Raw genomic sequence first — 57,671 nt, 5'->3', positions numbered from 1 at the left:
ACTACCGGTGTCGACGGCAGTCGAATTGCTGTGGCGTTCGGAGTTACCCATTCTTACTCAGCTCCACCTTCACGAAGAGACTTCAACACGGCGACGGTATGCAGCGCTGCGGCCATGGCCTCGCGACCTTTATTCTCCACAGCTCCCTCACCGCCGGCACGATCAATTGCCTGCTGTTCAGTGTTGCAGGTCAATACACCATTGCCAACAGGTGTCCCACAGTCCAGTGCAATCCGCGTCAGCCCCTCAGTCACCGAGTCACAGACATAGTCGAAGTGCGGCGTACCACCGCGGATAACGCATCCCAGCGCCACCACGGCGTCGTGAGTTTGCGCGAGCTGCTGTACCACAACTGGAATCTCCAGAGCACCGACGACAGTCACATCCGTGACTACAGCGCCGGCCTCCTCGGCCTGTGCCAGCGCTTCACGACGAAGCTGCCCAGTAATCTCCTCGTTCCAGTGAGAGGTGACCAGACCGACGGTCACACCAGTGGAATCGGGAACGGTAATTTCAGGAAGACCTGCGCCACTCATCTACTGTGCTCCTTCTGTCGACATGCCGTGGGTCTCCATGTACTCATCCAACCAAGGAAGTTCATGGCCCATGCGTTCGCGCTTTGTCAACAAGTATTTCAAGTTATCCTCGTTGACCTCAACTGGCACCGGTACCCGGCGGCTCATCTCCAGTCCATAACCACCTAGGCCGGCACGCTTGGTCGGATTGTTCGTCAGCAGCGCCATAGAGGTGACCCCAAGATCCTGCAGAATCTGTGCACCAGTGCCGTACTCGCGGGCGTCCGACGGCAAACCGAGTGCGAGATTGGCATCAACGGTGTCAGCGCCTTCATCTTGCAGGTGGTAGGCCTGCAGCTTCGGCATCAGACCAATGCCTCGGCCTTCGTGACCGCGCATGTAGAGAATGACGCCGCGCCCTGCCTCGTGGACCATGCGCATGGAGTTGTGCAGCTGCTGACCGCAGTCGCAGCGGCGAGATCCCAATGCGTCGCCGGTGAGGCATTCGGAGTGCACACGCACGAGGACATCCTGGCCATCGTTGGAAGACACATCCCCCACAACGAGAGCGACATGCTCGACACCGTCGATAAGGCTGCGGTAACCAATGGCACGGAACTCGCCGTAGTCGGTCGGCAGCTTGGTTTCGACAACGCGCTCAATCAGGTGCTCGTTGTGGCGACGGTATTCGATGAGCTGCTCGATGGAAATCAGCGCTAAATCGTGCTCGTCGCAGAAGCGACGTAGTTCCTCCGCGCGAGCCATGCCGGTCGGGTCTTCCTCGGAGACAACCTCACACAGCACACCGGCAGGACGAAGCCCTGCCAGGCGGGCGAGATCGACCGCAGCCTCGGTGTGGCCGGCACGGACGAGGACGCCACCATCGCGAGCTCGCAACGGAACCACGTGTCCCGGTCGGGTGAAATCGTGCGGGCTGGACGTGGGGTCAGCCAGAGTACGAATGGTGTTCGCACGATCTGTGGCGGAAATGCCGGTCGTACCGGTGTTGGCATCCACGGTCACTGTATATGCGGTACCGCGGGCATCCTCATTCTCCGACACCATCGGTGGCAGATTGAGACGCTCGCAGTCCTCGGCGGTCAGCGGTGCACAGATGTAACCAGAGGAATAGCGAACCATAAAGGCAACAAGTTCAGGCGTTGCCTTCTCTGCGGCGAAGATAATGTCGCCCTCGTTCTCACGATCTTCATCGTCGACGACGACCACGGCCTTACCGGCTGCGATGTCCGCAATGGCCCGTTCAACAGAATCGAACTTAATCACAGTCTTGTAGCTTATCTTTCCAACATTTTCTCGACGTACTTGGCTAGCACATCGACTTCCAAATTGACCTTGGTGCCTACTGCGGTCGAACCAATAACGGAGTCCGTCAGCGTCGTCGGTATCAGACTGACCTCAAAGAACCCCTCGCCTACTGCAGAGACAGTCAACGAGGTGCCATCCACGGCAATTGAGCCCTTTTCCACGACATACTTGGAGAGCTGCTCCGGCAGAGAAATCCGCACTACTTCCCAGCGTTCCCCTGGCGTGCGCGAAATAACCTCGCCGGTGCCATCGATATGTCCCTGCACGATATGGCCGCCGAGGCGTTGCCCTACTGCGGTTGCACGTTCGAGGTTGACCTTGGAACCGACCTCAACCTGGCCGAGACTCGACCTATCCAGAGTCTCTTGCATGAGATCAGCGGTAAAGAAGTCATCGCCAAACTCCACGACGGTCAAACAAACGCCATTGACAGCAATGGAGTCACCGTGGTGCACGTCGTCAAGCACGGTGGTCGCGCGAATGGTCAGAGTAATGGAATCGGCTTCGCGGTGGATTTCGCGAATTTCGCCGAGCTCCTCAACAATTCCCGTAAACATAGTGGTCAGGAAAATCCTTTACCGTTTGTTATAAATTGAAAGATTTTTACAAAACTAACTCTAGCCGGTCTACCCGCGATCTTTGCCACTGCGGAGTGCCGTGATCAAGATGTCGTCCCCCAGAGTCTCGACCGCGACGGTACGGAAACGGGAGATGTCAGTGATGGAGGTCTCGTGGTTGGCCGATGTCACTGGCAGGCCAGCGCCGAGAAACGCCGGGGCAATGTAGGACTCAATCGCGTCGACAGCATCGGCTTCTAAGAAAGCGCCGGCGAGCCGTGGGCCGCCTTCTACCAGCACGTCAATAAGCCCCATATCCGCCATTGTCTCCAGCGCCACTTCCACATCGTGAGTGCGAATGTGGCGGAAGTTATCGCCACGGATATTCGCATCGGCGGCGACCTCCGATGTACCAATCGCGATGCGCAGAGGCTGCGTTGACAGCTCCTCGCCGTCTGGTGTGCGCGCGGTCAATCGCGGATTGTCGGCGAGCACTGTTCCCGTTCCGACGACAATCGCTTGCCGACGTGCACGATCTACATGTACCCGTGCCCGCGCCTGCTCCCCCGTAATCCACTGCGAGGTGCGGTCGGTAGCGGCGGCGAAACCATCCAGCGTGCCCGCTGTCTTCAACGTGATGTGTGGGCGCCGAGTGCGCTGCCAGTGTAACCATGGACGTAAGTAGCCGGCGGCTACTCGGTCACGCTGGAATTCTTCAACGACCTCGATATCTTTATAACGCAACCACTCGCTGCCGCCAGCGGCGACGGGATTAGGATCGGCGACCGCAAATATGACGCGGGAAACACCGGCTGCCGCAAGTGCCTCGGTGCACGGTGGTGTACGGCCGATATGATTGCACGGCTCTAGTGTGACCACTGCAGTGCCGCCCTGAGCTCGTGCCCCAGCCATCTCCAATGCCTGTGGCTCTGCGTGTCGCCCGCCTACAGGCTCAGTTCCGGCCACACCGACCGCGATCCCTGCGGTATCGAGAATGACGCAACCAATCGGTGGATTGGGATAGGTGGTGCCTTGAACCCGCTGGCCGGCTTCTATGGCCAATGCCATAGCTTGGGCGTCAGTCAGCGGCTGTGCGGAGACGAGATCCGGAAACTGTGCCACCGTTTCTCACCGCCGTCTACTTTGTTGCAGCAGCGGTTGCCAATGCGCGCAGCTCATCGACAGCCGCGGCACGATCCTCAGCGCCGAATACGGCCGAGCCTGCGACAAAGGCATCGCAACCAGCGGCGGCAGCGGATTCGATGGTCTTGGCGGAGATACCACCGTCAATCTCGATCAGAGTATCCAGACCATCGGCATCAATACGCTGACGCAGCTTCTCGACCTTGGCCAGCTGATCCGGCATAAAGGACTGGCCCCCGAAACCGGGTTCGACACTCATGACCAGCACCTCGTCGAATTCGGCGAGGTGATCCAGCCACGGCTCAATTGGGGTACCCGGGCGCAGCGAGAACCCGGCCTTCACGCCCTGGGAACGAATGTGGCGGGCCAGTGCGATGGCGTCGTCGGCGGCTTCAACATGGAAAATAACGGAGCTCGCCCCCGCTTTGATGTAGGTGTCGGCCCACTTCTCCGGGTTTTCAATCATGAGATGGACATCCAAGTACTTGTCCGTCACCGCAGCTACGGCCTCCAGCACCGGAGCGCCGAAGGACAGGTTGGGAACGAAGTGGCCATCCATGACGTCGATATGCAGCCAATCTGCATTGGCTACAGCCGCAACCTCGCGGTCGAGGCGAGCGAAGTCAGCAGCGAGAATGGACGGGGCAATAATTGGTGCGCTCATAACCTCTGAGCCTAGTCGTTCTTGCGCAAAACTGAGAAGAACATCGCATCGGTCCCGTGGCGGTGTGGCCACATCTGCACAGATGGATACGGCCCGACATCAGTCATCGGCGCTACCAACTCGTGTGCATTCAGCTCAGTCACCGGCAATTCCGCCACTGCTCTATCGACTATGCCCCTGGTTTCCCGCAGATGCGGCGAACACGTGGAGTAGACGATGATGCCACCCGGCCGTGCCAGACGCACAGCTTCGCTGAGCAGTTCAAACTGCAGCGTAGTCAAGGAGTTGAGATCGGACGGCGACTTCCGCCAGCGCGATTCCGGGCGACGGCGGAGCGAGCCCAAGCCAGAGCAGGGCGCGTCTACCAAAATGCGGTCAAAGCCTGCCTCGAGCCCGGTATCACGACCATCCGCAACCGTTACAGTCACTGGCAGCCCGGCCGTGGCTTTTTTCACCAGTTCTGCGCGAGTCGCCGATACCTCAACAGCATCGAGCTCCGCGCCCTCAATAGCTGCAATGCCGCCGATGAAAGCTGACTTACCACCGGGGCCGGAACACAGATCTAACCAGCGGCCGCTGTCTTCACCGGCAACGGGTGCCATGGTGACGGCACGCGCAATGAGCTGAGAACCCTCGTCCTGCACCGCAGCCAAGCCCTGTCGTACCGGCTCCAACTCTCCTGGGGCACCGGAGTCCAAGCGCACGCAGTACGGCGACCACGGTCCCTCTTCACCGCCGGTGATCAGTGCCAATTCCTCAGCGGTGATCTCGCCCGGACGAGCGACCAAGTGCACCAGCGGGCGGGCATCGTCAGCAGCGAGTGCCTGCTGCAATTCACCGGCTTGTGCACCGAGTGCGCGGGCAAACTCCATCGCGATCCAGCGCGGGTGGGCATGCTTCATTGCCACGTAGCCAATCGGATCGGTCGCAGGATCCGGCGCAATCTCAGCCACCCATTCGCTTTCGGTCTTCGAGGAGACCTTCCTCAAAATGGCATTGACAAAGCCGCGCGCGCCAGGTCCCGCCACCTTCGCCACTGCCCGCACCGAGGTATCGACCGCTGCGTAGGCGTCGACGCGCGTACGCAGCAGCTGGTACGTGCCCAGGCGTAGCACGTCCATCACCGGTCCAGCAATATCGCTTAACGGGCGTGACGACGATGCCTCAATCACGGCGTCCAACAGGCCTTCCGCCCGCAGTGTGCCGTACGTCAGCTCCGTTGCAAAAGCAGCATCCCGCCCCTTGAGCTTGTGTGCCTTCAGCAACTTGGGCAGCAGCAGGTTTGCGTAAGCATCCTTCTCGCGAACGTCAGCTAGTACCTTCAGCGCGACCTTGCGTGGCTGGTCAATGCCACCGCGATTATCCCCACCTCGGATGTCACGGTTACGGTTGCGGTCATTGCGGTTCTGTCCGCCGCGGTTGCTGCGCTGCCGTCCGCCACCGGTGTGGCGGGGTTTGTCGTTGCTCATTTACTCGCAGACCTTTCCGCCGGGTTGGCTACCTCGCGCCCAGTCGGACGCATCCATCATCTTCTTCCCCTGTGGCTGCACCTTCACGAGCTGCACATAGCCATCGGCACAACGCACGGATACCCGGTGTTTCTCCACTACCAACTCACCCGGTGTGGCGGCTGCAGCCTCCGGAGCAGCTGCCTTTCGCACCTCGTCGACCGCGGCGCTGTCCTCGTCGGAAAGCGGGGTGAGCTCTCCGACCTTCAAACGTGCGCCGTCGAGGGTCGTCCACGCACCTGGGGCAGGCGTGAACGCGCGAGCGCGGCGGTCGAGAAGATGTCGCGGCTGAGTCCAAACGATTCGGGCATCCTCCGGCCCGAACTTAGCGGCGTAGCTGACGTCCTGTTCCGGCTGAGCGGTCGGACGCAACGCACCTGCTTCGATGCCGTCCATGGTGGCGGTTAGAAGATCCGCGCCGGAGAATGCGAGGCGGGTCAAAAGGCCGTCGGCATTATCGGTCGAGCGAATCGCTTCGGTGACGGTACCGAAAACTGGTCCGGTATCCAGGCCCTTTTCAATCCGGAAGGTACTGGCACCCGTGACTTCGTCGCCAGCGGCGATAGCTGCCTGCACCGGCGCGGCACCTCGCCAAGCAGGAAGCAGTGAGAAATGCAGATTTACCCAGCCGTGCGTCGGTACATCGAGCAACTCCTCCGGCACGAGATTGCCGTAGGCGACCACCGGGATGCAGTCGGCGTTTAGTTCGCGGATCTGCTGTTGGATTTCCGCATCGCGCAGGGTCGTCGGGGTGAGAACGGGAATGTCGTGTTCCAAGGCCAGAGCCTTCACCGGCGAGGGCGAAAGCGACTTACCGCGGCCACGGCGGGCATCGGGGCGAGTGAGAACAGCAACGATCTCATGGTGGGAGTCTTCGAGTAACTTCTTCAGTGCAACGACAGCGGGTTCCGGGGTTCCGGCAAAAATCAGGCGCACAGTAAGTGGATTCCTTCCTGGTGGACCTAGTTGTTCTAGTTAATCTAGTGATGAAACTCGGGGCGCCACGCCCGGGGGGGGCTAGGCGCAGGTGAGTTAACCGCGGTTGAGGAACCAGTCCTGCTCACGCAGAGAGCGCATCGCGGTCTTGCGCTCGTCGCCCTCGAGACGCTTCAAAAACAGCACACCGTCCAGGTGGTCGCTTTCATGCTGCACGCAGCGGGCCAGCAGATCGTCAGCTTCGAAGCTCACCGGTGTGCCGTGGCGATCCTGGCCAGTAACGCGCACACGTGCGTGCCGAGTCACGGGTCCATTAATCCCCGGGATAGACAGGCATCCTTCGATTTCGTGGACAGTCTCATCGCCGATGGCTTCCCATTCCGGATTGACGATGTGCCCGCGGGCGCCATTGCAGTCGTAGACGAAGACGCGCTGCAGCACGCCAACCTGGTTTGCTGCGAGCCCGACACCCTGTTGCTCGTCCATCGTGTCGAACATGTCATCAATCAGGTGCGACAGCGTCGCGTCGAAATCAGTGACGGTTTCCGCCTTGGACAGCAACACCGGATCGCCGAAAAGACGTACCTCACGAACTGCCATGAACTTAGAGCCTCCAAGAAAACTGGTGTGAATCAAGCAATAACGCGCTCATTTTAGCAGCTAGCCGAAATTAATCGGATCGACGACAACACGCACCGGCGTCGGGTCCTTCCTAGTCGCGCGAACGACCTGTGCTGCCTTCAACGCCGCTCCCACTACCCGTGCTTGCCGACGGTCACAGCGAATCAACATCCGCTGAATAGGTGTACCCGGCTCCACGCCTGCTGGTGGCCTGGCGTTGCGGGGAAGGTCTACCGGCCCCAGAATTTCCGCACCCGATGGAACTTCCAGGGACTCCATGAAGTTACGCAGGCCCTCTTCAGTCCCTTCCACCGCTGCCACGTGAAAGGCCGGAGGCAGAGCGGCAGCTGTGCGGTCGGCCAATTCCCTGTTCGCAGCGCCTACCGCGTCCCATGCCAGAAGATCGGCCACAGTCGGGACTGCAGCATCCGCATCGATAACCACCGCCCCGCCTTGCTCCCGCGGACGGGCAAGCGTGACAGCCCGAGACCAATGCGCATAGGCCTCTTCATGAGCGCGCAAGTCCTGCCGGCCAAGCATCGCCCAAGTGTCCAGCAGCATCACTGCACCGTAGCCCTCCGGCGCATAAGGCTCGGCTCCCGGCGTGGCCACCACGACTCTCGGGCCTTCGGGAATGTCGTCAACAATGCGCTCTCCAGAGGAAGCGATGACTGGGAATGGACTGAAAATACGGCCAAACTCCTCTGCCGTACGTTCACTGCCGACCACGACCGGCCGAATCTTGGTGGAACCGCAGCTATGGCAACGGTGGTGAATGTCAATACGACCGCACCACCGACACGTCGGTGGTGCCGGGTCGTCCGGGTTATCGGACGGTGGAATTCCCAGTGGACCATTACACCAGCGACAGCGCGCAGGCGCGCCACAGGAGCGACACGACAGTGTCGGCACATATCCCTTGCGAGGTACCTGGACCAGGATCGGAAGCTCTTCGCGCAGCGCGGCCTTTGCCCGTCGAAAAGCGATGGCAGGAAGGCGTCCCCTACTGACGTGATCCGGGTCTTCGGAAGTGTCCGTCGAAGCAATCATCTCCGGCATTGACTCAGCCAGGGTGTCAGTTCCCGCGACCAGATTGTGCGCCCAACCTGAGGAGACGAGCAGCTGTACTTCGGCTGTACGGCTATACGACGCAAAGATGAGAGCGCATCCTTCCTGCGCACTACGCGTCACCAACACCTCGCGAGAGTGCACGTAGGGTGCGCGGGGATCCACGAGGTTGTCATCGCCATCATCGACAATCACTGCTAAACGCAGATTCTTCACTGGCGCGTACGCTGCCGAACGCGTGCCGACGACTATGCGCCCCTGGCCGTGCAGGATATCCAGGTAGCGGCGATAGCGGGACTCGGGACCGAGGCCAGCCCCGAGAAGAGTGAGCTGACGGGCAGAAATAAGCTCGCGAAAAGCGCTCTCAAAGCGCGCCTGTGTGCGTGCGTCCGGCACAATGATGAGAACACCGCCACCATCGCGCGCGACCGAAACGCTGAGCGCGGCGAGCATGGTTGCCACCTGTTCGCCTGGAACTGGCTGCCACGCTGCGCGTGCCGGGGCGCCCTTGCGGACGGAATCGACAAAGGATTCGCCGAAGACGTAGTTGCCCCAAGCGGAAAGGTCCGGATCTTCGGTGGCAAGCTTTCCCAACTCCTCCCACGTCGGGGGCATGTTCTCCTTGCGAGCACGTTCGGCCCGTGCATGACGGGTTGGGATGGCGGAGCGAATGATGTTTGAGCGCGTTGCGCCGTAATACTCCGCCAGAGAATCCACCAACCGTCGAAGCTGTGGCGGATAGACAACCTCAGAGCTGATGACATCCTTGAGATAGGACAGTTTGCCGTCGTGAGTGGGCGTGGCACAGCGCTCCAGCACCAGCGCATTGACCAACTGGCCGTGGAAGCGAATCCGCACGCGGCAACCGACGACCGCTTCCTCCGCTAGCGCGCGCGGAACCAGGTAGTCGAAGGGGCGATCTAACTGCGGCAGCCCCAAAAGCGGAAGCACCCGCGCGACTGGCAGCTTCTCAGCTGCGGCGGCGGGTGCGAAGGGGGCGTCGGTCATAGAGTCTTACTCTACTGCCCTACCCCAGGGTAATGCTGGCGGGTGGTGTTTATCCCAGGCCAGCGGCTGCGCGGAGCTCTTCAACGCGGTTGAGCTGCTCCCACGGCAGGTCCAAGTCAGTTCGGCCGAAGTGACCGTAGGTGGAGGTCTGTGCATAAATCGGGCGCAGCAGGTCCAGGTCACGAATAATAGCGGCCGGACGAAGGTCGAAGACCTTGTTGATAGCCTCGCGGATGGCGTCGTCCGAAACGTGACCGGTGCCGAAGGAGTCGACGTAGAGGCCCACTGGGCGAGCGCGACCGATAGCGTAGGCGACCTGAATCTCGAGGCGGTCAGCCAGACCCGCGGCCACGGCATTCTTCGCAACCCAACGGGTGGCATAAGCGCCGGAACGGTCCACCTTTGACGGGTCCTTGCCCGAGAACGCGCCGCCACCGTGACGAGCCATACCGCCGTAAGTGTCGACGATAATCTTGCGACCGGTCAGGCCGGCATCGCCCATCGGGCCACCGATAATAAACTGGCCAGAAGGGTTAACCAGCAGCTTCAATTCATCGGTAACAAAACGCTCGCGCAGGTTAGCGTCGTCGAGCACCCAATCGACGACGTGAGTCTTAATCTGCTCGGTAATCCACTCCTGGGTGACGTCCGGGTCGTGCTGCGTGGACACCACAACGGTGTCCAAGTACACCGGGTTATTGTCTTCGTCGTAAGCGAAGGTGACCTGAGTCTTACCATCCGGTCGAAGCGATGGGACGATCCCTTCCTTGCGTACCTGCGTCAAGCGGCGAGCCAGGCGGTGCGCCAGTGCAATCGGTAGCGGCATATACTCCGGCGTTTCGTTGGTAGCGTAGCCGAACATCAGCCCCTGGTCGCCGGCGCCCTTGAGATCTTCTGCTTCGACTTCTCCACCAGAGCTGCGTGCTTCCAGAGAAGTGTGCACACCGTCGTGGATGTCTGAGGACTGCTCACCGATCGAAATGGAGACACCACAGGTTTTGCCGTCAAAGCCCTTTTCAGAAGAATCGAAACCGATCTCCTTCAGTCGACTCCGGACAATACCGGGGATGTCGACGTAGCTTTTCGTGCGAACCTCGCCAACAACATGGACTAAACCGGTAGTCACCACAGTCTCGACGGCGACCATCGATGAAGAATCCTGCGCGAGCATAGCGTCAAGGATGGAGTCCGAAATCGAGTCGCAAATCTTATCTGGGTGCCCCTCGGTAACAGATTCACTGGAAAACAGCCGAAGATTAGAGGCCACGAGCAGTACAACTTTCTTCTAGATTAATTCCCCACCCCTGCGGTGTCGCTGCGGCGTGGGTTTTCGTTTGATTCGATAATTATAGACCAAGCGGTTCAGTCGCCGTAGTAGGCACCGGCTACTCCGCTGGTTGAGGTTCCTGTCGCAGCTCGGAAACTGCATCCAAAATCGAACCGGCCACCGAGAATTTTGAGCCCCGCGGCACGTCCCACTGCTCGCCATCGAGAGACAGCAACCATCCGACATTGTCCGTCGCACCGAAAGTTTGCCCACCCGAGACGTCGTTACACATGAGCAAATCGCAGCCCTTGCGGACAATCTTCTGCTTCGCAAGCTCGAGCGGCGTCGTCGTCTCGTCACCGGTCTCAGCCGCAAAGCCCACCATCGTCGTGGTCGCCGGAATCTCACCCGCTTTACGACGCTCCACAGCGGTAGCCAAAATATCTGGGTTTTCTACGAGCTGAATGTTGCTCAACGCGTCGTCTGCGACGCCCTTCTTCATCTTGGCCCCAGCGGTCGATGCCGGACGGAAGTCGGCGACGGCGGCGGCAAAAATGCAGACATCGGCCAGCTTGGAGTGTTCGTGCGCGGCCTCGGCCATCTCCAAAGTGGAATCAACCTTCACAACATTCGCGCCCAGCGGTGTCGGCAACTGATCCGTATGTCCTGCCACCACAGTGACCTGAGCGCCACGCTGTGCTGCCATCTCGGCTAGCGCGAAGCCCTGACGACCTGAGGAGTGGTTGCCGATAAAACGTACCGGGTCGATAGCCTCACGGGTGCCACCGGCAGTAATCATGAAGCGTACGCCCTCGAAGTCGCGGCGGAAGTGGCGTGGATTCTCGACTGCTGCCAATGCCAGTGAAACAATCTGCTCTGGCTCCGGCAGGCGACCTGGACCGGTGTCCTTACCAGTCAAACGGCCATGGGCCGGATCGAGGACAATAGTGCCATGGCGACGAAGAGTCGCGACATTATCCCGCGTAGCTGGATGGTTCCACATTTCCGTGTGCATCGCAGGGGCCAACACCACTGGGCAGGTCGCCACAAGCAAGGTTGCGGTGAGCAGGTCGTCGGCACGCCCGTGCGCGGCGCGCGCCATAAAGTCGGCAGTCGCGGGAACCACGACGACGAGGTCGGCCTCCTGCCCCACGCGGACATGCTGAACCTCATCGACTGCGTCAAAAACTGTAGTCGACACCGGGTTCCCCGACAGCGCCTCGAAAGTAGCTGCACCTACAAAGTTCAATGCGGACTCAGTGGGAACGACACGAACATCGTGACCAAGTTCCTTGAAGCCTCGAACAACGTGTGCGGCCTTATATGCAGCGATGCCGCCGGCAACCCCGACGACAACCTTTAAACATTCGGATACGTCAGCATTACCGGCGGCATGCATACAGATATCTCCCCTTAAGGAAATGCTCTAGCCCTCAGTGTGGTCCAGCAGACCAGCGTTGATTTCACGAAGAGCGATGGACAGAGGCTTCTCAGCGACCCCCGGAGTAACCAGCGGGCCAACGTACTCCAGCATGCCTTCGTCAATCTGCTGGTAGTAGTCATTAATCTGGCGTGCACGCTTGGCAGCGAAGATAGCCAGGGCGTACTTCGAAGAAGCCTTACCAAGCAGCTCATCGATCGGCGGGTTGGTAATACCAATTGGCGGGTCGAACACTGCCTCGGTGGCGGTATTTTCCTGGGTCACGAGAAATCTTTCCTCAATAGAACGTGAGTTACTGGGGTGACAATAAAAATCGTCATAGCAATAGAAACACCATTGCTCGAAAGCGATTTCTACTATCTATGATGTGGAGTCGCCCTGTTACTTGCCAGTAGTCAGCGCCCGAGCGATGGCCGCCACAGCATCATCGACGTTGTCGTTGACAACAACCTCATCGAATTCGTGCTGAGCATCCATTTCCACTCGTGCGGTTTCCAGGCGACGCTTGACTTGCGCCTCGGTTTCCGTGCCACGACCAGTGAGCCTGCTGACGAGAATCTCCCAGCTTGGCGGAGCCAAGAACAGCAGGTGAGCATTGGGCGCTACCTTACGGATGGAGCGGGCTCCCGCCAGATCCACCTCAACGAGTACTGGACGCCCCTCGGCGAGAGCTTTATCCACCGGGCCGCGCGGCGTACCAGAACGCTGCAGACCACCGTGGATTTCAGCCCACTCGAGCATCTCTCCTGCATCAATATGCTGTTGGAACTTCTCCGGGGTCACGAAGAAATAGTCGCGGCCATCGACCTCCCCCGGCCGTGCGGCGCGGGTGGTCATGGAAACGCTGAAGTACAGTCCGGGAACCTCGGCACGAAGCCGACTGACAACAGTGGATTTTCCTACACCGGCAGGGCCGGCGAGGACTACCAACTGACCGTTTTCATTCCCGGCCACTGCGACTAGTCCTCCACTGCGTAGCCGAAGCGCTCCAGCAGAGCGCGACGCTGACGGTCACCCAGGCCACGCAGACGGCGGGTCTGAGCAATCTCCAGGTCATTCATGATGTCCTGCGCCTTGACCTTGCCGACCTTCGGCAGAGCCTCGAGCAGAGCGGAGACCTTCATCTTGCCGATGATTTCGTTCTCGTCAGCCTGCTTGAGAACCTCTGGCAGGTCGATAGCGCCACGCTTCAGCTTGTCCTTGAGCTCTGCGCGTACCTTGCGGGCCTGAGCTGCCTTCTCGAGTGCTGCTGCACGCTGCTCCGGGGTCAACTGCGGAAGGGCCACGTGTTCCTCCGTAAAAATAGATTGGTTAGCTTCTTATTTACTAGCACGAGCCTCGCGTCCACCAAAGGCAGGCAACGACACCGTGCTTAACGATTGGAGACCGTACCGCACTCACCGGTTGTTGAGGCAAATGCTGACGGGGTGTCGATAAAAATGACACCAGGGCTTTATCCGCCCCACCTTTCGGTCGTGGTCAACCAACTCCGGCGATTGTAGCACCGTTTGCCCAGGAGAATGGAAATTGACCACGGTTTTTGTACGAAATCTCCTAGGAATTGTCACAGTAACTGGCCTATACCTACGCCACCGCCATCCGAGAGTCATTAGGAAAATCCCGGCAGCTAGGTACGGAAGAGCCCGCAGGGGCACCTGTTCTATGAGGTGTCCCCGCGGGCTTCTGACAATTCGGCGATCTGCTGCTAACTCTCGGAAAGGAACGGAGCTGCAGCTTCAATAGTTGCGCGCCGCAGCGCAGCAGGATCAGGTCCAGCGGAGAGAATCGCACGCGAAATATTCGGCAGTGCAAGCCCCTTGGATTCCCCTGCCAGACGATCTACATCTGCCGGGGTTCCACCCTGAGCTCCCACACCGGGCATGAGAATGGGACCGCGCAGGTCACTGAGCACCGGGGCGTCGTCAAGCGTTGCGCCAACAACAACGCCGATGCTGCCCGCCTTTGCACCACCGTCAATTTGGCGAGCATTAATAGCGGCTGCCTGGTTGACCATGGTTTGAGCCAGAGTCTCACCCGAAACCATCGCCTTCTGCACTGACGCACCTTCCGGATTGGACGTCGCGGCCAGCACAAACAAGCCCCGTCCGTTCTCCAACGCCAACGAAACCGCCGGATCAAGAGCACCGAACCCAAGGTACGGAGATACCGTCAGTGCGTCGGCGGCTAGCGGCGAGGTATCCGACAGCCAGGCTTCGGCGTATGCAGCCATAGTCGAACCGATATCGCCACGCTTGGCATCTGCAATCGACAGCGCACCTGCGTCCTTCAGGTCCGCCAACGTCCGCTCCAGGACGGCAAAGCCCTTGGAACCGTAGGCTTCGAAGAACGCCACCTGGGGCTTGACGACGGCAACGATGTCACCAAACGCTTCGACGCATGTGGTGGCAAAGCGCTCTAGACCTTCTGCCGATCGCGGTAACTGCCAGGCATCCAGCAACCTAGGGTGCGGGTCGATTCCCACACAGAGCCGGCCGCGTTCGGCGACAACCTCGCTGAGGCGATCGCCGAAACCCTTAATTGTCCGCACTGCGGATCCTTCAGCCTTCGCGGTCATGTTAGACCTGCTCCTGAGCAGCCAACTCTGCCGGGTGGAGCTCCTGCAGAGCCTTAACGCTCATCTCACCGTTGCGCAGTGCCAGGATGCCCTGCAGTGCTGCGACAGCGCCCTGAGCGGTAGTCACACAAGTTACGCCCTGGCTCACCGCAGCGGCGCGAATCTCGTATCCGTCAGAACGTGCGCCAGCGGAACCGGATGGGGTGTTGATAATGATGTCAACCTCACCGTCGCGGATCATGTCGACAATGTCGCGCTCGTCAGACGGCGCTTCGGAATCAGTCGTACGCTTTGCGACGACCTCACACTCGACACCGTTGCGGCGCAGCATGCCGGCAGTACCCTCCGTTGCCAGGATGCGGAAGCCCATATCCGCCAGCGTGAGAATCGGGAATACCAGAGTGCGCTTATCGCGGTTGGCCAGCGAGACGAAGATAGTGCCCTCGGTCGGCAACTCACCGAAACCGGCCAGCTCTCCCTTGGCGAAAGCGGCACCAAAGTTGTCGGCCAGACCCATGACTTCACCGGTGGACTTCATCTCCGGGCTCAGCAGGCTGTCGAGAGCGCGGCCCTCAAAGTCGCGGAAGCGGTTGAACGGCAGGACGGCTTCCTTAACCGCAATCGGGGCGTCAGCAGGCAGAGAACCGCCGTCGAAGTTGGACGGAATCATGCCCTCTTCGCGCAGTTCCGCGATTGTACTACCCATCATGACGCGGGATGCGGCCTTAGCCAGCGGAACCGAGGTTGCCTTGGAGACAAACGGTACGGTACGAGATGCACGCGGGTTGGCCTCGATGACGTAGAGGGTCTCGTCCTTGAGTGCGTACTGAACGTTCATCAGGCCCTTCACACCGATACCGTGTGCCAGTGCCTTGGTGGATTCACGCACCTTGTCGATGATGCTTCCGGACAGAGTCATCGGAGGCAGCGCACACGCGGAGTCACCGGAGTGAATACCGGCTTCCTCGATGTGCTCCATGACGCCGCCGAGGTAGACCTCTTCCCCATCACACAGTGCATCAACATCGATTTCGATGGCGCTGTCCAGGAAGCGGTCAACCAGTACCGGGTGCTCATTGGACAGCTCGGTAGCGCGGTTGATGTAGTCCTCCAGCGTGGCCTCATCATAGACGATTTCCATGCCACGGCCGCCGAGGACGTAGGACGGACGGACCAGCACCGGGTAACCGATGCCAGCGGCGACCTGACGAGCTTCTTCGAAGGAGGTGGCGGTACCGAACTCCGGCGCCGGCAGGTTGGCGTCAGCCAGGACCTTGCCGAACTCACCACGGTCCTCAGCCAGGTCGATTGCCTCGGGGCTAGTGCCGACAATCGGAACACCTGCGGCCTGCAGACGCTCAGCCAGGCCCAGCGGAGTCTGGCCACCGAGCTGAACAATGACGCCTGCGACCTTTCCAGACTGGCTCTCAGCGTGGTAGACCTCAAGGACATCCTCGAAGGTCAACGGCTCAAAGTAGAGACGGTCTGCGGTGTCGTAGTCGGTGGAGACGGTTTCCGGGTTGCAGTTGACCATGACGGTCTCGTAGCCAACGCGGGAGAGCTCGAGGGCCGCGTGAACACAGGAGTAGTCGAACTCAATGCCCTGGCCGATGCGGTTCGGACCGGAACCGAGGATGATCACCTTTTCCTTCTCGGTCTGCGGAGCGACCTCGGACTCAGCAGCCGAGTCCAGCTCGTATGCCGAGTAGTGGTACGGAGTCTGTGCTTCGAACTCAGCGGAGCAGGTATCGACTGTCTTGAATACCGGGTGGATGTTCAGGCGCCAGCGCAGCTCGCGCACGCCGTCTTCCCCGGCCAACTCCGGACGCAGAGCAGCAATCTGGGCGTCGGAGAGACCCCAGTACTTAGCTTCGCGAAGCAGATCGGAGGTCACCACCGGAGCGTCGATAAGCTCCTTGCGGATATCCTGCAGGTTTTCCATCTCGGCGATAAACCACGGATCGAGGCCAGAAGCTTCGTGGATCTGCTCAATGGAAGCACCCAAACGCTGAGCCAGCTCAACGTCGTAGATGCGGCCTTCAGTCGGACGCTTCAGGTCCTCAAGGACAGCGTTGACATCGTTTGCGCGTTCACCTGCGAAGTCCTCATCCGGAACGGTCCAGAAACCAGCTGGCTTGTTCTCCAGCGAGCGCATGACCTTACCGAGCGCGCCAATGTAGTTGCGGCCGATAGCCATGGCCTCACCGACGGACTTCATGGTGGTGGTCAGCGTGTCGTCAGCACCAGGGAACTTCTCGAAAGCAAAGCGTGGAGCCTTGACAATCACATAGTCCTGCACCGGCTCAAACGCAGCCGGGGTTTCACCGGTGATGTCGTTGGTGATCTCATCGAGGGTGTAGCCGATAGCCAGCTTGGCAGCAATCTTTGCAATCGGGAAACCAGTTGCCTTGGAAGCAAGCGCCGAGGAGCGGGAGACGCGCGGGTTCATCTCAATGGTGATGATGCGGCCGTCATTTGGATTGATGGCGAACTGGATGTTACAGCCACCGGTGTCAACGCCGACCTCACGCAGGATTGCGATGCCCTGGTCACGCATGGTCTGGAACTCGCGGTCGGTCAGAGTCATCGACGGAGCGACAGTTACCGAGTCACCAGTGTGGACACCGAGGGCATCAACGTTTTCAATGGAGCAGACCACGACAACGTTGTCGTCGCCATCGCGCATGAGCTCGAGCTCAAATTCCTTCCAACCGAGGATGGACTCCTCAATCAGAACATTGGCCTCGGGCGATGCGGCTAGGCCGCCACCTGCAATACGGTCGAGGTCTTCCTGGTTGAAAGCCAGACCGGAGCCCAGACCACCCATGGTGAACGAGGGGCGAACAACGACCGGAAGACCGAGCTCTGCAACAGTCTCATGGACTTCTTCCATGTTGTGGCAGACGCGGGAACGAGCGGACTCGCCACCAATCTTGGCGACGATGTCCTTGAACATCTGGCGATCCTCACCGCGCTGAATGGCCGGAATATCAGCGCCAATCAGCTCGACATTGTACTTCTCCAGAATTCCTTCGCGGTCCAGCTGAATAGCTGCGTTCAGTGCAGTCTGGCCACCGAGAGTTGCCAGGACAGCGTCAATCGGGTTGCCCTCTGCAGCTTCCTTGGCCAGGATCTTTTCGATGTACTTGGTTTCAATCGGCTCGATGTAGGTGGAGTCCGCGAACTCCGGATCGGTCATAATCGTTGCCGGGTTGGAGTTGACCAGCGTGACTCGCAGGCCCTCTTCGCGCAGCACGCGGCAAGCCTGAGTGCCGGAGTAGTCGAACTCACAGGCCTGACCGATAACAATCGGGCCGGAGCCGATAACCAGTACGTGGTTGATGTCTGTACGACGTGGCATGGTGTTAGGTCCCTTAGCCCTTTCCTACTTGTTCGAGTTTCCGGTTGCGGACTTGTTGAAATCGACCTTCTGGATCAGCTCCAGGAAGTCATCGAAGAGAGAGTGCGCATCGTGCGGGCCGGCTGCGGACTCTGGGTGGTACTGCACAGAAAAGGCCATGCCGTTCTTCAGTGCGACACCTTCAACGACGTCGTCGTTAAGGCAAGTGTGCGTAACCTCTGCCTCGCCCCACGGAGTATCGAAACTCTCGCCGGCCTTGCCTTCAAGTGCGAAGCCGTGGTTCTGAGCGGTGATAAAGATACGGCCAGTGCGGTGGTCCTTCACCGGAACATTAACGCCGCGGTGGCCGAAGACCAGCTTGTAGGTGTTCAGGCCGAGTGCGCGGCCAAGAATCTGGTTACCGAAGCAGATACCGAATAGCGGCATGCCGTCATCGAGTGCAGCCTTGGCGACCGCAACCATCTCATCAGCAGTTGCCGGGTCACCCGGGCCGTTGGACAAGAAGACGCCGTCCGGCTGGTATTCCTTCTTAATATCTTCGTACGGAGTGTTAGCCGGAACAACTACGACTTCCAGGCCACGCTTAGCCAGCTCACGCGGGGTGTTGGACTTGATGCCCAGGTCGTAAGCGACAACGCGGGCCTTCTTCTCCCCCTGTGCCTCCACAACATAGGCCTGATCGGTGCTGACCTCGCGAGCCAGGTCTGCGCCCTTCATCGCAGGCTGAGCGCGTACGATTTCCACCAGCTTATCGACGGGTTGCTGTGCGTCCTCACCAGAGAAAATACCAGCGGCAATCGAGCCATTGTCGCGCAAATGGCGAACCAGCGCGCGGGTATCAATCTGGCGGATACCGATGATGCCCTGTGCCTTCAGCTCATCTTCCAAGCTGCGCTCGGAGCGCCAGTTGGAGGGAATACGCGATAAATCGCGGATAATAAAGCCCGCTGCCCAAATCTTGTTTCCACGGGACTCGTAGTCCTCGTCATTCCAACCGGTGTTACCGATCTGTGGTGCAGTGGACACAACCAGCTGGCGGTGGTAGGACGGGTCAGTCAGGGTTTCCTGGTAGCCCGTCATAGCGGTGGTAAAAACTGCCTCACCCAGGGTCGTACCGGTGGCGCCGAAACCGCGTCCACGGAACACTCGGCCATCTGCCAATACCAGGACTGCCACTGTAGCGGCCGCGGCCTGCGACTCGTTGCTCACGTTATTGCCTTTCAGTTGGGTAGCGTGCGAGGAATTTACATTAATCATACGGGACGCATGGGAGTTTTTATGCGTTGACATGAATATTATCCAGCGACCTCTCCGTTAAGAGCGGTCACCTTACCGCGCAGCACGGTAGCTGCCACGGACACGGCCATCTCCATTTCCTCATAAGGAGTGTTCTCGGACTTCGACGCCAGGTCTTCGCCGCGGACCGTCCACTTTTTGCCCGGGTCAACAACGGTCAGGTTGGCAGGCTCACCGACAGCGATTGGTCGGCCGTGTCCCGGCAGCTTCACAATTTGAGCAGGACGCTCACTCATGACCTTGGCCAGCCAGCGCCAATCACAATCGCCCTTCAAAACGAACTCTTCGGCGATGATTGGCATCGAGGTCTCCAGACCAAGCATGCCGGGCTTAGCGTGCTCGAACTCGCAGCACTTTTCTTCAGAGCCGTGCGGAGCATGGTCGGTAGCGACACAGTCAATAATCCCGTCAATCAGAGCCTGACGCAGAGCCAGGGTGTCGCGCTGCTCACGCAGGGGCGGGTTGACGCGGTAGACGCCGTCGTAGGTCTCCAGCTTCTCATCGGTGAGAATTAGGTGATGTGGGGTAACCTCGGCGGTCAGCGGAATGTCATGCTCCTTTGCCCACTTGACCAGCTCAACAGTGCCTTCGGTGGAAGCGTGGCAGATGTGCATGCGTCCGCCGTAGTCGCGAGCCATGATGGCATCTCGGGCCACGATGGACTCCTCGGCTACGCGCGGCCACCCGGTCAGGCCCAGACGTGCGGCGGTCGCACCTTCGTGGGCCGATGCATCTGCGGTCAGACGCGGATCTTCGCAGTGCTGCGCCAGCAATACGTCTTCGCCGCGGGCGTATTCAATCGCGCGGCGCATAATCAGCGGATTGTCGACGCACTTACCGTCATCGGAGAACATGCGTACCTTCGCCTGCGAGTCTGCCATCATGCCGAACTCGGTCAGCGTCTCGCCCTTCAGGCCCTTAGTAATAGAGCCGACCGGGTGAATGTCGCAGAGGTTCAGCGCCTGGCCCTTGAGCCATACCGACTCAGCAATCGAAGGGTCGTCGGTTACCGGAGCGGTATTGGCCATAGTGAACACTGCGGTGAAACCACCGCGTGCTGCGGCAGCCGAACCAGTGGCCAGGGTTTCCGTATCTTCACGGCCCGGCTCACGCAGGTGCACATGGATGTCGACCAGACCTGGCAGAAGAACGAGGGAGTCGAACTCCAGGACCTCTACCCCGTCCTCGGCCGTGAGGTTTTCGCCAATCTCAGCGATAACGCCATCGTCAATCAAGACGTCGACATCTTCGCCTTCACCGTAGGGACGCACACCCTTCAGCAGTAGTTGTCCCCGTGCACGTGCTGCCAATGGTCCTACCTCGGGGTACGAGGCTTCGTCATATTCATTGCGATTCGACATTTATGCCTGCCCTTCCAAGTTGGCGGAAACGCCTGAGGTCAGCAGTGTGAAAAGAACTGCCATGCGGACGTGGACACCGTTGGCTACCTGCTGCAGCACGGCAGTGCGCGGCAGATCAGCGACGGCATCGTTAATTTCCATGCCACGAAGCATCGGACCTGGGTGCATCACAATGCAGTCGTCGCGAAGCATCTTCTCACGAGCCTTCGACAGCCCGTAGCGAGTGGCGTATTCGCGATGGGATGGGAAGAAACCTCCGTTCATGCGCTCCTGCTGAACGCGGAGCATCATCACGGCATCAGCATCTCGGATCTCGTCTTCCATGCGGTAGGCAATACGCACCGGCCAGGTCTCGATGCCAAATGGCAGCAAAGTCGGTGGGGCGACGAAGACGACTTCGGCGCCGAGCTTGCTCAGGAGATCGGCGTTAGAGCGGGCGACGCGAGAATGCAGGATATCGCCAACGATGACGACCTTGCGCCCCTCAATTCCACCGAGACGCTGACGCAACGTCACCGCGTCCAGGAGAGCCTGCGTCGGGTGCTGGTGCTTTCCGTCACCCGCGTTGATGATCGATGGGCCGTTGCCAAATTCCTCAGTCCACTTGGCGATCAGCTGTGCCGCTCCCGACGATGGGTGCCTAACGACGATGGCATCGCCGCCGATAGCATCCAAAGTCAGCGCGGTGTCTTTCAGGCTCTCGCCCTTCTTCACAGAGGAAGAGGAAGCTGAGATATTAATAACATCGGCGCTCATCCACTTACCCGCGGTCTCAAAAGATGAGCGGGTACGCGTGGAGTTCTCGTAAAAGAGGTTGTAAATAGTGCGGCCGCGCAGGGTCGGCAGCTTCTTAATTTCCCGACCGCGGATGACCTCCTTAAAACGATCGGCCTCATCCATCAGGCCGACAATTTCATCCTTGGTCAAATCCGCAATGCTAATCAGATGTTTCACTGTTCCTCCGCCCGGGTGAGAATAACCGCGTCGCGGCCGTCAAGCGCCTCGACCAGCACATCGACGTCTTCGTCGCGGGAAGTTGGCAGATTCTTACCGACGTAATCGGCGCGAATTGGTAGTTGGCGATGACCACGATCGACCAGCACTGCAAGCTGGATTACTCGCGGGCGACCGATATCAGCAATAGCGTCGAGTGCGGCACGAATCGTGCGACCTGAGAAAAGGACATCGTCTACGAGAACAACGGTGGTGCCGTCAATTCCGGAGTTCGGAATATTCGTGGGCTGCAGGGCGCGGTGCGGGCCCTTGCGCAAGTCATCCCTGTATAGGGTGATATCGAGCGATCCAGTTTCCGGACGTATGCCGGAGAACTGTTCAATCAAATCGGCTAGCTTTTCCGCCAGCGGCACGCCACCAGATGGAATGCCAAGGAGAACTACGCGCCCAGCATTTGGGCTATCCAGCGCAGTTTTTTCAATAATTTGGTGCGCGATGCGCGCGACGGTACGTGCAACTTCGTCTGCATTGAGCAGCTCGGTTGTTTGCGGCGTTCCTTCGCTCATCGTGACCTCCTTCCCCGCCTCTCAGTGCGGTCCGTTAAAGGATGTCTTGATTGTGGATATTTGATTATCAGTTTGCATGACCCGCAACTACGGTCGCGGTGCAAACTTCCGCTGACCAGAATAGCACCCACGCTTAAATTGCCTCTAAATGCAACAAAACTCCAAGCCCCCAAAAAGGGACTTGGAGTTTCAGACGATCCGCGAGAACCGACTGCGATTGGCTCGCAGTGATCCCGGCCGCTTTCTTTGACTGGCTAGGCCCCGTTCTCACTCTTAGCCACGTCTTCAGCCACCAGCTTGGCAATATCGCTCATGTCCAGGCCGGTAATCTTAGCCATCTCATCGGAGTCGGCCAGTGCCGTGTCAGCTTCCTCATTTGCCGCAGCCTGTGCCTGGATAGCCTCATTGAACTGGGACTCGCCCACCGAGGTGCCCACAGCTGCAGCTGCCAGGCGTGCCTGGTCGGCAATCTTGGCTTCAGCATCGAGTACTGCGTTGATGTACGGTGCCGCCACATCAGTGGAGTATTCCGATGCCAGCTCAACGCCTTCCACCACGGCCACACGCGGAGGCACGTCGGAGTTGTAGAACAGCTCCCAGGTGGAAAGACGCAAAATAGCACGGTCGACTGCCGGTAGGCGACGCAGCGGCCACTCCTCCGTCAGGTACGAAGAAATCGTAGAGTCGATACCGATAATCTCCGCAGCTACACCGCGCACAATCTGCTCGGTGTACTCCGCAATTGGATTCACATCCAAATCGGGATTACGGACCATTTCCAGCCGCTCTTCAAGAAGCTTGACGACGTCGACGCCTCGCTGCTCGGCCTCAAAAAGCAGATCTACTGCACGACGGCGCGCACGGTAGCGCGCGCCGTGGCGCTTGTAGTTAGGTTCGCGAACTTTCGCGGACTCCTGCGCATCCGAGGTGTCAACGGACTTGTGATCCTTTTCAGTCATGGATGTGTATGTATCGCTCTCAACAAAAGGGTGAACTAGATGAGGGAATTAGTGGTTGACGCGGCACAGGTAGGAACCGTCACGGGTGTCGACCTTCAGAACGTCGCCGGTTTCGATGAACAGCGGCACCTGAATCTCAGCGCCAGTCTCCAAAGTTGCCGGCTTGGTGCCACCGGTGGAGCGGTCGCCCTGCAGACCCGGGTCGGTCTGCTCAACCTTCAGTTCGACCGAAACAGGCATTTCAGCGAAAAGAACGTTGCCCTCATGGAAGGACACCTGGCAGGTGGTTTCCGGAAGCAGGAACTTAGCACCCTCCGGCATCTGAGCATCCAGGATGGAAATCTGGTCGTAGGTCTTGTCGTCCATGAAGACGTATCCGTCACCGTCGTGGTAAAGGTACGTCATGTCGCGGCGGTCGACGGTAGCAGTCTCAATCTTGACACCAGCGTTGAAAGTCTTGTCAACAACCTTGCCGGTCAGAACGTCCTTCAGCTTGGTGCGGACGAAAGCCGGACCCTTACCTGGCTTGACGTGCTGGAACTCCACGATCTGCTGAAGCTTGTTGTCGTGCTTGATAACTAGACCGTTTTTAAAATCTGCGGTGGTAGCCAACTAAACTCTCCTGAAATTGTTAAAAAGCTCTCTGACGAAACCACGATACTCCGTATCTCATCGAGAGAAAAATAAAAACGCCGTGATGTTAGGCTCGCGGTTTCGGCAGCTGTGTAATAATTTCCGGCTCGGTGTCAGTGATAATCAACGTATCTTCGATGCGCACACCGCCGAACCCCGGAACATAAATACCAGGCTCGATGGTCAACGTCATGCCAGCTGCCAACTTCCCCTTGCCAGTGCGAGCGGCAAATGGAGCCTCATGCACCTCGATACCGATCCCGTGGCCGGTGGAATGGACGAAGTGTTCCCCATAACCAGCATTTTCAATAATGGCCCGGCATGCTGCGTCAACAGCCACAACATCGGCCCCTGGCACGGCCGCTTTTACGCCGGCCAGCTGTGCTTCCAGTACGACATTGTAAATCTCTCGGGCTTTCTCGTCTGCGAACTCCACACCGGCAACGATCGCGCCGGCCAGATCCGACGACGTACTGTTCGGATTGTTTTCGCTTGGCGACGTTGCCGTCTCACCGGCAAAGAGGGTACGTGTCATATCGGAGTTGTAGCCCCCGGCAAAGGCACCAAAGTCAATAGTGACCAGGTCACCTGCCTCGATTACGCGATCTTCCGCTCCGTGATGTGGCTTGGCGGAATTCGGACCGCTTGCGACAATCGTGTCGAAGCTGGGCCGATCGGCACCATGCATGCGCATCCGGTACTCCAACTCTGCGGCGACTTCGCGCTCCTTGCGGCCGGCGACCACGATGCCGTCGTGAAGCAAGTCCTCGAATGCGCGGACCGCGATGTCGGCGACGTGGCGCAGAGCGACGAGTTCCGTATCGGACTTGATTTCCCGCAGTTTAGAGACGACGCCCGTAGTCGATACCAGTTCGAGCGCCTGTGGACGGGCATCCTCTAGCTCTTGGTAAGCAGCCATGGTGAGGAACTCAGATTCAACACCAAGACGCGAGATATCCAACTTACGGGCTTGACCGACGAGTGCCACGCCGGTGTTGCGGGCGGTGAGTAACTCCACGTCCGGTGCCTGCTTGCCAGCCTGAACCGTATAGCGGCCGTCGGTGGAAAGCAGCGCTTCCCCACTGGCCGCAACAATCAAACCAGCATTCGAGCCGTGGAAACCCGTAAGCCAACCAACATGCGTCGGATCGACTGTGAGGAAACCGTCGCAGTCGTTGTCGGACAATGCGTCGATAAGAGCGGCTCGGCGGGCGGCGTAGTTCGTGGAGATATCTGTCATAGTGTCGTACTCACCCTTCTCAGTGCCATGGAATAGCCATCAGTTCCACATCCGACGATAACGCCCGCGGCAAGCGCCGAAAGATACGAGTGATGCCGAAACTCCTCCCGGGCGTGAATGTTTGAAATATGAACCTCGTGGAAGCCCGCGCCGTCGGCAATCTCGGCAAGCGCGTCGCGTAGGGCGACGGAGGTGTGTGTCAACCCTCCTGGATTGATAATTACTGGCCAACCGTAATCAGCAGCTTCGTGAACCCACTCGATGAGCTGACCTTCATAGTTGGATTGGCGGCAATCCACTACGACTCCAAGCTCCTTGGCTAGGGTGCGAAGTTCAGATTCGACATCGGCCAAAGTAGTGGCACCGTAAATTTCTGGCTGACGCTTGCCCAGACGATCGAGGTTCGGGCCGTTCAAAACAAGAACGGTCGGAATCGCCGTTGTGGCATCCGTTGCTGCACGAAGAGAGGTCATTAGCGGGTTGACTCCTCAGATGCGGCCTGCCCATTGTTGCAGAGCAGTTCGTATGCACGCTCGAGGTCATCCATGCCCGGACCTTCAAGACGGGCTGTTTCACCGGGGCGTTCCAGAATAACGAATCGGATCGCACCATCCCGGTTCTTCTTATCCCTGGTCATAGCATCGTAGAGCTCGGTAAAACGACCCGCCTGGTAGGTCGTTGGCAGCCCAATGGACTCTAGGATGCGACGGTGGCGGTCTACAAGTTCCTGATTAATATGTCCGGTAATCTTGGCCAGCTCGGCGACATAAACCATGCCTACAGCTACGGCGTGGCCATGGCGCCAGCGGTAGTTTTCAAAGTGCTCAACGGCATGACCGAAAGTGTGGCCATAGTTCAGGATCTCGCGGAGGCCAGATTCCTTCAAATCCTCAGCGACAACGCGTGCCTTGACAGCAATCGCGCGCTCGACCAGTTCTGGCAAGTCACCGTCAACATCGAGGCAGGTCTGCGGGTTTGCCTCGTAAAGATCGAGAATCTTCGTGTCCGCGATAAATCCAGCCTTGATGATCTCTGCCGAGCCCGCAATCAGTTCAGCCTTCGGCAAGGTGCGCAGGACATCCAGGTCACAGAACACCGCGGCAGGCTCGTGGAAGGCGCCGACCAGGTTCTTTCCGGCTGCAGTGTTGATACCGGTCTTACCGCCGACAGCTGCGTCGACCATGCCGAGCAGCGTTGTCGGGACCTGGATAACCTTCACTCCACGCATCCACGCGGCGGCGACGAATCCACCGAAATCTGTGGCTGCACCGCCGCCAATCGCGATTACCGCGTCACGCCGGCCCAGACCGCGTTCACCAAAAGTGTCCCAAACTGTTTCAGCAACTGTGAGCGTCTTACCCTCCTCCGCATCCGGAATCTGGATGCTGAAGGCATCGACTCCCTTGTCCGCCAGTGCCTTGATGACGCCGAAGCTCAACTCTTGAACGCTCCCCTGGTGAATCACCGCAACCTGGGAGGCAAAGGTAGCGGCCTCCGCAATCTGCTCGGTGAGTCCATGCCCCATGGTCACCGTGTACGGGGATGGGCCTTCAACACGGATTGTGCGGGTTGAGTTCATTGTCAGTCCCTAGTCGTTAGCGTAAGAAATGTATGGAGTTGCTGGTTATGCGGCAGTGATTAGCTACCGCCATTTAATAGTCGCCAGTTAAGCCTCGTCGCAGGTTTCATCGAGGTAGCTGAGGATCTCGGCTACAACGCGCTGCGGGGAACGTTCGTCGGAACGCACCTTGAAAGTGGCTGCATCTTCGTAGAAAGCTCGGCGAGCCTCATAGAGTGCGCGGTAATGAGCCTCTGGGTCAGCCGCCTGGAGTACCGGGCGCGAATTGTTACCCGCGGTACGGCGGACGCCCTCTGCAATGCTGATCTCGAGGTAGACGACGTTATGGTCTGCCAGCAGGTCACGGGTCGCCTGCGAAATCACGGCACCACCGCCAAGTGAGACGATTCCGTCGTGGGTCAGAGCCTCTGCCACGACTTGTTCCTCGATGCGACGGAATTCCGGCTCTCCCAGCTCGGAAAAGACTTCCCCACAAGTCTTGCCCATGCGCTGTTCAATCATCTCATCGGTATCGGTGAGTCTCGTGCTCAATGCACGAGACAGTCGACGACCGATGGTGGACTTTCCCGATCCGGGCGGTCCGACAAGGACAATAGTAGGAACGGACATTCCCCTCGTTTTACCCTTCTTCGTGTGCGCGACAGTGGCGCTATTTCCAATCAAGGCGACGTCGAGTCTGCTCCAAGTAGCCCTCAACGTTACGCTTGGTTTCCTCCAGGCTATCGCCGCCGAACTTCTCCATTACTGCACGCGCCAGTACTAGCGCAACCATTGCCTCTGCGACAACACCACCGGCCGGGACCGCGCAGACATCAGAGCGCTGGTGGATTGCGGTAGCTGCATCGCCGCTGTCCATATCAACGGTCTTCAGCGCACGCGGGACGGTCGAAATTGGCTTCATCGCAGCACGTACAACGAGAGGTTGAGCATTAGTCATGCCACCCTCCAGGCCACCGGCGCGGTTAGTTTCACGATCCACGCCGTCGTCGGTACGCACCATTTCGTCATGGGCCTCGGTGCCACGGCGACGGGCTTCCTCAAAACCGTCGCCGATCTCCACGCCCTTGACGGACTGAATTCCCATCAAGGCACCTGCAAGCTGCGAATCCAGACGGGCATCACCGGAAATGTGCGATCCCAGGCCCACCGGCAGACCGTGGACAACGACCTCAACGATGCCACCGAGAGTGTCGCCCTGCTTCTTGGCGGCCTTGATTTCGTCAATCATCGACTCCTCCGCAGCTGCGGAGAATGCACGCACTGGCGACTCGTCAATCTTGTCCTGATCGGCGAAGGTCGGCAGTGGCCCCTCGAAGGGTTCGGAACGACCGATGGAAATAACGTGGCTGACAACTTCCACACCGAGAGTCTCACGCAGAATTGAGCGGGCCACAACCGATGCCGCCACACGTGCTGCAGTCTCACGAGCCGATGAACGCTCCAGGATGTTTCGAGCATCGGTGTGGTTGTACTTCAGCATGCCGTTGAAATCGGCATGCCCCGGGCGCGGGCGGGTTAAGGTGGCGCCACGAGCTGTATCCAGAACAGCTGGGTCAACCGGATCCGGGCTCATGACCTCAGTCCACTTGGGCCATTCGGAGTTGCCGACCATTATGCCAATCGGCGATCCCAGCGTCTCACCATGTCGAATGCCAGTCAGCAGCGTGACCTCATCAGCCTCAAACTTCATTCGCGCGCCTCGACCATAACCGAGGCGGCGGCGTGCGAGGTGGCGTGATACGTCATCTGTAGTCAGGGGAAGTCCGGCTGGCGCACCTTCTACGAGAGCGATAAGCGCTTTGCCGTGAGATTCACCCGCGGTAGTCCAACGAAGCATAGGTATCATAATGTCACGTTTGCCGTACTTCTTGTGCATTTGGGGGCATACAAGTATCAAATATGCCCCATTTTATCGCCCCTGGTCTACCGCTTCAGGGGACTTGTAGGTGCCCTCCGCTTATCCCCCCACACAATGGCGGTTGCTGCAAGCATCGCAGGCCCATGAGCCACGCTCGCCGGTACAAGCGCTGTTTTTGCTTTACGACGGTCACCCAAGCGCCGCTTTCCCGCGGTGGCTCCTGCTATGAGGAGAGTGAGTCCCGCAGCCAACAGAATTGCCACTGCAATCCAGATTGCTGCCGCCACCGGCTCGCCCGATACCAGACCGACACCGCCACCGAGAATTGCTGCGAGCTTCACATCTCCAGCCCCCATAGAGCGTGGGTTAAACATAAAGACTGCTACATAGAGGCCAAACCAGAGGCCTATCCCCATTCCTACGGCTGCGACCGCAGTGACGAGATTGTCAGCCAAGGTGCCTTTATGCTGGAGCACCATTCCAGTGATCGCTATCAGGCCCACTCCCCCTAGCATCAACCACCAGTTCGGCAGTCTTCGCCGGGTCACATCCAACCAGCAGCCAGTACCGCCCCAGCCGAGAACAAGCAACACGACTAGATAATAGAAAACCCGGTCAAGGTAGACCGGGTCAATCCTGTACTGTCCAATTGGAGACAGCCCTATCTCAATTATGTCCCACCCCATAACTTTGAGATTCTAACGGGTGTGAGTTAGTTCGGCAGCGCTGCACGCATCGCCTCGACATCGGGAGTGCGCCCAGTGAACTGCTCGAACTGTCCCACCGCTTGATGTAGCAGCATGGACAGTCCACCGACCGCCTGTGTCCCTCCGCGTTCGGCTGCTTTCACAAGTGGGGTTGGCCAGGGATTGTAAATGACATCGAGAATCTTCGGTGCTCGAGCGAGGTAGCCAGCAACCGATTCAATTGCGGCTGACGGCACCGTAGAGACCAGCACGTCGGCATTACCAGCAATATCTGCCAGGTTTGGAACATCAAAAGTCACCCAAACAAATTCCATCCCCAGCGCGGCAGCTAGCGGTTCAATGTCATATGCGCGCTCGGAGCGCGCTACTACGGTCACATGATTAACCCCCAGCTGCGCCAGCGCCCAAAGTGCCGGTCGTGCCGTGCCACCGGCACCAACAACAACGGCGCGACCACGTGGTGCGTTCGTGCAGTCTATCTCGCGCAGTGCTCCCAGTACGCCGTCGCCATCGGTGTTGTCGGCGAACCAGCCCGAATCACGACGGACCAGGGTGTTCGCTGAACCAATGAGCCGTGCGCGCTCACTGACTTCATCGGCGAAGTCCAGCGCGGCAAACTTGCCGGGCATCGTGACGGAAAACCCCTGGAAACTGGGGTCTGCGCCACCAACGACGTCGGCAAGCTCTTCGGCGTTGCACCGAATGCGATCATAGTGCCAGTCATTCATTCCCGCAGCGCGGTAACCGGCGTTGTGAATAGCCGGCGAGTACGAGTGATCAATCGGATCTCCCAGCACGGCTGCGCGATGAGTTATAGGCATAGGAGTTCTACCTCTTAGCGGTTCGAATCCAGCACGCCATTGCTGCGTGACTCGTCAATAGCGGCCTCGTGCTCTTCGAAGGTCGTGCTAAAGACGGTATTCCCTTCCTTGTCCACCGTGACAAAATACAGCCAGGTTCCGTCAGCCGGATTTTCCATGGCACGAATCGCCTCGATGGAGGGCGAAGCAATAGGGGTTTCCGGCAGCCCCTCCTTGGCGTAGGTGTTCCATGCGGTCTTTCGCGCGCGGTCCTCATCCGTGGTTGCGATTTCCTGATCCGGCAGATCGTAATTGACTGTCGAGTCGAACTGCAGCTGCATCGGTTCGTCGAGACGGTTGAGAATAACGCGAGCGACCTTATCGAAGTCACCATCTGGCGACTCCATCTGAATCAGAGAAGCTGCGGTAATCAACTCGTATGGAGATAGACCAACCATGTCCGCCGAAGCCATGAGGCCCGTGTCCTCATAGTTCTTCACCGATTCCTTGACCAATTTTGCCAGCATCTGTTCGGGCGTCTGCTGCGGGTCAAGGTGATGAACACCCGGCGTAATCAGTCCCTCAAGACGACGAGGGTCGTTGCCACGCGCAGCTACCGCGTCCCGTGCCCATTCTGGAACGCCGAGCGCGGCCAAATCAGCCTCGCCAGCAGCACGTTCGAGATCGGCCTTGGACACGCAGTCATTGTCCTCAACGCAAGTGGCCTCTGAAATAAGCGAAAAAATTCCCTTACGCACATCCGATGAGGACACAATGCGGGTATCGGCGAAACGGGCGCCAGTCGGAATGTCAACGGTACCGACCTGATTTTCGACGTCCAGAAGAGCCTCGACGGTCTCGTCGGCCTTCATCCGCTGGTGGAGTCGGTAGAAACCCGGCTGCAATTCACTTGAATGGGAGTTTTCATTCGCGGCCTGGATGAATGCCCGGGAAGACTTGACGACGCCGCTTTCCACCAATTGGTTGGACAAATCAGTAAGTGACGTGCCTTCACTGACCTCAACAATCGTCATTGGCCCCTCGGCTTTGCCGTCGTAATCGTCTACAATGCCCCCACGATTCCAGACGAGGCCAATCACTGCGAGGACCAACACGCATAACAGGACAGAAGTCATATTGATTGCCACTGCCGTTTGGCGGTGACGAACCCGAGGCTTTGTCCCACCGCTGCGAGCACCAGCGCGGTCCCGGTCGGCACGGCCGCTAGCAGTGCGGCGCGCAGTCTGCGCGTCTTTACTCATCAATAATCTCCTCGAATGCAGCTCACTCTCCCATCGGTATCAGCAAGGAGTCCTCCCATTTGGGTACGACACGCGACTGATAACGACTGGTGCGACATAGCTTTACGACGAAGTCGTAGCACTAGGTTGCATTGTAGGTGTGAATCGCCACTTCAACTTTTCAAATCCCATGCACGAAGAAAACGTGCTCAGGTATTACACACTTAATAATTGCGCAAAGGTGGGTGAATTGTCACCTTTCGGTAACTTTTGTGTGCCCCTAGTCGGTATTTTCGTCCAAAGCTTTTGCCCGTCTGTCCAACCAGGATTGTAGAATTTCTACTGCCGCAGCCTGGTCAATAATCTTCCGCCCGGACTTAACATCAATACCTGCTGCGTGCAGCCGTGATTGAGCCATTACCGTCGTCATACGCTCGTCGGCGTAATGCACTACGACTCGGTCACCGAGTCGGCGCTGCAGCCGGAATCCAACGTCAGTAGCTTTCCGCGCAGAAGTCCCGAACGTGCCGTCGAGCATAAGGGGCATGCCGACAACAATCTCGACGACCTCAAGTTCAGTGGCGAGTTCCACGAGCCGGTCAATATCCGGCCCGTCAGGATCTTTTCGCCCCGTTGCTCGAGTGACTGTTTCAACCGGGGTCGCCAGGATACAGTCGGGGTCAGAGACTGCGACACCAACGCGGACATCGCCGACGTCGATTCCGAGCCGTCGACCCCGACCGGGATCATCCTGGCCGGGGGTATCAATGCGGGGCTTAGCCATTGTTTACTGCTCTTCCGATAGCACAGCCGTTAATTGGCTACTTGGACAGTTCGGCCTCAACAGCGGCCAATGCTGCGTCGATACCGGAGGTATCAGAGCCGGAGCCCTGTGCCATTGCCGGTTTACCGCCGCCCTTGCCGCCGACCTCGGCGCCCATCAGCTTCACCAAATCGCCGGCCTTAATACCGCGATTGACGGCTTCATCCGAAACCGAGGCCACAAACGGAACCTTGCCGCCGGCGTTGGAGATCAACGCAATGACGCTTGGGCGATCCGCAAGGCGCTTCGCCAAGTCATTAGCCAGCGAACGGATGTCCTTCATCTCCGTACCGTCGGGAAGCTTAAGTCCGAGGTAGGTGACATCGCCGATGGTGCGAGCGGACTCCAGGTGAGACGCGGCATTGGCCAGCAGCTGTCCGGCCTTGAAATCAGCGAGCTGCTTCTCTGCAGCCTTGAGCTTCTCAGCCAGTGCTGCAATGCGGTCTGGCAGCTCAGCAGACGGAGCCTTGAATTCAGTGGCCAGTCGCTCAGCCAGGAGACGCTCGGTGGACAGGTAGCGGAAGGAATCGATACCCGAGTAGGCCTCAATACGGCGCACGCCCGATCCGACAGAGGACTCGCCCAGCACAGCTACCGGACCAATCTGCGAAGAATGCGAAACGTGGGTACCGCCACACAGCTCAATTGAGAACGGGCCACCGACCTCAACAACGCGGACGATGTCGCCGTAGTTTTCGTTGAACAATGCCATGGCACCAGCGGCCTTGGCCTCTTCCAACGGCATCTCGGCAGTATTGACAGCCCAGTCGTTGTCGACAGCCTCATTGGTAATCTGCTCAATCTCACGGAGCTGTTCCGGTGTGAGCTGCTCACCGTACTTGAAGTCGAAACGGAGGTAGCCCGGCTTATTCATGGAACCAGCCTGAGTTGCAGTATCCCCCAGTACCTGACGCAGAGCACCGTGAATCAGGTGAGTTGCAGTGTGCGCCTGACGAGCACCGTGACGCCACTGCTCGTCTACCAAAGCTTCAGCGGAGACGCCCGGGGTAAACTCACCGGCTGTGACGATGCCCTTGTGCAGCCACAGCTTCTTGCCCACCTTTTGGACATCGTTGATGTGGACCACAGCGCCGGAATCAGTCACGATTCGACCACGGTCAGCCAGCTGACCTCCGGCCTCGGCATAGAGCGGAGTGCGGTCGAGGATAACCTCAATCTCATCGCCCTCTGCGGCAAACGCCTGCTTCTGGCCATCAGCAATGATGCCGAGAATCGTGGATTCGTCGGCAAGCCGATCGTAACCAGTGAAGGACGTCGGGTGTTCATCGATGAACTCGCGGTAGACGTGCAGGTCGGTGTGCGACTGCTTCTTTGCCTGGCTGTCGGCCTTTGCACGCGCACGCTGCTCAGCCATCTCGCGATCGAATTCCTCGCGGTCGATGGTCAGGCCAGCTTCTTCGGCCATCTCGATGGTCAGGTCGATTGGGAAGCCGTGGGTGTCATGCAGGGTGAAGGCATCGTGACCGGATAGAACGGTTTTACCCTCTGCCTTGGCCTTGGTGGCCGCGCGCTCGAACAGCTCCTCACCAGCGGACAGCGTCTTGGTGAAGGTCTTTTCCTCGGCGACGGCGACGCGGCGAATACGGTTCCAGTTCTCCGCGATCTCTGGGTACGACGGGGTCATGGTCTCGGCCGCGATACCAATCAGCTTCTCCAGCACTGGACCGTTAGCGCCGAGCAGGCGCGCAGAGCGGATAATACGGCGCAGAAGGCGACGCAGAATATAGCCACGATCGGAGTTCGAGGGGGTGACACCGTCGAGCATCAGCATCAAGCCGGTACGGCTGTGGTCAGCGATGACGCGGAAACGGATGTTGTCCTGGTGGTTCGAGCTGTATTTCGAACCGGTGAGCCGCTCAGCCTCGTCGATAACCGGACGCAGTAGGTCGGTTTCGTAGACGTTGTCGACACCCTGCAGCAGGAAAGCAACACGCTCGATCCCCATACCGGTATCGATGTTCTTCTTCGGCAACGGGCCAAGAATCTCGAAAGAGTCCTTGCCTGTTCCTTCGCCACGCTCGTTTTCCATGAAGACGAGGTTCCAAATCTCGATGTAGCGATCCTCGTCGGCCTCTGGGCCACCATCAGCTCCGTACTCCGGGCCGCGGTCGTAGAAAATCTCTGAGCACGGACCACACGGGCCAGGCACACCCATGGACCAGTAGTTGTCCGCCATACCTCGGCGCTGAATGCGCTCCTCCGGCACACCAACCTTCTCGTGCCAGATGTCATGGGCCTCATCGTCGTCGAGGAAAACAGTTACCCACAGCTTCTCAGCCGGGATGCCAAAGCCGCCGTCCTCAACAGCACCAGTCAGAAGGCTCCATGCATGAGTGATGGCACCTTCCTTGAAGTAATTTCCGAATGAGAAGTTACCCGCCATCTGGAAGAAGGTGTTGTGGCGGGTCGTGATACCTACCTCTTCAATGTCCAGTGTGCGCACGCACTTCTGAATTGAGGTCGCGGTGGAGAAGTCCGGAGTCTCATTGCCGAGGAAGTAGGGCTTGAACGGCACCATGCCGGCATTAACGAACAGCAGGTTCGGGTCATCCAAAACCAGGGAGGCACTGGGGACCTCGGTGTGTCCCGCCTTTACGAAATGCTGGATGAAGCGATTTCGAATTTCATGAGTCTGCACGGTGTTCTACTTCCTCGTTTCACGTCGAGCGTCCGAGATGTTTAATACAAAACTAGCAGTCTACCCGCTCGGTTCGAGCAACTTTAAAACCACCCCACCGGCACCCCGTAGATCCCGACCGATCTCGCCTACTTCGATTTCCGGCGGCTCCCCCGGATAATTCGGCGAATGCGTCCGAGGTACTCAGCCATGCCGTTTTCACGACCGTGATTGGATGGAACGAAATAATCAGTGCCCACCAACTGATCTGGTGGATACTGTTGGGCAACGACACCCATGGGGTCATTGTGCGGGTAGATATAGTCCACCGCGTGACCAAGGTCCTTAGCCCCGCTGTAATGTCCGTCGCGCAAATGCGGTGGCACCGGCCCGGTTTTCCCGGAACGAACATCCTTCAACGCCCCGTCGATTGCGCTTATGACCGAATTGGATTTCGGTGCCGTGGCCAAGTGAATCGTGGCCTGCGCCAGCGTCAGCCGAGCTTCCGGCATGCCTATCAAGGCAACGGCCTGCGCCGCGGCGACGGCGGTTTGCAGTGCTGTCGGGTCTGCCATACCGATGTCTTCGCTAGCCAGAATTACGATTCGGCGGGCAATAAACCGAGGGTCTTCCCCACCCTCAATCATCCGCGCCAAGTAGTGCAGGGCAGCATCGACATCAGACCCTCGAACGGACTTAATAAACGCGCTGGTGACGTCGTAATGCTGGTCGCCATCGCGGTCATAGCGAACCACGGCCCTGTTGATCGAATTGGCAAGCGACTCAGCGGTAATCTGCTCACCGTCGGCTACGGCTTCTGCGGCTGCCTCGAGGTACGTCAGGGAACGACGAGCATCACCAGCTGCCAGCGCAATGAGTTGATTACGTGCATCGTCTGTCATACTGACGCGACCATTGAGGCCGCGCTCATCAGTAAGTGCTCGATCAATGAGCGTGCCGACGGCTTCGTCATCCAGTGGCTGCAACTGTAACAACAGTGATCGACTGAGCAGCGGGGACACCACTGAGAAGGATGGGTTTTCCGTCGTTGCCGCAACGAGAAGGACAATCCGATTTTCCACGGCACCCAACAGGGCATCCTGCTGGGTCTTAGAGAAGCGGTGCACCTCGTCGATGAAGAGCACCGTTTGAATGCCCTGATTAACGAGCGTGCGACGAGCAGTATCGATAACCGCACGCACTTCCTTCACCCCGGCATTAAGCGCGGAAAGCGCTTCAAAGTGTCGACCGGTCGCCGCGGAAATCAAACTGGCAAGAGTGGTCTTGCCAGTTCCAGGAGGGCCAAACAGAATAACAGAGGTGTCGCCGCCACCCTCGACCAGACGGCGCAACGGTGCTCCGGGGGCTAGCAGGTGGTCTTGACCAACGACTTCATCCAGGTTTCGCGGTCGCATCCGAACCGCCAATGGCGCATGTGCACCTGGGTGGAAATAGGTGTTCGCATCGGAGTTCAGGCCAGTGCTTGCTGGCCCCGCACCCCGACCTTGGCTCTTGGCCGCCGCAGGGCTAGCGATCGAAGGCTCGTCGAAAAGCCCTGGAGCGTCATCGGCGGAGCCGTTTGCACCGCCTGTCGGCAGCTTATTCGGATCCGCCACGTATGCCCTAGCCTTCCTCTTGCTCTAAGAAATCAATTACAGCATGTGCGAACTTTTCCAGCTCGTCGGCACGATCGTCCTCACATCTATGGGCGAACTGCGCAATGGCGCGAGCTGTGTTAGCCATGTCGCGTCGCTCCAATGCTGAGCCACCAACTTCCGGCTTCAGGTCCGTACGTCCTTCATGCCCCACCCACAGCGCTTGCTTCGGAGAACCGAAGAAAGAAACCGTTGCGGAGATGAAGAACCAACCGAGCAACGCCGCAGCAATGAACGCCATCATACGGCGGTCGCTCGTGTCGCGATACCAATGGTCACGAATCTCTTCCATCCATGCACGGACAAACACGTCGACCTCTGCCTCCGATGGGCGCTCCACGAAAACGTGCAGCGGGAAGCCTGCGACGACGCTGGCCACGTCGAAGATGACATCGCGGTAACCAGCCCACTCATAGTCGAGGAACTGGACCTTGTCGGCCAGCAGAATGTTGTCCGGGGCGAGGTCAAACGGAGTAAACGCCCTATGCGTGCCCTTCTCAATTCGACGAGCAGCATCCTCACCGAAAGAGCGCACAGCGTCGGGAACAGGAATGCCGGAGCCTTCAATAGCTCGCATGCCAAAGCGAATCCCCGACACAATGCCGTGGTCACGCGCCTCCAGAGCCTCACGATCGACCTTGTTCTTCACCCACATACGACGACGCAGGGTCTCAAACCCCTCTTCGCGAGTATGCGTGTGAATATGCATCCGGCCCAGCGACGCGCCGAGACTGCGGAACGCGCGCAATCGACGCTCTTCATCGCCACGAAAGAGTACGTCCGCAAGAGTGTCCACGACACCGACGTCGCTGAGAACCAATAGCTGCTTTGAAACATCGTAAGCAAGGAGCTGAGGCCCCGGGCGAACGTCGTCAGGCAGCGTATTGATGAACTGGTACGCCACGACTTCCCGTAAAACGGCCGGATCGACACCTTCAGTCATCGTAGGAATTTGCTTTACGACGACCGTGCGCTCCTGCATAAAGGGATTTGTGGCGACCCGTACGCGGACAACAAGAGCGTTTGACTGGCCTGTAAGTACTTCTGGATCCGACAACACTGGAGTGCCGCCGAATCGTGCGGAAAGCAGTGTCTCTGCATCTTTAACTACACTGTCAACTTCTGCTGCAGCGTCGTCCGAGTACTCCATTGAATGCCCTTTCAATGAGCCAGTTTCAGTCAGGCGATACGGATGTTGCGTTGTGGCCCGTACCGCCTTGGTTGGGAGGAATTGACCCCGCTCGCGCTGTTCACGCTGGAGTGGCGGAGCACATTCCTCGCAATGTGATTTCTTTGTTTACTTGCTGTCGCCTGCGTCGGCTGCTGCCTTGGCGCCGTCTGCCTTCTGCTTTGGCTTCGGCTTGAAGTCGATACCGGTCTCCTTGCGCTGCTGAGCGGTAATCGGAGTCGGGGCGTCAGTCAACGGATCAACGCCGCCACCGGACTTCGGGAAGGCAATAACTTCGCGAATGGAGTCAACGCCGGCCAGCAGGGAAACGATACGGTCCCAACCGAATGCGATACCGCCGTGCGGCGGAGCGCCGTACTGGAAGGCGTCCAGCAGGAAGCCGAACTGCTCCTGTGCCTCTTCCTCGCCGATGCCCATAACATCGAAGACGCGCTTCTGGACATCTGGGCGGTGAATACGAATGGAGCCGCCACCAATTTCGTTACCGTTGCAGACGATGTCGTAGGCGTAAGCCAGTGCGTTGCCCGGATCCTTGTCGAAGGTATCCATGTGCTCTGGCTTCGGCGAGGTGAAGGCGTGGTGCACAGCAGTCCACTGGGAGTGACCCAGGGCAACGTCACCGGAAGCGGTAGCGTCGGCAGCCGGCTCGAACAACGGTGCGTCGACGACCCAGGTGAATGCCCAGTCGCCTTCCTTAATCAGGCCGAGCTTCTTGGCAATCTCTCCACGAGCAGCACCCAGCAGTGCACGGGAGCTCTTAGCATCACCTGCAGCGAAGAAGATGCAGTCACCCGGCTTCGCGCCGACGTGCGCCGCGATGCCTTCACGCTCTGCGTCAGTAATGTTCTTGGCAACCGGGCCGCCCAGAGTGCCGTCCTCCCCAACGAGGATGTAGGCCAGGCCCTTTGCGCCGCGCTGGCGGGCCCAATCCTGCCAGGCGTCGAGCTGACGACGAGGCTGCGATGCGCCACCGTCCATAACAACTGCACCAACGTAGTCGTTCTGGAAGACACGGAAAGTGGTGTCCTTGAAGAACTCAGTGCACTCCACCAGCGGAATGTCGAAGCGCAGGTCCGGCTTGTCAGAACCGTACTTCTCCATGGCCTCCTTAAAGGTCATGCGTGGAATCGGAGTCTGAACAGTGACACCGGCCTCGGCGAAGATAGCAACCAGAATCTCTTCAGCCAGCGCAATGACATCGTCCTGCTCGGCGAAGCTCATCTCAACGTCGAGCTGAGTGAACTCCGGCTGGCGGTCAGCGCGGAAGTCCTCATCGCGGTAGCAGCGGGCGATCTGGTAGTAGCGCTCCATGCCCGCGACCATAAGCAGCTGCTTGAACAGCTGAGGGGACTGCGGCAGTGCATAGAAAGTGCCCGGCTTCAAACGAGCCGGCACTACGAAGTCACGAGCGCCTTCCGGCGTAGAGCGAGTCAACGTCGGAGTCTCGATTTCGGTGAAGTCGTGGCTGTCCAGCACCTTGCGTGCTGCGCGGTTGACAGCCGCACGAAGACGCATAATCTTGGCCGGGCCTTCACGGCGTAGGTCTAGGTAGCGGTACTTCAGACGGGCTTCTTCGCCCACAGTGCCAGAAGTTCCAACATCCTCGAGCTGGAACGGCAATGCCGCCGACTCGTTGAGGATGGTCAGCTCCGTAACATTGACCTCAATTTCGCCCGATGCCAGGTTCGGGTTTTCGGAGCCCTCCGGGCGCTTCTCAACGACACCGGTGACCTGAATGCAGTACTCGCTGCGCAGGTGGTGTGCACGCTCAGCAACTTCGCTGTTGCGGAACACAACCTGGGCGTAACCGGAGCGGTCACGCATGTCGATGAAGATTACGCCACCGTGGTCACGGCGGCGTCCTACCCAACCGGTCAGGGTTACTGTGCTGCCGGCGAGGTCAGCGCGGAGGTCTCCGGCAAGATGCGTACGAAGCACTGCGAATTGGTCCTTCCAAAATTGGTGCTATAGGGATTAACGCTGTGGATAGCGGTTTCGTCCGTGTAGTCTACCTTGAAGCCATAAAGGTGAGAAGAAGACCCCGGTTATTTTGCCTATTACCGGTCATCGCCCCGGTCATCGCGTTGGGTCTACCTCGGGCTTCATGTACTCACTTAGACATAGATCTTTGTAGGCCCTGACGTTGACTTCCATACGGACACTTTGACGCAGCGCTATTCAATGGCCCGTTTTCCGAACCCTATGCAATAGTCTTACTCCTATGACCTTCCGGAATGACTTCCAAAAGAGCTCGGCTCGTGCCGAGCGACGCTCGGGTGGTGGCCGCGCTATTGCAGTAGGCGGTGGCGGCATCGGCGGCCTTGTCCTCATTGGCCTGTACTTACTTCTCGGCGGTGACCCGGGACAATTGGGACAGCTGACAGGTGCCCAGAACAATCAGTCCTCTCAGACTGCACAGCAGTCCCCTGGTGAGGATCCCTGCAAGACCGGCGAAGATGCCAACAGCCGCATCGATTGCCGGATGGAATTCACCGGCATTTCCGTCGACCAGGTGTGGGCGGAGCAACTCCCCGCACAGGCCGGCATCAAGTACACAAACCCAGGCCTAGTCCTCTTTGAAGGCTCCACTCAGTCGGGCTGCGGCGCGGCGTCCTCGTCCACCGGCCCGTTCTACTGCCCCGCCGATCAAACGGCCTACTTCGACACGGAGTTCTTTAGCACCCTGGAGCGCATGGGCGGAGGCAACGGACCACTCGCACAGGAGTACGTCGTGGCCCACGAATTCGGTCACCATATCCAAAATTTGGAGCGTACGCTCGGCCGCAGTAACTACAACGAGCCTGGCCCCGATTCCGATGCCGTAAAGATTGAGCTGCAGGCAGACTGCTATGCGGGTATCTGGGCTCACTACGCGGACAAGGGGCCGGACGCAATCCTCGAACCGCTTTCCGACGAGCAAGTTGCCGATGCCCTCAAAACTACGAAGGCCATTGGCGATGACACCATCCAGCAGCATTCCGGCGGTGGTGTTCAACCGGACTCCTGGACCCACGGCTCGGCTGAACAGCGTACGAAGGCATTCCTCACCGGCTACAAGTCAGGAAAGATGTCTCAGTGCGACACTCTCGAGCGCGGTGTCTACAGCTAGACTCCGCACTCAACAAATGCACGTTTCCTAGATGCGCGACTGCAACTCCTGAACCAGCGCATCTAGGGCCACCGCGTGCTGCTCGTGGGACTCGAGGTTCTTCAGCTGAACCTCGCCCGCGGCCAATTCAGACTCGCCGAGGACCAACGCAAATCGGGCTCCAGCGCGATCGGCACCCTTCATTGCACCCTTCAGCCCGCGGCCACCGTAGGACATATCCGCGCGGATACCCGCTTGGCGCAGCTTATTGATCTGTACCGCCATAGCGTGAGCGGCTTCTTCACCGAGTGCAACACCATAGACATCGACGCGTCGACCATCGCTGGCCTGCTTGCCCTCGGCTTCCAGTGCGAGCAGCGCACGATCCACACCCAAGCCAAAGCCAATTCCAGACAGCTCTTGGCCGCCGAGCTGCGCCATCAGCCCGTCGTAGCGACCACCGCCACCGATACCCGACTGCGCACCAAGGCCGTCGTGAACAAACTCGAAGCACGTCTTGGTGTAGTAGTCCAATCCGCGCACCATTCGCGGATTGATGACATAGGGCACCTTCATGTCATCCAGCAGCCCAGTCACCGATTCAAAGTGGCTGCGAGCGGTATCAGAAAGGTGGTCCAACATCAGTGGCGCGTCGGCGAGCATTTCCTGCATTTCCGGTCGCTTATCGTCGAGGACGCGCAGCGGATTGATGTTTGCACGGTGGCGCGTTTCCTCATCCAAAGGCAGGTCAAACAAGAATTCCTGCAGCTTAGCGCGGTATTCGGGGCGACAGGTGTTGTCACCGAGGCTTGTCAGCTCAAGCCGGAATCCTTCCAGGCCAATGCCGCGGAAGCATGCGTCGGCAAGCGCGATAACCTCAGCGTCCAGCGCGGGATCATCGACACCGATTGCCTCTACGCCCACCTGCTGCAACTGACGGTAACGGCCGGCCTGCGGGCGTTCATAGCGGAAGAACGGCCCCGCGTAGGAAAGCTTGACCGGCAGCTGACCGCGGTCGAGATTGTGCTCAATGACCGCGCGCATTACGCCTGCAGTCCCCTCCGGGCGCAGGGTGACCGAGCGGTCGCCGCGGTCGGCGAACGTGTACATCTCCTTGGTGACGACGTCCGTCGATTCACCTACGCCGCGTGCAAAAAGGCCGGTTTCCTCGAAAATTGGCAGCTCAATGTGCTCATAGCCCGCGAGTCGTGCGCGGTGCTGGAATGAGTTCCGCACCGCCTCGAATTCGCGGGAGACCGGCGGGACGTAATCCGGCACGCCCTTGGGCGCGGAGAACGGCTTCAACTTCTTTGGCTTCTGGCTAGAGTTCACTCCGCTAACTCTACCTGCCAACTCTCACGACGTGTCAGCCAGGCTAGGTGAGGTTTTGCAGGAAGGGGTTGGTCTCGCGCTCCTCGCCTATCGACGATGCGGAGCCATGGCCCGGAAGAATCATGAGGTCATTCGCCAGCGGGAGGACCTTATCCTTCAACGACTGCTGCATGTGCTCCGGACTACTGCCCGGTAAATCTACGCGACCGATAGCCCCCTTAAAGAGGACATCCCCGCTGAAGATAATCTCATCTTCCCCATCGGAAGCGCGCAGCATTACGCACCCCGGAGAGTGACCCGGTGCGTGAATGACTTCGAAATTTAACCCTGCCCACTTAACTTCGTCGCCATCTTCGAAGAAACCAGCTTTTGTATAAGCCTGCATGGATTCGATGTCAAAGAGGTGTCCGAAAGAAGAACCGCCGAGTTTCGGATTGGCCAGCAACACATTGTCGCTTTCGTGAATGAAGACAGGGATATCCCAGAAGTCGGCGGCCTCCGCGACATCGCGGACGTGGTCGATATGACCATGGGTCAGCAGAATTGCTTCCGGCTTCCAATCTCGCTTTTCAACCTCGCCGCGTATTACCTCGAACGCTCCCATGCCCGGGTCAATAATCACGCACGGGGTAGCCAAATCGTCCATCCCCGGAGCGCCTGTTGCCACGTAGCAGTTGGTCTGAAAAGGGCCGGCTGCAAATCCAAATATCTCCATAGCGCACATTCTATCGAGTGTCTGCTTGGCTCGAGCTGGGTTCATTTATCACGCTGTTAAGTTCCCGCTAAAACGACGGCTGATAGGTGGCGAAACTCGTAGAACTGTTCTTGGCAATTGGAACTGACGATTGGAAGCTTTTATGCAGATTACGTACTCAGCCACTATCACCTTTTTTCATCCTGACAGCTGTGGGAACGGCTCTAGCAGGTTATCCGCGACTGGCCTTCATCCTTTTCATGTCAGCCGCAATAAGCCTGGGTGCAAGGAGTCTAACTCGCCGTTGTCGTAGTCGTGTTGTCGAAGGCACAGGCAGAAGTAAGAGCTGCATCACGCCGGAGAAGGTGAAGAAGTACCGTCGCCAACACCCCGGTGTCGGCATCAAAGAAGCTGTCGAAGCTCTACGTGCTAAAGCGGAACGCCCTTTCCCATGCCGACTTGGCCTGTCATCTCGCAAATGAGAACCGACTCCGGGCATAATGGTCGATTGTGTACGCGACGGTGACCGACTGAGCTTTCACCTCAAACTCGGTCACTATCTATGGGCAAAACCGTCCGCTGGTGTGCCGTCACCGGCAATCGATGACTAAGAGATACGGAGAGAGACTAGTGGCCAATAATGAGCAAAGGCGCAAAGATGCGATGCGGACGCTCGAGCGCGAACTTAAGCGCCGTGCACGTGCCGAGAAGCTGAAGCCACTGGGTGTTGTCGTAACCACCTTGGCTATCCTGCTCTTTATCGGTGGCGGAATCTACCTGCTGACCACGGCTGGCGGCGCTGACGACAATGAGGCCGCTGATGAATCCACGACTCCAGTCGAACCTGCAGCTCTGACAGCTACTCCCGTCAGCGGTGAAAAGGTTCCGATGAAGCGCTCTTCCGCGCTTCCGGAAACCGTGACCTGTGACTACCCGGATGATGGCGAGGCATCGAAGGATATCGATAAGCCAGCTACCGACAATGTTCCCGCCACTGGCACTGTAACCATCACTCTGAAGACTAACCAGGGCGACATTCCGATGGAGCTGAACCGCGCTATTTCACCTTGCGGTGTCAATGCGATTGAGCACATGGCCAAGTCCAACTACTTCGACGACACCGTGTGCCACCGTATTACTGGTGGTGGCCTGAACGTTCTGCAGTGTGGTGACCCGACTGGTACCGGTAGCGGCGGCCCGGGCTTCAAGTTCGCTGGCGAGTGGCCGGTCAAGGATTCCGGTCTGGATCAGAACACCCCGTTGGTGTACCCGAAGGGCTCTATCGCCATGGCAAACCCGAGCGACCCGGATGCCAACGGCAGCCAGTTCTTCCTCAACTGGGCAGATTCTCAGCTGCCACCGCAGTACACCGTGCTTGGCTCCATGACTGACGAGGGCACCAAGACGGTTGCGGACATTGCGAAGAATGGTATCGAGGGTGGCGGTACCTCTGACGGTAAGCCAGCTAAGGAAGTCCGTATTGAGAAGGCGGAAGTCAAGTAGTTGACTCAACTAACTGATTGAGAAATTCATCAAAAACAGGGCCAAGGTGTTTCACCTTGGCCCTGTTTTAATACCGACGCGGCCTCAATCTTTATTCACATATCGATGCGCTGATAAACCGGCTACTGACCAGAAGTAATGCGGTAGACATCGAAGACTCCCTCGACACCGCGCAGAATGTTGAAGATATAGCCCATCTGCTTAGTGTCCGAAACCTCGAAGCTAAAACGCATTACGGCAACGCGGTCATCGGAGGTATGGGAGGACGTCGACAGGATTGAGACCTTCTGATCGGAGAAGACGCGAGTAATCTCCGAGAGCAGTCCGTGACGGTCAAGTGCTTCGATTTGCACCGTGACCATGAACACTGCGCCGGAGGAATCTGTCGCCCAAGAAACCTCGATAATGCGCTCGGGCTCCTGGTGGAGTTTTTCCGCATTGGTGCAATCCGTGCGGTGCACGCTGACACCGCCACCGCGGGTGACGAAACCAAAGATGGCATCGCCAGGCACCGGTGTACAGCACTTGGCCAACTTGGCAGCCATATCCGCACTGCCCTCCACAAGCACGCCGGTGCTGTCGGCGCGACGCGGAGTATTGTGCACACTCATCTTCGAAATCGGAGTGCGCGAGACCAACTGCTCTTCGGCATCGTCTGTGCTCGAGAACTGCGCCATCAGACGGTGCGTCACATGCTGAGCCGATACCTGCCCCTTACCAATCGCGGTATAGAGCGCATCGACATCCGCATAGTGCAGCTCGGAGGCAATCTGCTTGATGGACGCCGGAGTGAACAGGCGGTGCATCGGCAGACCACCGCGCTGTACCTCTGCCGCCAGCGCATCGCGTCCGGCATCGAGTGCCTCCTCGCGTCGCTCCTTGGCAAACCACTGGCGAATCTTTGCCCGCGCACGGGGAGTTTTAACGAACTTCTCCCAGTCCTTGGACGGACCAGAATGGGCATCCTTGGACGTGAAAATCTCGACGCGGTCACCGGTTTTTAGCGGTGATTCCAACGCCACCAACTTGCCGTTGACCTTGGCACCAATACAGCGGTGGCCAACCTCAGTATGGACCGCGTAGGCAAAGTCGACCGGCGTGGAGTCCGCGGGCAAAGTGATGACATCACCCTTCGGCGTGAACGCAAAAATTTCAGTGACTGAGAGATCATAGCGCAGCGAGTCCAGGAACTCGTTAGGATCTGCGGCCTCGCGCTGCCAATCCAGCAGCTGACGCATCCACGCCATCTGATCGACTTCGGCGGAATCTCCCTTATGAGAGCCTTTTGTTTCCTTGTAGCGCCAGTGTGCGGCAATGCCGTACTCAGCGTTGTAGTGCATCTCATGGGTGCGAATCTGCACTTCTAGCGGGGCCCCACCTGGACCAATGACCGTTGTGTGCAACGACTGGTAAACCCCGAAGCGCGGCGCGGAAATATAGTCCTTGAATCGCCCCGGCATGGGTTTGAACAGCGAGTGGACGGCGCCCATGGCGGCGTAGCAGTCCTTGGTCGTGTCCACCAGAACTCGAAGTCCGACCAGGTCAAAAATCTCGTCGAACTCGTGGCCGCGGACAATCATCTTTTGATAAATCGACCAGTAGTGCTTCGGCCTGCCCTGTACCTCAGCAGCAATGTGAGACTCCTTCAGATCCTTCTGAATCATCTCGGAGACTTCCTGGATGTACCGGTCCCGCTGCGGCGCTCGGTCTGCGACCAAACGCACAATCTCGTCGTACTTCTTCGGGTACAAAATGGCAAAGGAGAGATCTTCCAACTCCCACTTCACGCTGGCCATTCCCAAACGATGCGCCAGGGGTGCAATCACCTCGAGGGTCTCGCGGGCCTTCTTAGCCTGCTTTTCCGGCGGCAGGAAACGCATTGTGCGCATGTTATGCAGCCGGTCAGCCACCTTGATAACCAGCACGCGCGGGTCCTGGCTCATGGCGATAATCATCTTTCGCACGGTCTCTGCCTCGGCGGCGGAGCCCAACGCAACCTTGTCCAATTTGGTCACGCCGTCGACTAGGCGCGCGACCTCTGGGCCGAAGTCCCGTTCCAGGTCCTCCAGCGTGTAATCGGTGTCCTCGACCGTGTCATGCAGCAGCGCCGCCACCAGCGTGGTGGTATCCATACCAATCTCGGCGGCAATAGTGGCGACTGCAAGCGGGTGAGTGATGTATGGCTCGCCGGATTTCCGGTACACGCCGTCGTGAAGGCGCTCGGCGGTATCGTAGGCACGCTGCAGCACAGCCAAATCCGCGCGCGGATGCACCTGCCGATGCACCGCGACAAGGGGATCTAGCACCGGGCGGGTCTTCGTTCTGTTTCCGGTAAGGCTTCGCGCTAGGCGAGCACCATAACGGCGTGCGGGCCCTTCAGCCATGGCTCATTCACCCCTTATTAACCACGTACAGAGGCAGATCAGCAAGCTTCTCCCGAGCGCCCAGGCCTTCAACCTCCAGCACGGTGCACAGCCCGGTCACCTCGACACCAGCTGTCTCTAGCAGGGCGCGAGCTGCACACAGGGTGCCACCAGTTGCCAACACATCGTCGACAAGTACGGCCTTCTTGCCCTTCAGCTCAAACCCACTAGCCGGAATCTCAAGCGCGGCCGTACCGTATTCCAGTTCATAGGTCTCCGTCAGCACAGGTGGTGGGAGCTTGCCCTTCTTACGAATAGCGAGCACTCCCAGTCCGAGCTTGTATGCCACCGCAGAACCCAGCAGGAATCCACGCGCATCGAGGCTGCCGATAATATCGGCCCCGAACTCTTCCACCTTGGCGGAAATCTCGTCCACAAGCAGGGCGAACGTCGTGGCGTCGGCAAGCGCCGGCGTCAGGTCCTCGAACAGTACGCCCTCAACTGGAAAATCGGGCACAAACCGAATCTGATCAGCTAATGCCTCACGCGCGTGTGCATACGACACAGGTTTAAGCTCCTTTTCGGCAAAAAGAAAAAGTGCGGGTACCTGTCAACGATACCCGCACAATGCGCTTTTAAAGTAGTTTCACCCGAACCACTGGGAGGCGCTACCTCCTACTGCCCCGGACGCCAGGACAGCGGCTTGTTTTCATCGCCCTCAAGCTTCGGAGTCTTCACCGTTCGTTTCGGCGTCGACTGTTCCATTTCGCTTGTCGACGCGTCTTCCGCGCCCGTGCCCTCCGCGGCATCGGCGGCAGCCGACTCAGTGTTCGAGTCTTCCCCAGCAGATACCTTTGTGCGAGCGGCCAGCACCGCTTCATCATGCTTGCGGTATTCACGCTGACGCGACTTGAGCGTTACCAACAGCGGCGAAGCCAGGAAAATCGAGGAGAACGTGCCCTGAATAATGCCGATGAGCTGGACCAGCGCCAAATCCTTCAGCGTACCGACACCCAGCATGCCCACGGCGATAATCATCAGTGCCAGGATTGGCAGCAGCGTCGACACTGTGGTGTTGATAGAACGCATGATGGTTTGGTTGACAGCCAGATTCACCAGCTCGGCGTAACTTCTACGTGTCGATGAACGATAGCCTGCCGTATTCTCGTCGACTTTGTCGAAGACCACGACGGTGTCGTACAGCGAGAACGACAGCACGGTCAGGAGACCGATAATGGTGGCCGGGGTGACATCAAGGCCGATCAGCGCGTAGATGCCCATAATCACGATTGCGTCCACGGCCAGGGCGAGGATGGCAGAAATGGCCATGTCACGCTCGAAGCGGATAGTGATGTAGGCGAATACCAAGCCCAAGAACACTACTGCAGCCAGCAGCATGCGGTTGGTAATCGACGAGCCCCACGACTCCGAAACGGTCGAGTCACCAATCGCATCCGGGGTCTGCTCCCCCTGTGCGTCGACGGGTTTGAATGCGTCGTTCAGTGCGACGCGAGCACTATTAATCTCGTCCTGAGTCAGCTTCTCTGAGGTGATTTCCAGAATGCGGCCTTCGCCAGAACCGATGATCTGCACCAACTCCGGCTTGACGCCGGTGGCGTCGGTGAAGACCTCCTCAGCCTGTTCAGTCGTCACTGACGCAGGCGGCATAGTCATCTTGGTGCCGCCCTCGAAATCGATACCGAAGCTGAACCCTCGAATCAGCATCGATGCTACAGCAACGACAATGACGGCAATCGCAATCTGGTACCAGCGCTTCCGCTTACCGACGATGTTGATTCCACCCTCGCCGGTGTAGAGGCGGCGGAAGAATGAGTCCTCGTTAGCCGCGTCATTTTCGCTAGTCAGCGCCGGATTCGTCTGAGTAGTATTCATGGATTCCTACTTCCCCTCATTCGCGCCGGAGTCAGCCGAACCGGTGTCGGCAACTGCACTGGCGGCTGCATTGGAGGTGACAGCCTTTTTACCGGTAGCTACGGACTTGTTCCTGTTAGCGACCTCCATGACTGAACCAAAGCCGTTCATGGATGGTTTGGACAGTGCCGGCCACTTGCGAGTAGCCAGAATGACCAGTGGCGCAGTCACCAGGAAGGCGGTCACAATATCGAATGCCGTGGAAAGACCAAGCGTGAATGCGAAACCACGCACATCGCCAACAGCCAGGATGTAGAGGACCACAGCCGCAATGATGGACACAAAGTTACCCGACAGGATCGTACGCCGTGCTCGTCGCCAAGCATGCGGTACCGCAGAGCGGAATGTCCTACCCGCACGAATCTCATCCTTAATGCGTTCGAAGAAGACGATAAAGGAGTCAGCTGTCACGCCGATGGAAATGATGATACCGGCGATACCAGCGAGATCGAGTGAGTAGCCAATCCAGCGACCGAGCAGCACGAGTACGCCGTAGACCATCGCACCAGCTGCTGCCAGTGAAACCAGCGAGATGGCTCCGAGGCCTCGGTAAAGAACGATTGCGTAGACGACAATCAGAGCAATACCGATAATGCCGGCAAGCAGACCGGCCTCCAGGGAGGCCGACCCCAGCATGGCTGGAATGGTCGTAGTGGTACCGCCCGGCTCGCCGTCCTCACCTGCGAAGGACAGTGGCAGTGCGCCGTAACGCAAGTTATTCGCCAGCGCCTGTGCCTCATCGATAGTGAAATCACCCGTGATTCGAGTAGCTGAACCGACCGGGGTTGCCTCCTGAATCACCGGCGCGGAAATAACCTTCGAGTCCAACACGATGGCGACCTGCTGCTGCAGGTAGTCATTGGTCAGCTTGGTCCAGGTACGAGCGCCGGTGTCGTTCTTACCGGACTTGAAGCTAAAGGAGACCTGGATTTGACCAGACTGCTGATCGTAGCCACCGCTAATCGGCGCATTGGTGTCGATAGCATCGCCGGACAGACGCTGGCCCTTGACCTCGTCGTCTTGCCCAATCAACAGAGGAACCTTGCCCAGGAAGATTGCCTTACCGCCTTCTGGCGCACAGGTCACCAGCGGCTTGGCCGGGTCATCGGCACCCTGTAGCGGATCAACTGCATCGCGGTTATCGCAGGTCATTAGCGCAGCGGCTGCAAACTGTGTCGTTGGATCGTCGGACTGGCGAGTCGCCAACAGCACGTCACGAACCTTCGTACGCAGCTCTGCCGCTTCAATCGAGTTCGCCGGCTTTGCCGGAGCCGTTGCGTCCAGCTTCGGGGCCTCGCCCAGCGACTTGGACAGTTCCTCCGGGACCGGCTGGTCCGGGTTCTGTTCCTTGAAGGCATCAATTGCACGCTTCTGCGTCTCGTTCATGTCCTTGTACAGGCCATCGACGCGCTTGGTGGCGTCCTCCTTCGACAGGACACCGACCGAAACCCAGTCCTCTGCGGTCTTTTTGACTACTTCACCAAAGGCAGCTTCATCAGGGCCCTGCGTGGGCTGCTCTACCGGACGGAAAAACAGCTGCGAAGTCTGTCCGAGGGAACGTGCCTCCTGGGAGTCTTCACCCGGCACGGTGATGACCAGGGTGTCACCGTCAGTGACAACTTGAGCGCCGCTGACACCCATGCCGTTTACGCGGTTCTCCAGAATCTTGCGAGCCTGGTCGAGCTGATCGCGGGTCGGCTTTTCGCCCTGCGGCACCAGGGTTACTCGGGTACCGCCCTGCAAATCGATACCCAACTTTGGCTTGGCCGATCCGCCGCCGGTGAAAAAGACGAGTGCGTACGTAAGGATAAGGAAGCTGACAAACAGCGCCAACAGCCACTGTGGCCAGTTCCTCTTGAATGTATTCGCACCAGATCTGGATTTGCTGTTCAAAGCAAAGTCTCCTGAATCGTGACGTTTAGGTACTTGAACGTTTCGGGTTGAAACGCGTGTCTATAACTGCACCGCGAACTCGCGCAATACCAGGTAGGGGCATTGCGGGCGTCGCCAAGCAAGGCTATAAACACCAACCGCTAGAGGATAACCGATTTAGCGGCCTGCGCCGGTTTTGACTTGTACCTGTTTAGTGAAAATCTTCCCACGCTTGCCGACGGCGAAACCTGGGTCGCGCCCGCTAACGCTGCAGCCTGGATGCATGCAAACCGGCAGGGCGTGGGCGTACAAAAACTGCTACTACTTTTCGGTGGAAGTGGAATCGTCTGTACCCGGATTATCCGAATTGCTCGTTGTATCCGGGTTCGCGGCCTGCTCGTTGCTGTCCGAAGCCGCATTATCAGCCGGACCGTGGCCGGTAATTTCTTGCACATCGCCAATGTGGTCGTCCGGCGCATCGGAAACTCTGCCACGCTGGTCGCGGTGAGCGTAGCTAGCTCCCGCGCCGGTAGTGAGGTTGCGGGCAATAGCGCCCTTCTCCCAACGGGTGACGATGCCGTCAGCGATGATTAGGTCAACGGTTGTGTCGGTGGTATCAACGACCACGCCGTGCATGCCGGAACCGGTGATGACCTCCGCGCCAGGGGCCAGCTTATCCTGCATTTCCCGGATGGTGCGCACCTGCTTGTTCTGCTTGACGATCTGCCAAATCGGCAGCGCCAGGAACAAGAAAATAAGTAGGAGGAGAATAGTTTGATCCATGTCTGTCGAGTTTAACGAATTGCCTGCTCGCTATTCCACACTGCCCTGGGACAGGATTTGGGGGAAAGCTATTCTCCGATAGTGCCCTCCGGGGGCTGTAGCCCCAAGTGCCGCCATGCTCGGGCAGTTGCCACGCGTCCACGGGATGTGCGCGCAATCATTCCTGCACGTACCAAGTAGGGTTCGCACACTTCTTCCACGGTCGAGGGCTCCTCACCCACTGCCAGTGCCAGCGAGTTTACCCCCACCGGCCCACCGCCGTGTCCCTTGACCAGGGCTGTCAGCACTGCCCGATCCAGACGGTCGAGCCCCAGCTCGTCGACATCGAACACAATCAGCGCTGCCTTAGCCGCACCAAGATCAATAACGCCACCGGAGTGGACATCGGCGAAATCGCGGACGCGACGCAGCAGACGGTTGGCAATTCGCGGTGTACCGCGCGAACGCGACGCAATCTCCACTGCAGCCTCCGGGCTGATGTCTACCCCGAGGATCCCAGCGGCACGGGTAACCACCTTTGTCAGATCTTCGACCTCATAGAACTCCATCTGCGCGGTAAAACCAAAGCGGTCACGCAGTGGGCCAGTCAGCATACCCGAGCGCGTCGTCGCACCGACCAACGTGAATGGTGGAATCTCGAGTGGAATCGACGTAGCTCCAGGCCCTTTGCCTACGATGACATCAATACGGAAATCTTCCATTGCCATGTACAGCATTTCTTCCACTGGCCTGGCAATGCGGTGAATCTCATCGATAAACAGGACATCGCCCTCGAGCATGTTCGACAGCATTGCTGCCAAATCGCCAGCGCGAATAAGCGCCGGACCGGAGGTCATTCGCAGGGAGCTCCCCATCTCCTGCGCAATAATCATGGCCATGGTGGTCTTACCCAGCCCGGGAGGTCCCGACAGCAGAATGTGGTCCGGAGTCACATTTCGCCCCCGTGCCCCGGAAAGCACTAAATCCAGCTGTTCGCGGACCTTGGGTTGGCCGATGAACTCCCCTAACGACTTTGGTCGCAGGTTCGATTCCGCATCGACTTCCTCGACCTGAGCGCGGGCATCGACATCACGTTGTGCACCATTTCCACCACCGCCAAAATGGTCGTTGGCTTTCCCACCTAAAGAGTCCCTGAAGGGATTGCCCGACACGTTAAACTCCGTGCGCTCGATATCGCTCATAGTCCCCTCATCCTAGTGCACTGCCAATTTTCATCATCAATGTAGCTGCAGGTCCTCAACCTGGATTTACTTCTCGCCCAATGTCTTTAGCGCCGCCTTCAGCGCCATTGAAGTATCCAAGGTCGGATCAATCCGAACAACGGTCTCCGCTGCCTCATTCGCGTCAGCTTCCGGGAACCCAAGCCCGACCAAAGCACCAACGACCTGATCCAGATCTGCCTTCAAAACAATGCCAGGTGCTGCTCCGTTTGCAGCTTCCTCCGGCGGCGATACCACCCTGTCCGCGAAAACCTCGACCTTATCCTTCAATTCAACCAACAGGCGCTCCGCCAATCGCTTGCCGACGCCGTTAGCTGCTTGCAAGGCCTTCGCATTCTTTGAGGCGACCGCACTGGCAATCTCCGCCGGCGACAGTACAGAAAGAACAGACATCGCTACCTTCGGCCCCACCGTCGAGACAGTGCGCAAGAGCGCAAACATCTCACGTTCCTGTGAATTGGCAAAACCAAAGAGCGTAATCGCGTCTTCACGAACCGCCATTGTGGTCAACATAAAAGTCTGCTCATGCCTCACCAACTGGGAAGCTAGCCTGCCTGTAATGGTGACCAAATGCCCGACACCACCGCACTCGATAACGCAATAGTCCGCACCGAGGTCGATAACTTCACCGCGAAGAGATGCAATCACTTCTCACAATTCCTTTCACTACGGCTTCCCTAAAGACACCGCGATAAACGCCGAACTCACAAGTGTTCTCTAGCAAGCTCCCCTACCGCGAGCGATTCTCACGGCGAGAAAGCTCCAACTCCCGCTCCTCGTGCTGCTTCGCAAGCGCAGCCAAGGTATCGCGCTGGCGTTGCAGAACCGGACCACGCCAACAGTGGCAGATAGCGATGGCCAAAGCATCCGCTGCATCTGCAGGTTTTGGCGGAGTTTCCAACCCAAGGATTCTCGTCACCATCATGGTCATCTGCTTCTTATCAGCTCGACCGTTGCCGGTGAGCGCCTTCTTTACCTCCGATGGCGTGTACATATGCACTTCCAAGCCGCGTCTCGCCGCAGCGAGGACAAGGACACCAACCGCGTGCGCCGTCTGCATCACGGTGGACACGTTGCCGCGCTCGAATACCCGTTCCATCGCAACCACGTCCGGTTCGTACTCATCCATCCACTGCTCCACGGCGTTGGAAAGCCGTAAAAGACGATCCTCCAACGACGCCGTGGTTGGTGTGCGGGCGACCCCCACAGAAATGGGAATGACTTTCCTGCCCTGAGCGCCTTCCGCAATGGAGAGACCACAACGAGTAAGGCCAGGGTCGATGCCCATCACCCGCAGAGATCCAGCTCGATAATTCACTCCTCCACTAATACCATATTTCGAACAGCTGTTTGTATCGTAGCTAGAAGGAGTACCAACCGTTGGTTCTGATACGTTTAACACCATGAATTCACCGAAGAAGCTCTACGGCGTTCTCGCTGCAGCTGAAATGGTCACGTGGGCTCTGCTGCTTTTAGGCCTGGCGCTGAAGTACCTGTTCAAAGTCACGGACGTCGCCACCACTATCTTCGGCAGCATCCACGGCTTTACGTTCCTGTGCTACGTAGTCACCACCATCATGGTGTGGATCAACCAGCAGTGGAGCTTTGGCCGCGGTGTCATCGGCCTCGCCTCTTCTATCATTCCATTCGCAACCTATCCGTTTGAACGAAACACCCTGAAGGCAGGCCTTCTGGATCGACCCTGGCGCTTTACCGACGAATCCGAGGAGCCACAGGGCATATTCGAGTGGGCACTCGCCATGATTATTCGTCGCCCCTTTATCTCGGCGTTCGTCATCTTGATTGTTCTCGCGGTGGTCTTCACACTGTTGCTGATGGCCGGACCTCCGACTCAGTGGTTCTCCTAGGACGCCCATAAAAACCAATCCCCATCGGACGATTCTCCGATGGGGATTTTCTATTCACACCAGCTCGCCGAGCAATTCAGCGCTGCGGACTGTCCTACCACGGGCACCCTTTAACGCCGAGAAGCCAGTCAGCAGAACCGTCGACAAGAAAACGCCTAGTCGTCGAGTTCGGCGATGACCTCGTCGCTGATGTCGGCGTTCGAGTAGACGTTCTGCACGTCGTCGGACTCTTCGAGAGCGTCAATCAGACGGAAGAGCTTGCGTGCGCCGTCAGCATCGAGAGCGACTGTGGTAGAAGCGCGGTAGTCCTGATCTGCGGAGTCGTACTCCATTTCGGCATCGACAAGAGCGGTGCGGACATTCATCAAATCGGTAAAGGCGGAGACAACCTCGAACTTTTCACCCAGGTCGTTGACTTCCTCTGCACCGGCATCGAGAACCGCCATGAGCAGGTCATCCTCGGTCAGCTCGCCCTTCGGCAACTCGACGACGCCCTTCTTTTCGAAGAGGTACGCCACGGCGCCGTTGTCCGCCATGTTGCCGTTGTTCTTGTTGAACGCCGAGCGCACATCGGAAGCAGCACGGTTACGGTTATCCGTCAGGCACTCCACAATCAAAGCGACGCCACCAGGTGCATAGCCTTCGTAGACAATGGTCTCCCAGTCAGCACCGCCGGACTCCTCGCCGGAACCACGCTTGCGGGCACGCTCAATGTTGTCGTTGGGAACCGAGGCCTTCTTGGCCTTCTTAATCATGTCATCGAGGGTGGGGTTACCAGCAGGATCACCGCCGCCGGTACGAGCCGCGACCTCGATGTTCTTGATCATCTTTGCCCACTCTTTGGCGCGCTTGGCGTCATTAGCAGCCTTCTTGTGCTTTGTGGTTGCCCATTTTGAATGACCCGCCATGTGCTAGTTCCTACCAATCCTCTCGTCAATACCCATGTAGATGGGAATTCGTCAGGTGTTCATTATACAAACCGGGGATTTAAATGCCGACAAGCTCTCGCAAAAAGAACTTGTGGAGCCGCGTCTCCCCCGTCGACTCCGGGTGAAAGCTGGTGGCCATCGCAGCCCCCTGCCGTACTCCGACCACTGTACCTGCGGTCTCTCCAGCCGATTCTGGCACCCGCGCTAGCACCTCAACATCATCACCGATACGCTCGACCCACGGAGCACGAATAAAGGCGGCGTGCACAGGCGGCTGGTCACCGCTAATCGCCAGCTGCGGAATATCCAAGTCAGTTTCGAAGGAATCCACTTGCCGGCCAAATGCGTTACGACGGACGGTGATGTCAATCGCTCCCAGGCTAACGGCATCCGGACGGGTATCGAGCACTTCGTCGGCAAGCAAAATCATGCCTGCGCAGGTGCCGTATGCCGGAAGGCCACCGCGGAGGGCTTCCCGCAGCGGATCTTCAAGCTCATTGAAGACCATCAACTTGCTCATGGTCGTTGATTCGCCGCCGGGCAAAATTAACCCGCTAAGCCCTTCCAAGTCACGCGGCAAGCGCACCTTTCGGTGCGGGACGCCGAGCTGGTCGAGAACATATCCGTGTTCGGCAACGTTGCCCTGAAGAGCGAGGATCCCGATTGTTTCCTGTGTCATTAATCTAGGTTCTCACTGCGAGCGTCGAAGTTCGTCGCCACTGGCACGGGCTCGACACCCGGGGCCAGGCTTCGGGTCAGCCCTTCCTGCGTGACGACGGCCACGAGCTCGCCCTTTTGGTTAAAGATGCGACCGTGAGTCAGTGCGCGACCAGCGTGCGCCGATGGCGAAATCTGGTCGTAGAGCAGCCATTCATCCGCACGGAACGGACGCATAAACCACATAGCGTGGTCGAGGCTGGCTTCCTGGACCTCAACGCCTGGATGCGGAACGAGTGCCGATGACAGCAAAGTCATATCCGACATGTACGCCAGCGTGCAGACGTGGAAGGTCTCGTTATCCGGCAGGCGATCCTTGCACCGGAACCACACGAGCTGCTGGGACGGGGTGTACTTGTTGTGTTCGAACTGATCATCCGGCACTACCCGGATATCCCAATCCGCCCACTCGCGCATGAGCAGGCGGCGGGTGTTCGTCATCTCAGAGGTGTCTGTGACCACATCTTCAGGATTTGGCACCTTGCGCATCACGTCAGAGTGCTCGAGTCCCTCATCCCCCTTGCGGTGGAAGCTGACCTGCATGACGAAAATCGTACGGCCATCTTGCACAGCTTCGACGGAGCGGTGGCAGAAAGACCGGCCATCGCGAATACGCTTGACCATGTACACCGTCGGGATATGGGGGCGACCCGGGCCTACAAAGTAGGCGTGGAGGGAGTTCACCGCGAAGGTATTACCCACCGTGCGCGTCGCCGCGACGAGGGACTGGCCGGCAACTTGGCCACCGAAAGTGCGCTGCAGGATTGACTTAATGACTGGGCCACGGAAAATGTCCCGGTCAATCTGTTCCAGATCTAATACCTCGCGGATGTTAGCCATTTTACCAGCCACGCTCAGCGAGTCGGTGCGGCTGCGGAATCTCGTCGACGTTGATGCCAACCATCGCCTCGCCGAGACCGCGAGAGACATCTGCAATGACCTTCGGGTCATCGTAGTGCTGGGTTGCCTGCACGATAGCCTTGGCGCGCTTCTCCGGATCACCGGATTTGAAAATACCGGAACCAACAAAGACGCCCTCGGCACCGAGCTGCATCATCATTGCAGCGTCAGCTGGAGTCGCAATGCCACCTGCGGTGAACAGCACGACCGGTAGCTTACCGGTCTCAGCGACCTCGCGTACCAGCTCGTACGGCGCCTGCAGCTCCTTGGCAGCAACATAGAGCTCGTCCGGAGCCATGGAACGCAGACGGTTAATTTCAGCGCGGATGGTGCGCATGTGAGTCACAGCGTTGGAGACATCACCGGTACCGGCCTCGCCCTTCGAGCGAATCATGGCAGCACCTTCGTTGATGCGGCGCAGAGCCTCACCCAGGTTGGTCGCACCACAGACGAACGGCACGGTGAAGTCGAACTTGTCGATGTGGTTCGAGTAATCGGCCGGGGTCAGAACCTCGGACTCGTCAATGAAGTCAACACCGAGAGACTGCAGAACCTGTGCCTCAACAAAGTGGCCGATACGGGCCTTGGCCATAACCGGGATGGAGACGGCATTGATAATGCCCTCGATCATGTCCGGGTCGGACATACGCGACACGCCACCCTCTGCGCGAATATCGGCGGGGACGCGCTCCAGCGCCATCACGGCAGTTGCGCCGGCATCCTCAGCGATCTTGGCCTGCTCCGGAGTAACGACGTCCATAATGACGCCGCCCTTCATCATCTCAGCGAAACCGCGCTTCACGCGTGCGGTGCCCTGCCCGGAGTTGTTCTCAACCGTGCTCAACGAACCCTACTTCCCTAATAAAACTGGTGAATGTGACTGTTGGTAGTCGTCTAACACTATAACGCCTGAACTAGACAGTGCTGTTCATTGAGTCAGAAAACACAACGAAATTCCAGCACAACGGCGGCTTTTCCCAC

Annotated in this window: 53 protein-coding genes (1 of these 53 cut by a window edge); 3 read left to right on the top strand and 50 right to left on the bottom strand. The window is 58.5% G+C overall.

The window, feature by feature from the left end:
- The 36 genes from HMPREF3042_RS08020 to aspS all read right to left on the bottom strand — a co-directional run.
- On the bottom strand, positions 1-51 hold the 5' portion of the coding sequence (locus HMPREF3042_RS08020; RefSeq protein ID WP_070601451.1) for a PH domain-containing protein. 444 nt of this gene lie to the left of the window's left edge; 51 of the gene's 495 nt are visible here — the first part of the coding sequence; it begins with the start codon at positions 49-51; its stop codon lies off the left edge, out of view.
- A gap of 2 nt (positions 52-53) precedes the next feature.
- Positions 54-536, bottom strand: coding sequence for a 6,7-dimethyl-8-ribityllumazine synthase (gene ribH, locus HMPREF3042_RS08015; protein WP_070601452.1), 483 nt, complete (start codon positions 534-536; stop codon positions 54-56).
- Positions 537-1,799: a bifunctional 3,4-dihydroxy-2-butanone-4-phosphate synthase/GTP cyclohydrolase II gene (locus HMPREF3042_RS08010; protein ID WP_049190747.1), complete on the bottom strand. Its 1,263-nt coding sequence runs from the start codon at positions 1,797-1,799 to the stop codon at positions 537-539. It abuts the gene before it with no gap.
- A gap of 11 nt (positions 1,800-1,810) precedes the next feature.
- Entirely contained in the window at positions 1,811-2,398 is a 588-nt protein-coding gene (locus tag HMPREF3042_RS08005) for a riboflavin synthase (RefSeq protein WP_070601453.1), read from the bottom strand.
- Positions 2,399-2,467: 69 nt separating this feature from the next.
- Positions 2,468-3,466, bottom strand: a complete 999-nt coding sequence (ribD, locus tag HMPREF3042_RS08000) for a bifunctional diaminohydroxyphosphoribosylaminopyrimidine deaminase/5-amino-6-(5-phosphoribosylamino)uracil reductase RibD (RefSeq protein ID WP_222865347.1) — start codon at positions 3,464-3,466, stop codon at positions 2,468-2,470.
- Positions 3,467-3,536: 70 nt separating this feature from the next.
- Positions 3,537-4,205: a ribulose-phosphate 3-epimerase gene (gene rpe, locus HMPREF3042_RS07995; protein WP_049190752.1), complete on the bottom strand. Its 669-nt coding sequence runs from the start codon at positions 4,203-4,205 to the stop codon at positions 3,537-3,539.
- A gap of 11 nt (positions 4,206-4,216) precedes the next feature.
- Positions 4,217-5,674 carry an RsmB/NOP family class I SAM-dependent RNA methyltransferase gene (locus HMPREF3042_RS07990; RefSeq protein WP_070856729.1) on the bottom strand — a complete coding sequence of 486 codons (1,458 nt, stop codon included), beginning with the start codon at positions 5,672-5,674 and terminating at the stop codon, positions 4,217-4,219.
- Positions 5,675-6,649 carry a methionyl-tRNA formyltransferase gene (fmt, locus tag HMPREF3042_RS07985; protein WP_070601456.1) on the bottom strand — a complete coding sequence of 325 codons (975 nt, stop codon included), beginning with the start codon at positions 6,647-6,649 and terminating at the stop codon, positions 5,675-5,677.
- Positions 6,650-6,745: 96 nt separating this feature from the next.
- On the bottom strand, positions 6,746-7,249 hold the full coding sequence (gene def / locus HMPREF3042_RS07980; RefSeq protein ID WP_070601457.1) for a peptide deformylase: 504 nt from the start codon (positions 7,247-7,249) through the stop codon (positions 6,746-6,748).
- 60 nt (positions 7,250-7,309) lie between these two features.
- Positions 7,310-9,346, bottom strand: coding sequence for a primosomal protein N' (locus tag HMPREF3042_RS07975; RefSeq protein WP_070601458.1), 2,037 nt, complete (start codon positions 9,344-9,346; stop codon positions 7,310-7,312).
- Positions 9,347-9,395: 49 nt separating this feature from the next.
- Entirely contained in the window at positions 9,396-10,613 is a 1,218-nt protein-coding gene (metK, locus tag HMPREF3042_RS07970) for a methionine adenosyltransferase (RefSeq protein ID WP_070601459.1), read from the bottom strand.
- A gap of 118 nt (positions 10,614-10,731) precedes the next feature.
- On the bottom strand, positions 10,732-12,012 hold the full coding sequence (gene coaBC / locus HMPREF3042_RS07965; RefSeq protein WP_070601460.1) for a bifunctional phosphopantothenoylcysteine decarboxylase/phosphopantothenate--cysteine ligase CoaBC: 1,281 nt from the start codon (positions 12,010-12,012) through the stop codon (positions 10,732-10,734).
- Between the two features lie 27 nt (positions 12,013-12,039).
- The gene (rpoZ, locus tag HMPREF3042_RS07960; RefSeq protein WP_005510796.1) at positions 12,040-12,318 is read right to left on the bottom strand and encodes a DNA-directed RNA polymerase subunit omega; all 279 of its coding nucleotides are present in this window, start codon (positions 12,316-12,318) and stop codon (positions 12,040-12,042) included.
- A gap of 117 nt (positions 12,319-12,435) precedes the next feature.
- Positions 12,436-13,008, bottom strand: a complete 573-nt coding sequence (gmk, locus tag HMPREF3042_RS07955) for a guanylate kinase (protein ID WP_016422715.1) — start codon at positions 13,006-13,008, stop codon at positions 12,436-12,438.
- Positions 13,009-13,013: 5 nt separating this feature from the next.
- Positions 13,014-13,340 carry an integration host factor, actinobacterial type gene (gene mihF, locus HMPREF3042_RS07950; RefSeq protein ID WP_016422714.1) on the bottom strand — a complete coding sequence of 109 codons (327 nt, stop codon included), beginning with the start codon at positions 13,338-13,340 and terminating at the stop codon, positions 13,014-13,016.
- A 419-nt stretch (positions 13,341-13,759) separates the two neighbouring features.
- Positions 13,760-14,629: an orotidine-5'-phosphate decarboxylase gene (pyrF, locus tag HMPREF3042_RS07945; protein WP_070856728.1), complete on the bottom strand. Its 870-nt coding sequence runs from the start codon at positions 14,627-14,629 to the stop codon at positions 13,760-13,762.
- Position 14,630: 1 nt separating this feature from the next.
- Positions 14,631-17,990, bottom strand: a complete 3,360-nt coding sequence (gene carB / locus HMPREF3042_RS07940) for a carbamoyl-phosphate synthase large subunit (RefSeq protein ID WP_070601462.1) — start codon at positions 17,988-17,990, stop codon at positions 14,631-14,633.
- Between the two features lie 24 nt (positions 17,991-18,014).
- Positions 18,015-19,247, bottom strand: coding sequence for a glutamine-hydrolyzing carbamoyl-phosphate synthase small subunit (gene carA / locus HMPREF3042_RS07935; RefSeq protein WP_371440522.1), 1,233 nt, complete (start codon positions 19,245-19,247; stop codon positions 18,015-18,017).
- Positions 19,248-19,285: 38 nt separating this feature from the next.
- Entirely contained in the window at positions 19,286-20,647 is a 1,362-nt protein-coding gene (locus HMPREF3042_RS07930; protein WP_070432231.1) for a dihydroorotase, read from the bottom strand.
- Complete coding sequence (locus HMPREF3042_RS07925; RefSeq protein WP_070432230.1) at positions 20,648-21,601, bottom strand: aspartate carbamoyltransferase catalytic subunit; 954 nt, start codon at positions 21,599-21,601, stop codon at positions 20,648-20,650.
- Positions 21,598-22,167 (bottom strand): bifunctional pyr operon transcriptional regulator/uracil phosphoribosyltransferase PyrR, encoded by a 570-nt coding sequence (gene pyrR, locus HMPREF3042_RS07920; RefSeq protein WP_038628907.1) that lies wholly within the window; start codon positions 22,165-22,167, stop codon positions 21,598-21,600. The genes HMPREF3042_RS07925 and pyrR overlap by 4 nt, the downstream gene beginning before the upstream one ends.
- A 254-nt stretch (positions 22,168-22,421) precedes the next feature.
- Positions 22,422-23,126 carry a transcription antitermination factor NusB gene (gene nusB / locus HMPREF3042_RS07915; RefSeq protein ID WP_070601463.1) on the bottom strand — a complete coding sequence of 235 codons (705 nt, stop codon included), beginning with the start codon at positions 23,124-23,126 and terminating at the stop codon, positions 22,422-22,424.
- A 48-nt stretch (positions 23,127-23,174) separates the two neighbouring features.
- Entirely contained in the window at positions 23,175-23,738 is a 564-nt protein-coding gene (efp, locus tag HMPREF3042_RS07910) for an elongation factor P (RefSeq protein ID WP_070601464.1), read from the bottom strand.
- A gap of 88 nt (positions 23,739-23,826) precedes the next feature.
- Positions 23,827-24,999 carry a M24 family metallopeptidase gene (locus HMPREF3042_RS07905; protein ID WP_070601465.1) on the bottom strand — a complete coding sequence of 391 codons (1,173 nt, stop codon included), beginning with the start codon at positions 24,997-24,999 and terminating at the stop codon, positions 23,827-23,829.
- Positions 24,996-25,472 carry a type II 3-dehydroquinate dehydratase gene (gene aroQ, locus HMPREF3042_RS07900; RefSeq protein WP_070601466.1) on the bottom strand — a complete coding sequence of 159 codons (477 nt, stop codon included), beginning with the start codon at positions 25,470-25,472 and terminating at the stop codon, positions 24,996-24,998. Before aroQ ends, HMPREF3042_RS07905 begins: the two co-directional genes overlap by 4 nt.
- Positions 25,472-26,578 (bottom strand): 3-dehydroquinate synthase, encoded by a 1,107-nt coding sequence (gene aroB, locus HMPREF3042_RS07895; RefSeq protein ID WP_070827701.1) that lies wholly within the window; start codon positions 26,576-26,578, stop codon positions 25,472-25,474. Before aroB ends, aroQ begins: the two co-directional genes overlap by 1 nt.
- 87 nt (positions 26,579-26,665) lie before the next feature.
- Positions 26,666-27,187: a shikimate kinase gene (locus HMPREF3042_RS07890; RefSeq protein WP_038628898.1), complete on the bottom strand. Its 522-nt coding sequence runs from the start codon at positions 27,185-27,187 to the stop codon at positions 26,666-26,668.
- Between the two features lie 40 nt (positions 27,188-27,227).
- The gene (aroC, locus tag HMPREF3042_RS07885; protein WP_210403441.1) at positions 27,228-28,415 is read right to left on the bottom strand and encodes a chorismate synthase; all 1,188 of its coding nucleotides are present in this window, start codon (positions 28,413-28,415) and stop codon (positions 27,228-27,230) included.
- A gap of 86 nt (positions 28,416-28,501) precedes the next feature.
- The gene (locus HMPREF3042_RS07880) at positions 28,502-29,122 is read right to left on the bottom strand and encodes a prepilin peptidase (protein WP_070856727.1); all 621 of its coding nucleotides are present in this window, start codon (positions 29,120-29,122) and stop codon (positions 28,502-28,504) included.
- A gap of 26 nt (positions 29,123-29,148) precedes the next feature.
- Entirely contained in the window at positions 29,149-29,964 is an 816-nt protein-coding gene (locus tag HMPREF3042_RS07875; RefSeq protein ID WP_070856726.1) for a shikimate dehydrogenase, read from the bottom strand.
- A gap of 14 nt (positions 29,965-29,978) precedes the next feature.
- Complete coding sequence (mltG, locus tag HMPREF3042_RS07870) at positions 29,979-31,205, bottom strand: endolytic transglycosylase MltG (RefSeq protein ID WP_070856725.1); 1,227 nt, start codon at positions 31,203-31,205, stop codon at positions 29,979-29,981.
- Positions 31,206-31,464: 259 nt separating this feature from the next.
- Positions 31,465-31,968, bottom strand: a complete 504-nt coding sequence (gene ruvX, locus HMPREF3042_RS07865) for a Holliday junction resolvase RuvX (RefSeq protein WP_070601472.1) — start codon at positions 31,966-31,968, stop codon at positions 31,465-31,467.
- A 37-nt stretch (positions 31,969-32,005) separates the two neighbouring features.
- Positions 32,006-34,666: an alanine--tRNA ligase gene (gene alaS / locus HMPREF3042_RS07860; RefSeq protein ID WP_070601473.1), complete on the bottom strand. Its 2,661-nt coding sequence runs from the start codon at positions 34,664-34,666 to the stop codon at positions 32,006-32,008.
- A gap of 128 nt (positions 34,667-34,794) precedes the next feature.
- On the bottom strand, positions 34,795-36,120 hold the full coding sequence (locus HMPREF3042_RS07855) for a replication-associated recombination protein A (protein WP_222866795.1): 1,326 nt from the start codon (positions 36,118-36,120) through the stop codon (positions 34,795-34,797).
- A gap of 148 nt (positions 36,121-36,268) precedes the next feature.
- A complete protein-coding gene (locus HMPREF3042_RS07850; protein ID WP_070601475.1) occupies positions 36,269-37,450 on the bottom strand; it encodes a phosphotransferase family protein in 1,182 nt (393 codons plus the stop codon).
- Positions 37,451-37,597: 147 nt separating this feature from the next.
- Entirely contained in the window at positions 37,598-39,427 is a 1,830-nt protein-coding gene (aspS, locus tag HMPREF3042_RS07845; protein WP_070832200.1) for an aspartate--tRNA ligase, read from the bottom strand.
- Positions 39,428-39,710: 283 nt separating this feature from the next.
- Between aspS and HMPREF3042_RS07840 the strand changes: the two genes are divergently transcribed.
- Positions 39,711-40,598 carry a KPN_02809 family neutral zinc metallopeptidase gene (locus tag HMPREF3042_RS07840; RefSeq protein ID WP_070601477.1) on the top strand — a complete coding sequence of 296 codons (888 nt, stop codon included), beginning with the start codon at positions 39,711-39,713 and terminating at the stop codon, positions 40,596-40,598.
- Between the two features lie 27 nt (positions 40,599-40,625).
- Here the strand turns inward: HMPREF3042_RS07840 and hisS are convergent, their stop codons facing one another.
- Both hisS and HMPREF3042_RS07830 read right to left on the bottom strand, forming a co-directional pair.
- On the bottom strand, positions 40,626-41,909 hold the full coding sequence (gene hisS / locus HMPREF3042_RS07835) for a histidine--tRNA ligase (protein ID WP_070601478.1): 1,284 nt from the start codon (positions 41,907-41,909) through the stop codon (positions 40,626-40,628).
- A gap of 43 nt (positions 41,910-41,952) precedes the next feature.
- Positions 41,953-42,624, bottom strand: coding sequence for an MBL fold metallo-hydrolase (locus HMPREF3042_RS07830; protein WP_049172972.1), 672 nt, complete (start codon positions 42,622-42,624; stop codon positions 41,953-41,955).
- A gap of 609 nt (positions 42,625-43,233) precedes the next feature.
- Between HMPREF3042_RS07830 and HMPREF3042_RS07825 the strand changes: the two genes are divergently transcribed.
- Positions 43,234-44,106: a peptidylprolyl isomerase gene (locus HMPREF3042_RS07825; RefSeq protein WP_191620908.1), complete on the top strand. Its 873-nt coding sequence runs from the start codon at positions 43,234-43,236 to the stop codon at positions 44,104-44,106.
- A 122-nt stretch (positions 44,107-44,228) separates the two neighbouring features.
- Here the strand turns inward: HMPREF3042_RS07825 and HMPREF3042_RS07820 are convergent, their stop codons facing one another.
- The 8 genes from HMPREF3042_RS07820 to ruvC form a co-directional block, all read right to left on the bottom strand.
- Entirely contained in the window at positions 44,229-46,490 is a 2,262-nt protein-coding gene (locus HMPREF3042_RS07820; protein ID WP_038628875.1) for a RelA/SpoT family protein, read from the bottom strand.
- Positions 46,491-46,497: 7 nt separating this feature from the next.
- Entirely contained in the window at positions 46,498-47,034 is a 537-nt protein-coding gene (locus HMPREF3042_RS07815) for an adenine phosphoribosyltransferase (protein ID WP_049180985.1), read from the bottom strand.
- A gap of 110 nt (positions 47,035-47,144) precedes the next feature.
- Positions 47,145-48,362: a protein translocase subunit SecF gene (secF, locus tag HMPREF3042_RS07810; protein WP_070852279.1), complete on the bottom strand. Its 1,218-nt coding sequence runs from the start codon at positions 48,360-48,362 to the stop codon at positions 47,145-47,147.
- A 6-nt stretch (positions 48,363-48,368) separates the two neighbouring features.
- On the bottom strand, positions 48,369-50,294 hold the full coding sequence (gene secD, locus HMPREF3042_RS07805) for a protein translocase subunit SecD (RefSeq protein ID WP_070856723.1): 1,926 nt from the start codon (positions 50,292-50,294) through the stop codon (positions 48,369-48,371).
- A gap of 300 nt (positions 50,295-50,594) precedes the next feature.
- Positions 50,595-51,056: a preprotein translocase subunit YajC gene (yajC, locus tag HMPREF3042_RS07800; RefSeq protein ID WP_049172982.1), complete on the bottom strand. Its 462-nt coding sequence runs from the start codon at positions 51,054-51,056 to the stop codon at positions 50,595-50,597.
- A gap of 68 nt (positions 51,057-51,124) precedes the next feature.
- Positions 51,125-52,237 carry a Holliday junction branch migration DNA helicase RuvB gene (gene ruvB, locus HMPREF3042_RS07795; RefSeq protein WP_049172984.1) on the bottom strand — a complete coding sequence of 371 codons (1,113 nt, stop codon included), beginning with the start codon at positions 52,235-52,237 and terminating at the stop codon, positions 51,125-51,127.
- A 66-nt stretch (positions 52,238-52,303) separates the two neighbouring features.
- Entirely contained in the window at positions 52,304-52,924 is a 621-nt protein-coding gene (ruvA, locus tag HMPREF3042_RS07790; RefSeq protein WP_070856722.1) for a Holliday junction branch migration protein RuvA, read from the bottom strand.
- 82 nt (positions 52,925-53,006) lie between these two features.
- Positions 53,007-53,564 (bottom strand): crossover junction endodeoxyribonuclease RuvC, encoded by a 558-nt coding sequence (gene ruvC, locus HMPREF3042_RS07785; RefSeq protein WP_070856721.1) that lies wholly within the window; start codon positions 53,562-53,564, stop codon positions 53,007-53,009.
- Between the two features lie 115 nt (positions 53,565-53,679).
- On the opposite strand from ruvC, the gene HMPREF3042_RS07780 reads away from it, so the two are divergent.
- Entirely contained in the window at positions 53,680-54,144 is a 465-nt protein-coding gene (locus HMPREF3042_RS07780; RefSeq protein ID WP_049172991.1) for a DUF3817 domain-containing protein, read from the top strand.
- A gap of 155 nt (positions 54,145-54,299) precedes the next feature.
- Here the strand turns inward: HMPREF3042_RS07780 and HMPREF3042_RS07775 are convergent, their stop codons facing one another.
- The 4 genes from HMPREF3042_RS07775 to pdxS all read right to left on the bottom strand — a co-directional run bounded on the left by HMPREF3042_RS07775 (position 54,300) and on the right by pdxS (position 57,534).
- Entirely contained in the window at positions 54,300-55,052 is a 753-nt protein-coding gene (locus tag HMPREF3042_RS07775; protein WP_049172992.1) for a YebC/PmpR family DNA-binding transcriptional regulator, read from the bottom strand.
- A 79-nt stretch (positions 55,053-55,131) separates the two neighbouring features.
- Entirely contained in the window at positions 55,132-55,752 is a 621-nt protein-coding gene (gene pdxT, locus HMPREF3042_RS07770; RefSeq protein WP_070856720.1) for a pyridoxal 5'-phosphate synthase glutaminase subunit PdxT, read from the bottom strand.
- The gene (locus HMPREF3042_RS07765) at positions 55,752-56,630 is read right to left on the bottom strand and encodes an acyl-CoA thioesterase (RefSeq protein ID WP_070601485.1); all 879 of its coding nucleotides are present in this window, start codon (positions 56,628-56,630) and stop codon (positions 55,752-55,754) included. Before HMPREF3042_RS07765 ends, pdxT begins: the two co-directional genes overlap by 1 nt.
- 1 nt (position 56,631) lies before the next feature.
- Entirely contained in the window at positions 56,632-57,534 is a 903-nt protein-coding gene (pdxS, locus tag HMPREF3042_RS07760; RefSeq protein ID WP_005511452.1) for a pyridoxal 5'-phosphate synthase lyase subunit PdxS, read from the bottom strand.
- Between the last annotated feature and the right edge of the window lie 137 nt (positions 57,535-57,671).

The sequence above is a fragment of the Corynebacterium sp. HMSC074C05 genome, from assembly GCF_001838325.1.
In the GTDB taxonomy this organism is placed as follows: domain Bacteria; phylum Actinomycetota; class Actinomycetes; order Mycobacteriales; family Mycobacteriaceae; genus Corynebacterium; species Corynebacterium amycolatum.
Note: the sequence above shows the minus strand (reverse complement) of the source record. Positions and strands in the feature narration are given on the sequence as shown.

Coding starts and splice junctions, on each gene's coding strand:
- carB (WP_070601462.1), bottom strand. CDS start 17,990: ATGCCACGTCGTACAGACATCAACCACGTACTGGTTATCGGCTCCGGC.
- ruvC (WP_070856721.1), bottom strand. CDS start 53,564: ATGGGCATCGACCCTGGCCTTACTCGTTGTGGTCTCTCCATTGCGGAA.
- HMPREF3042_RS07975 (WP_070601458.1), bottom strand. CDS start 9,346: ATGACCGACGCCCCCTTCGCACCCGCCGCCGCAGCTGAGAAGCTGCCA.
- HMPREF3042_RS08005 (WP_070601453.1), bottom strand. CDS start 2,398: ATGTTTACGGGAATTGTTGAGGAGCTCGGCGAAATTCGCGAAATCCAC.
- HMPREF3042_RS07775 (WP_049172992.1), bottom strand. CDS start 55,052: ATGGCGGGTCATTCAAAATGGGCAACCACAAAGCACAAGAAGGCTGCT.
- HMPREF3042_RS07780 (WP_049172991.1), top strand. CDS start 53,680: ATGAATTCACCGAAGAAGCTCTACGGCGTTCTCGCTGCAGCTGAAATG.
- pyrR (WP_038628907.1), bottom strand. CDS start 22,167: ATGAGCGAAGGAACGCCGCAAACAACCGAGCTGCTCAATGCAGACGAA.
- yajC (WP_049172982.1), bottom strand. CDS start 51,056: ATGGATCAAACTATTCTCCTCCTACTTATTTTCTTGTTCCTGGCGCTG.
- HMPREF3042_RS07905 (WP_070601465.1), bottom strand. CDS start 24,999: ATGACAGATATCTCCACGAACTACGCCGCCCGCCGAGCCGCTCTTATC.
- HMPREF3042_RS07840 (WP_070601477.1), top strand. CDS start 39,711: ATGACCTTCCGGAATGACTTCCAAAAGAGCTCGGCTCGTGCCGAGCGA.
- aroQ (WP_070601466.1), bottom strand. CDS start 25,472: ATGACCTCTCTTCGTGCAGCAACGGATGCCACAACGGCGATTCCGACC.
- HMPREF3042_RS07765 (WP_070601485.1), bottom strand. CDS start 56,630: ATGGCTAACATCCGCGAGGTATTAGATCTGGAACAGATTGACCGGGAC.
- pdxT (WP_070856720.1), bottom strand. CDS start 55,752: ATGACACAGGAAACAATCGGGATCCTCGCTCTTCAGGGCAACGTTGCC.
- rpe (WP_049190752.1), bottom strand. CDS start 4,205: ATGAGCGCACCAATTATTGCCCCGTCCATTCTCGCTGCTGACTTCGCT.
- coaBC (WP_070601460.1), bottom strand. CDS start 12,012: ATGCATGCCGCCGGTAATGCTGACGTATCCGAATGTTTAAAGGTTGTC.
- def (WP_070601457.1), bottom strand. CDS start 7,249: ATGGCAGTTCGTGAGGTACGTCTTTTCGGCGATCCGGTGTTGCTGTCC.
- HMPREF3042_RS07990 (WP_070856729.1), bottom strand. CDS start 5,674: ATGAGCAACGACAAACCCCGCCACACCGGTGGCGGACGGCAGCGCAGC.
- ribH (WP_070601452.1), bottom strand. CDS start 536: ATGAGTGGCGCAGGTCTTCCTGAAATTACCGTTCCCGATTCCACTGGT.
- aroC (WP_210403441.1), bottom strand. CDS start 28,415: ATGCTTCGTTGGACTACCGCGGGTGAATCTCACGGCAAAGCGCTTATC.
- ruvB (WP_049172984.1), bottom strand. CDS start 52,237: ATGAGCGATATCGAGCGCACGGAGTTTAACGTGTCGGGCAATCCCTTC.
- HMPREF3042_RS07820 (WP_038628875.1), bottom strand. CDS start 46,490: ATGGCTGAAGGGCCCGCACGCCGTTATGGTGCTCGCCTAGCGCGAAGC.
- ribD (WP_222865347.1), bottom strand. CDS start 3,466: ATGGCATTGGCCATAGAAGCCGGCCAGCGGGTTCAAGGCACCACCTAT.
- mltG (WP_070856725.1), bottom strand. CDS start 31,205: ATGAGTAAAGACGCGCAGACTGCGCGCCGCACTGCTAGCGGCCGTGCC.
- nusB (WP_070601463.1), bottom strand. CDS start 23,126: ATGACTGAAAAGGATCACAAGTCCGTTGACACCTCGGATGCGCAGGAG.
- pyrF (WP_070856728.1), bottom strand. CDS start 14,629: ATGACCGCGAAGGCTGAAGGATCCGCAGTGCGGACAATTAAGGGTTTC.
- HMPREF3042_RS07880 (WP_070856727.1), bottom strand. CDS start 29,122: ATGGGGTGGGACATAATTGAGATAGGGCTGTCTCCAATTGGACAGTAC.
- HMPREF3042_RS07875 (WP_070856726.1), bottom strand. CDS start 29,964: ATGCCTATAACTCATCGCGCAGCCGTGCTGGGAGATCCGATTGATCAC.
- HMPREF3042_RS07850 (WP_070601475.1), bottom strand. CDS start 37,450: ATGGAGTACTCGGACGACGCTGCAGCAGAAGTTGACAGTGTAGTTAAA.
- secF (WP_070852279.1), bottom strand. CDS start 48,362: ATGAATACTACTCAGACGAATCCGGCGCTGACTAGCGAAAATGACGCG.
- ruvX (WP_070601472.1), bottom strand. CDS start 31,968: ATGGCTAAGCCCCGCATTGATACCCCCGGCCAGGATGATCCCGGTCGG.
- HMPREF3042_RS07890 (WP_038628898.1), bottom strand. CDS start 27,187: ATGTCCGTTCCTACTATTGTCCTTGTCGGACCGCCCGGATCGGGAAAG.
- aroB (WP_070827701.1), bottom strand. CDS start 26,578: ATGAACTCAACCCGCACAATCCGTGTTGAAGGCCCATCCCCGTACACG.
- HMPREF3042_RS07930 (WP_070432231.1), bottom strand. CDS start 20,647: ATGTCGAATCGCAATGAATATGACGAAGCCTCGTACCCCGAGGTAGGA.
- HMPREF3042_RS07830 (WP_049172972.1), bottom strand. CDS start 42,624: ATGGAGATATTTGGATTTGCAGCCGGCCCTTTTCAGACCAACTGCTAC.
- carA (WP_371440522.1), bottom strand. CDS start 19,247: ATGATTAATGTAAATTCCTCGCACGCTACCCAACTGAAAGGCAATAAC.